47 protein-coding genes and 1 pseudogene (1 of these 48 only partly in view) are annotated in these 54,279 nt (G+C 63.3%); 16 read left to right on the top strand and 32 right to left on the bottom strand.

Annotated elements, in window-relative coordinates; genetic code table 11:
• Both ACIQWO_RS25275 and ACIQWO_RS25280 read right to left on the bottom strand, forming a co-directional pair.
• Positions 1–93: the start of a penicillin acylase family protein gene (locus tag ACIQWO_RS25275; protein ID WP_402830075.1), read on the bottom strand. It extends 2,355 nt beyond the left edge of the window; the window shows 93 of its 2,448 coding nt (coding positions 1–93); its start codon is at positions 91–93; the stop codon falls past the left edge of the window.
• Between the two features lie 272 nt (positions 94–365).
• Positions 366–518, bottom strand: a complete 153-nt coding sequence (locus ACIQWO_RS25280) for a hypothetical protein (RefSeq protein ID WP_402830178.1) — start codon at positions 516–518, stop codon at positions 366–368.
• On the opposite strand from ACIQWO_RS25280, the pseudogene ACIQWO_RS25285 reads away from it, so the two are divergent.
• Positions 454–732 (top strand): annotated as a pseudogene (locus ACIQWO_RS25285) (GtrA family protein); the annotation flags it as partial. The gene ACIQWO_RS25280 and the pseudogene ACIQWO_RS25285 overlap by 65 nt on opposite strands.
• On the opposite strand, the gene ACIQWO_RS25290 reads toward ACIQWO_RS25285, so the two are convergent.
• From ACIQWO_RS25290 to ACIQWO_RS25300, 3 genes are all read right to left on the bottom strand, one after another.
• Positions 677–1,891, bottom strand: a complete 1,215-nt coding sequence (locus ACIQWO_RS25290; RefSeq protein ID WP_402830078.1) for a glycosyltransferase family 2 protein — start codon at positions 1,889–1,891, stop codon at positions 677–679. The pseudogene ACIQWO_RS25285 and the gene ACIQWO_RS25290 sit on opposite strands and share 56 nt — an antisense overlap.
• A gap of 5 nt (positions 1,892–1,896) precedes the next feature.
• The gene (locus tag ACIQWO_RS25295; protein ID WP_402830081.1) at positions 1,897–3,225 is read right to left on the bottom strand and encodes a glycosyltransferase family 87 protein; all 1,329 of its coding nucleotides are present in this window, start codon (positions 3,223–3,225) and stop codon (positions 1,897–1,899) included.
• 182 nt (positions 3,226–3,407) lie between these two features.
• On the bottom strand, positions 3,408–4,841 hold the full coding sequence (locus ACIQWO_RS25300) for an SLC13 family permease (protein WP_402830083.1): 1,434 nt from the start codon (positions 4,839–4,841) through the stop codon (positions 3,408–3,410).
• A gap of 70 nt (positions 4,842–4,911) precedes the next feature.
• Between ACIQWO_RS25300 and ACIQWO_RS25305 the strand changes: the two genes are divergently transcribed.
• The 4 genes from ACIQWO_RS25305 to ACIQWO_RS25320 all read left to right on the top strand — a co-directional run bounded on the left by ACIQWO_RS25305 (position 4,912) and on the right by ACIQWO_RS25320 (position 6,872).
• Entirely contained in the window at positions 4,912–5,580 is a 669-nt protein-coding gene (locus ACIQWO_RS25305) for a GntR family transcriptional regulator (RefSeq protein ID WP_402830085.1), read from the top strand.
• Entirely contained in the window at positions 5,577–6,053 is a 477-nt protein-coding gene (locus ACIQWO_RS25310; protein ID WP_402830088.1) for a GNAT family N-acetyltransferase, read from the top strand. Before ACIQWO_RS25305 ends, ACIQWO_RS25310 begins: the two co-directional genes overlap by 4 nt.
• Positions 6,054–6,255: 202 nt before the next feature.
• The gene (locus tag ACIQWO_RS25315) at positions 6,256–6,534 is read left to right on the top strand and encodes a type II toxin-antitoxin system Phd/YefM family antitoxin (protein ID WP_402830171.1); all 279 of its coding nucleotides are present in this window, start codon (positions 6,256–6,258) and stop codon (positions 6,532–6,534) included.
• Between the two features lie 8 nt (positions 6,535–6,542).
• Positions 6,543–6,872: a type II toxin-antitoxin system RelE/ParE family toxin gene (locus tag ACIQWO_RS25320; RefSeq protein WP_402830090.1), complete on the top strand. Its 330-nt coding sequence runs from the start codon at positions 6,543–6,545 to the stop codon at positions 6,870–6,872.
• 79 nt (positions 6,873–6,951) lie between these two features.
• On the opposite strand, the gene ychF is transcribed toward ACIQWO_RS25320, so the two are convergent.
• Positions 6,952–8,046, bottom strand: a complete 1,095-nt coding sequence (gene ychF / locus ACIQWO_RS25325) for a redox-regulated ATPase YchF (protein WP_150578521.1) — start codon at positions 8,044–8,046, stop codon at positions 6,952–6,954.
• 188 nt (positions 8,047–8,234) lie between these two features.
• On the bottom strand, positions 8,235–9,104 hold the full coding sequence (locus ACIQWO_RS25330) for a neutral zinc metallopeptidase (RefSeq protein WP_402830094.1): 870 nt from the start codon (positions 9,102–9,104) through the stop codon (positions 8,235–8,237).
• 192 nt (positions 9,105–9,296) lie between these two features.
• On the opposite strand from ACIQWO_RS25330, the gene ACIQWO_RS25335 reads away from it, so the two are divergent.
• From ACIQWO_RS25335 to ACIQWO_RS25345, 3 genes are all read left to right on the top strand, one after another.
• The gene (locus tag ACIQWO_RS25335; protein WP_402830096.1) at positions 9,297–10,484 is read left to right on the top strand and encodes a UbiH/UbiF family hydroxylase; all 1,188 of its coding nucleotides are present in this window, start codon (positions 9,297–9,299) and stop codon (positions 10,482–10,484) included.
• 87 nt (positions 10,485–10,571) lie between these two features.
• On the top strand, positions 10,572–11,336 hold the full coding sequence (locus ACIQWO_RS25340; protein ID WP_402830099.1) for a DsbC family protein: 765 nt from the start codon (positions 10,572–10,574) through the stop codon (positions 11,334–11,336).
• Between the two features lie 45 nt (positions 11,337–11,381).
• Complete coding sequence (locus ACIQWO_RS25345) at positions 11,382–13,205, top strand: M61 family metallopeptidase (RefSeq protein WP_402830102.1); 1,824 nt, start codon at positions 11,382–11,384, stop codon at positions 13,203–13,205.
• 96 nt (positions 13,206–13,301) lie between these two features.
• Here ACIQWO_RS25345 and ACIQWO_RS25350 read toward each other — a convergent pair whose 3' ends face one another.
• Positions 13,302–14,240 (bottom strand): LysR family transcriptional regulator, encoded by a 939-nt coding sequence (locus tag ACIQWO_RS25350; RefSeq protein ID WP_233328549.1) that lies wholly within the window; start codon positions 14,238–14,240, stop codon positions 13,302–13,304.
• A 274-nt stretch (positions 14,241–14,514) separates the two neighbouring features.
• On the opposite strand from ACIQWO_RS25350, the gene ACIQWO_RS25355 reads away from it, so the two are divergent.
• A complete protein-coding gene (locus ACIQWO_RS25355; protein WP_402830105.1) occupies positions 14,515–15,114 on the top strand; it encodes an FMN-dependent NADH-azoreductase in 600 nt (199 codons plus the stop codon).
• A gap of 43 nt (positions 15,115–15,157) precedes the next feature.
• Positions 15,158–16,063: a pirin-like C-terminal cupin domain-containing protein gene (locus ACIQWO_RS25360; protein WP_402830108.1), complete on the top strand. Its 906-nt coding sequence runs from the start codon at positions 15,158–15,160 to the stop codon at positions 16,061–16,063.
• Here the strand turns inward: ACIQWO_RS25360 and ACIQWO_RS25365 are convergent, their stop codons facing one another.
• The 10 genes from ACIQWO_RS25365 to dsbD form a co-directional block, all read right to left on the bottom strand.
• A complete protein-coding gene (locus tag ACIQWO_RS25365; protein ID WP_402830173.1) occupies positions 16,064–17,287 on the bottom strand; it encodes a trypsin-like serine peptidase in 1,224 nt (407 codons plus the stop codon).
• Positions 17,284–18,408 carry a hypothetical protein gene (locus ACIQWO_RS25370; RefSeq protein WP_402830110.1) on the bottom strand — a complete coding sequence of 375 codons (1,125 nt, stop codon included), beginning with the start codon at positions 18,406–18,408 and terminating at the stop codon, positions 17,284–17,286. Before ACIQWO_RS25370 ends, ACIQWO_RS25365 begins: the two co-directional genes overlap by 4 nt.
• A gap of 322 nt (positions 18,409–18,730) precedes the next feature.
• Entirely contained in the window at positions 18,731–21,004 is a 2,274-nt protein-coding gene (locus tag ACIQWO_RS25375; protein WP_402830112.1) for a TonB-dependent receptor, read from the bottom strand.
• Between the two features lie 286 nt (positions 21,005–21,290).
• Positions 21,291–22,145 (bottom strand): uracil-DNA glycosylase, encoded by an 855-nt coding sequence (locus ACIQWO_RS25380; RefSeq protein WP_402830114.1) that lies wholly within the window; start codon positions 22,143–22,145, stop codon positions 21,291–21,293.
• 62 nt (positions 22,146–22,207) lie between these two features.
• Positions 22,208–22,903, bottom strand: a complete 696-nt coding sequence (locus ACIQWO_RS25385; protein WP_402830117.1) for a CYTH domain-containing protein — start codon at positions 22,901–22,903, stop codon at positions 22,208–22,210.
• Between the two features lie 14 nt (positions 22,904–22,917).
• Positions 22,918–23,730, bottom strand: coding sequence for an indole-3-glycerol phosphate synthase TrpC (trpC, locus tag ACIQWO_RS25390; RefSeq protein WP_150578535.1), 813 nt, complete (start codon positions 23,728–23,730; stop codon positions 22,918–22,920).
• Between the two features lie 30 nt (positions 23,731–23,760).
• Positions 23,761–24,789: an anthranilate phosphoribosyltransferase gene (gene trpD, locus ACIQWO_RS25395; protein ID WP_150666153.1), complete on the bottom strand. Its 1,029-nt coding sequence runs from the start codon at positions 24,787–24,789 to the stop codon at positions 23,761–23,763.
• An 85-nt stretch (positions 24,790–24,874) separates the two neighbouring features.
• The gene (locus ACIQWO_RS25400) at positions 24,875–25,462 is read right to left on the bottom strand and encodes an aminodeoxychorismate/anthranilate synthase component II (protein ID WP_233328557.1); all 588 of its coding nucleotides are present in this window, start codon (positions 25,460–25,462) and stop codon (positions 24,875–24,877) included.
• A gap of 429 nt (positions 25,463–25,891) precedes the next feature.
• On the bottom strand, positions 25,892–26,728 hold the full coding sequence (locus tag ACIQWO_RS25405) for a TlpA family protein disulfide reductase (RefSeq protein WP_402830121.1): 837 nt from the start codon (positions 26,726–26,728) through the stop codon (positions 25,892–25,894).
• Positions 26,725–28,674 (bottom strand): protein-disulfide reductase DsbD, encoded by a 1,950-nt coding sequence (dsbD, locus tag ACIQWO_RS25410; RefSeq protein WP_402830124.1) that lies wholly within the window; start codon positions 28,672–28,674, stop codon positions 26,725–26,727. Before dsbD ends, ACIQWO_RS25405 begins: the two co-directional genes overlap by 4 nt.
• Positions 28,675–28,832: 158 nt before the next feature.
• Between dsbD and ACIQWO_RS25415 the strand changes: the two genes are divergently transcribed.
• Both ACIQWO_RS25415 and ACIQWO_RS25420 read left to right on the top strand, forming a co-directional pair.
• Entirely contained in the window at positions 28,833–29,498 is a 666-nt protein-coding gene (locus tag ACIQWO_RS25415) for a response regulator transcription factor (RefSeq protein WP_402830127.1), read from the top strand.
• Complete coding sequence (locus ACIQWO_RS25420; RefSeq protein ID WP_402830129.1) at positions 29,495–30,985, top strand: ATP-binding protein; 1,491 nt, start codon at positions 29,495–29,497, stop codon at positions 30,983–30,985. The genes ACIQWO_RS25415 and ACIQWO_RS25420 overlap by 4 nt, the downstream gene beginning before the upstream one ends.
• Here the strand turns inward: ACIQWO_RS25420 and ACIQWO_RS25425 are convergent.
• The 8 genes from ACIQWO_RS25425 to rpe form a co-directional block, all read right to left on the bottom strand.
• Positions 30,951–33,392, bottom strand: a complete 2,442-nt coding sequence (locus ACIQWO_RS25425; protein WP_402830132.1) for a DUF3141 domain-containing protein — start codon at positions 33,390–33,392, stop codon at positions 30,951–30,953. The two genes, ACIQWO_RS25420 and ACIQWO_RS25425, sit on opposite strands and share 35 nt — an antisense overlap.
• An 82-nt stretch (positions 33,393–33,474) precedes the next feature.
• Positions 33,475–34,599: an ABC transporter permease gene (locus tag ACIQWO_RS25430; RefSeq protein WP_402830175.1), complete on the bottom strand. Its 1,125-nt coding sequence runs from the start codon at positions 34,597–34,599 to the stop codon at positions 33,475–33,477.
• Between the two features lie 83 nt (positions 34,600–34,682).
• Positions 34,683–37,466, bottom strand: coding sequence for a ribosome-associated ATPase/putative transporter RbbA (gene rbbA / locus ACIQWO_RS25435; protein WP_402830134.1), 2,784 nt, complete (start codon positions 37,464–37,466; stop codon positions 34,683–34,685).
• A gap of 10 nt (positions 37,467–37,476) precedes the next feature.
• Positions 37,477–38,550, bottom strand: a complete 1,074-nt coding sequence (locus tag ACIQWO_RS25440; RefSeq protein ID WP_402830137.1) for an HlyD family secretion protein — start codon at positions 38,548–38,550, stop codon at positions 37,477–37,479.
• A 19-nt stretch (positions 38,551–38,569) separates the two neighbouring features.
• Complete coding sequence (locus ACIQWO_RS25445) at positions 38,570–40,021, bottom strand: efflux transporter outer membrane subunit (protein WP_402830139.1); 1,452 nt, start codon at positions 40,019–40,021, stop codon at positions 38,570–38,572.
• A gap of 404 nt (positions 40,022–40,425) precedes the next feature.
• Positions 40,426–41,931 carry an anthranilate synthase component I gene (gene trpE / locus ACIQWO_RS25450; protein WP_402830142.1) on the bottom strand — a complete coding sequence of 502 codons (1,506 nt, stop codon included), beginning with the start codon at positions 41,929–41,931 and terminating at the stop codon, positions 40,426–40,428.
• A 418-nt stretch (positions 41,932–42,349) separates the two neighbouring features.
• A complete protein-coding gene (locus tag ACIQWO_RS25455; protein ID WP_402830144.1) occupies positions 42,350–43,066 on the bottom strand; it encodes a phosphoglycolate phosphatase in 717 nt (238 codons plus the stop codon).
• Positions 43,063–43,743, bottom strand: coding sequence for a ribulose-phosphate 3-epimerase (gene rpe, locus ACIQWO_RS25460; protein ID WP_010808649.1), 681 nt, complete (start codon positions 43,741–43,743; stop codon positions 43,063–43,065). The genes ACIQWO_RS25455 and rpe overlap by 4 nt, the downstream gene beginning before the upstream one ends.
• Before the next feature lie 310 nt (positions 43,744–44,053).
• Here rpe and apaG point away from each other — a divergent pair, with 310 nt between their 5' ends.
• Positions 44,054–44,428, top strand: a complete 375-nt coding sequence (apaG, locus tag ACIQWO_RS25465; RefSeq protein ID WP_039393382.1) for a Co2+/Mg2+ efflux protein ApaG — start codon at positions 44,054–44,056, stop codon at positions 44,426–44,428.
• A gap of 45 nt (positions 44,429–44,473) precedes the next feature.
• Here apaG and ACIQWO_RS25470 read toward each other — a convergent pair whose 3' ends face one another.
• Positions 44,474–44,707, bottom strand: coding sequence for a hypothetical protein (locus ACIQWO_RS25470; RefSeq protein ID WP_150666144.1), 234 nt, complete (start codon positions 44,705–44,707; stop codon positions 44,474–44,476).
• Between ACIQWO_RS25470 and ACIQWO_RS25475 the strand changes: the two genes are divergently transcribed.
• The gene (locus ACIQWO_RS25475; protein WP_233328566.1) at positions 44,706–45,848 is read left to right on the top strand and encodes a murein transglycosylase A; all 1,143 of its coding nucleotides are present in this window, start codon (positions 44,706–44,708) and stop codon (positions 45,846–45,848) included. The genes ACIQWO_RS25470 and ACIQWO_RS25475 overlap by 2 nt on opposite strands.
• Before the next feature lie 90 nt (positions 45,849–45,938).
• Here ACIQWO_RS25475 and paaK read toward each other — a convergent pair whose 3' ends face one another.
• The 5 genes from paaK to paaN form a co-directional block, all read right to left on the bottom strand.
• A complete protein-coding gene (gene paaK / locus ACIQWO_RS25480; protein ID WP_046289894.1) occupies positions 45,939–47,234 on the bottom strand; it encodes a phenylacetate--CoA ligase PaaK in 1,296 nt (431 codons plus the stop codon).
• Between the two features lie 97 nt (positions 47,235–47,331).
• Positions 47,332–47,787: a hydroxyphenylacetyl-CoA thioesterase PaaI gene (paaI, locus tag ACIQWO_RS25485; RefSeq protein ID WP_370855794.1), complete on the bottom strand. Its 456-nt coding sequence runs from the start codon at positions 47,785–47,787 to the stop codon at positions 47,332–47,334.
• 159 nt (positions 47,788–47,946) lie between these two features.
• The gene (gene paaG / locus ACIQWO_RS25490) at positions 47,947–48,729 is read right to left on the bottom strand and encodes a 2-(1,2-epoxy-1,2-dihydrophenyl)acetyl-CoA isomerase PaaG (protein ID WP_402830151.1); all 783 of its coding nucleotides are present in this window, start codon (positions 48,727–48,729) and stop codon (positions 47,947–47,949) included.
• A gap of 43 nt (positions 48,730–48,772) precedes the next feature.
• Positions 48,773–49,975: a 3-oxoadipyl-CoA thiolase gene (pcaF, locus tag ACIQWO_RS25495; RefSeq protein WP_402830153.1), complete on the bottom strand. Its 1,203-nt coding sequence runs from the start codon at positions 49,973–49,975 to the stop codon at positions 48,773–48,775.
• A gap of 170 nt (positions 49,976–50,145) precedes the next feature.
• A complete protein-coding gene (gene paaN / locus ACIQWO_RS25500) occupies positions 50,146–51,840 on the bottom strand; it encodes a phenylacetic acid degradation protein PaaN (protein WP_402830156.1) in 1,695 nt (564 codons plus the stop codon).
• Between the two features lie 602 nt (positions 51,841–52,442).
• Here paaN and ACIQWO_RS25505 point away from each other — a divergent pair.
• Entirely contained in the window at positions 52,443–53,219 is a 777-nt protein-coding gene (locus ACIQWO_RS25505) for an enoyl-CoA hydratase (RefSeq protein WP_402830158.1), read from the top strand.
• Between the two features lie 83 nt (positions 53,220–53,302).
• Positions 53,303–54,103 carry a basic amino acid ABC transporter substrate-binding protein gene (locus tag ACIQWO_RS25510; protein WP_402830159.1) on the top strand — a complete coding sequence of 267 codons (801 nt, stop codon included), beginning with the start codon at positions 53,303–53,305 and terminating at the stop codon, positions 54,101–54,103.
• Positions 54,104–54,279: the final 176 nt, after the last annotated feature.

Here is a 54,279-nt window from a genome sequence, read left to right on the forward strand (position 1 = left end):
TGCCGTAGCATCGGCAGCATGCAGGGACGCGCTCCACGTCGTGACGGCAAAGGCCAGCGCACCGGCGGCGTGAATGGCATTGGGGCGTTGCATTGTCTTCCTCCTGTTATTGGACGGCTTCTTCTTGTTGCGACATCTCATGCGACATACCTCGCGGAATACCTCGCAATCCTAGACGTCTCATTCAGGCACGCAACCCAAATTCAGAAGAAATGGCATAAATTCTTAATCGTCCAACCCTGACGGGCACATGCGCCGATGTTGCAGTGCAAGCTATTGGCACCCTGATGTGCGTGTGCTGGTATTGTCAGGCGAACCGCTTTCGTCGTCATTCTCAGTGAGTCAGTCCCGATGCCGGATTTGCGTCAGACATCTTCCGACAGGCACGCGCCCACGACGCGCGTGCAACGCTGGCGTGCGTCGCCCTTCATGCGCACGCTGCTCGTGCCGCTCATGCGTTTCGGCGTCTCGGGGGTGATTTCGACGGCGGTGCATGTGATCGTGGCGATCACGCTCATCGAAGCGTTCGGTGTGGGTTCGGTGCCTGCGAACGCCGTGGCATTCTGTGTGGCGACGCCGTGTTCTTATCTGCTCAACACGTTATGGAGCTTTTCCGCGCGGGTGCATCGCACGAGTCTCGCGCGGTTTCTTCCGGTGTCGATCTTCGGCCTGTTGCTCACGACATGCGTCGCACGAACGGTCGAGTACCTTGGCGGGAACCACTGGATCGGAATCGCGGCCGTGGTGCTGACTGTGCCGCCGACGACTTTCCTGCTTCACCGTTATTGGACATATCGAGGCGCGTGAGCTTGTCGATGGTTTTGCCCGCCACATGCCGCGCGCCCGTGCGCGCAGGCAAGTGACTGACCTTGACGCTGGACTGATAGCGTCGCCGTACGAGATAGAGCGGCCGCCCCTTCGATTCGTAATAGATACGTCCCACGTATTCGCCGATGACACCGATGCCAACCAGCTGAATGCCGCCAAGAAACAGGATGCCGACGAGCAGCGACGCGTAGCCCGGCACATCGATGCCGTGCACCAACGTGCGAATCACGATGTAGCTGCCGTACGCGAGTGACATCAATGCCAGCGAAACGCCGATGTACGTCCAGCATCGCAACGGCACCGTGCTGAAGCTGGTAATGCCTTCGAGCGCGAAATTCCACAGCCGCCATCCGGAGAACTTCGACTCGCCAGCGGCGCGAGGATCGCGCACGTACTCCACGATTTCCGTATGGAAGCCGACCCACGCGAAGAGACCTTTCATGAAGCGGCGGCGCTCGGGCAGTTGCTTGATGGCGGTCACGACGCGCCGGTCCATCAGCCGGAAATCGCCCACGTTCTCCGGCAGCTTCACCTCCGACAACCGGTTATGAACGCGGTAGTACAACCCCGCCGCCACGCGTTTGGCGACAGTGTCGCTCGCGCGATTGGTCCGCTTGGCGAGCACGACCTCCGCGCCGTCGCGCCAGCGTTCGATCATCACCGGGATGAGGGCGGGCGGGTCCTGAAGATCGGCGTCGATGGGAATGACGGCATCGCCTTGCGCTTCGTCGATACCTGCACTCAGCGCGGCTTCCTTCCCGAAATTGCGCGTGAAGTCGATGATGCGGATGCGTGCGTCGGCACGTCGCAAGGCGAGCAGGCAACTGAGTGTGTCGTCGGTGCTGCCGTCGTTCACACACACGATCTCGAAGCGCGCGTCGGGCACGCTGTCGAGGACAGTGGAAACGGCCCGGTAGAACTTGTCGAGCGCAGGGGCTTCGTTGTGACACGGCACGACGAGCGAAATGAGTGGCGTGCCAGATGTGCCCGACGCGCCCGATGACCCGCGATGCGCGGTCGGCGAGTGGGAGAGGGCGGTACGGGTAGCGGCGGCGCGGGGCATGGCGATTACCTCGTGAACGCTGGCGTGGTGTCCGGGCGGGGCGCACGGGCGGTGGCGGGGAGGTCGTCTCCCGACGTTTTCGTGTCGTTTGCCTGCTGGACGTCGGGCAGGTGGGCGAGGCGACGGCGGCGTCGCCACAGCATCGCGAGGGTGCCGAGCGTGATGAACGGCAGGAACTGGAAGCCGATCTGCAACGAGCCGAGCAAACCGAGCGCGGGTGTGACCCACAACAGCACCAGCCATTCGCGCTCGCCGCGCAGCCAGCCGCGTGCGATGCCGTCGCGCACGTACCACGCGATAACGAGCGCGAGCAGCGTGAGGTCGTAGTCGTAAAGGTACGGACTGACGAGCGTCGTGGCACACACGAGCGTTGCCGCGCGCAGGGCAAAGACCCCCGGACGCCGCCAGAAGTCGATCATTACCGCGACTGCACACAGCGCGATCACGCCATGCACGATAGCGGCCACTTCGACGGCCGCGCCGAGCATCCGCGCCGTGATGAAGAACGTCGGCACGCGCGCGATCTGGGCCGTCCCGTTGACGATGCTCTGCCGCGCGAATTCCGAGGCGTGCAGAAAGGTCGCGTAGACATCGATGCCGAAGACTGCGGCGGCCAGCACCGTCGTGCCGATCACCGTCGCGATGCACGCGCCGAGCGCGCGCCACTCGCGGGCGCAGAGGAACGCCAGCGGGAAGAGCAGAGCCACATGGGGTTTGACGAAGAGCAGGCCCGCGAACACACCGGCCCACACCGGGCGTTTGCGCAGCATGACCAGAGAGAAGCCCGCGAGTGCGGTGGTGTAAAGCGCGATTTGTCCGGCGATGATCACCAGCAGCACGCCGGGGAAGCCGAGCGTCGGGAAGCGTGCGCCCGGCCACGGGGCGGTGCGTCGCAACGCGGCGTAATAGAGCCCGAGGCCGACGCAGGCGTACAACGTGTAAGCGTAGGTGAACGGCAACAGCGCAATCGGCGCGAGGAACACCATCATGACTGGCGGGTAGAGCCACGGGAGGACGCCGCCGATCTTGTCCGCCCACGGTTGTTCGGCAATCTGCACCTGCGTCATCAGATCGACGTTGTAGGCATCCAGCGCATGCCCTTGCAGTACGAAATGCGACGCGCCCCAGAACGGCAGGAAGTCGAGACCGATGGGACTGATAGTCGGGGTCGCGCTCCATGCATAGCGGTATCCCCAGATGCCGAGCACGGCGAGCGCGAGCACGATGGCCGCCACGCTGTACAGACGAATGCGCGCCGGGTCTTCCGACCAGTGGCGGCGCGTGCGTGGCGCGCGGCGTGTGACGTTAGCGACGGCGGACGGCTTCGATGTCATGCAAGGTCCTCCCCCTGGCTGCATGAAACGGCGTTGCTCTATTGCGCTTCTACGACATATTGATATTAGACGAGCCGTTCTCCGAAAGGATCAATGCGCACTAACCTGAGTAGCCAGCGTACGTCCGATGGTATCCCGGCGGGGATATCGCAAACCAGCGTTTGAAATAAAGCCTCGGAATGTTAGGACTCGAAGAGGTGAATCAGGCCGAGGGTATGCCACCACAGCGCGGTGAGCGGCACAACGGTGACGAGGGCGATGGCGGCCGTCGCCAGACAATAGCGCGTGGCATCTCGAATGCCGATGCCCGCCAGCGCCATTGCCAGCACAAGAGGCGGCGCTTGATACGGCAGCGCGATGGTCGAGATGCCGACCGTCTGCGCGAGCAACACGGCCTTCACGCTCAACGGTGCGCCCAGCGCGAGCGCCGGGACGAGGGGGGTGAAGAGCGCCGGTGCTGCGTTTGAGGTGACGAGAAACGTCAGCGCAATCGACAGCGCAACCAGTATCAGAAAGGCGGGCATCGTCGACATCTGCGCCAGATCGAGTTGCGCTAACACCGGTCGCAAGGCGCTGGCCAATCCGGCATGATCGACGGCGGCCGTCAGTCCGATGATCGCCGCGACGAACCATAGCGGGGCGAGTTTGACCTGTTTCAGAAAGGCGTCCGGATTCACCAGTCGCAGCGGTCCGAGGCACAGCAGTGCCACGCCAAGGCCCACCCAGCCAGCCGCGATGTGGTGCCACGGCTCGGTGAGCCACAGCGCGAGCATCAACGTGAGTGCGCCGAGCAGACGCTTTTCGTCGGGGCGCATCGCGGGCCGCGTCATGGACGAAGCGGATGCGCTTGTGCTGTCGAGCGCCGTCAGACGGTCCGGAAAGAGGCGTCTTGCGACGATCACGAGCACGATGCCACGCACGATGGCCAGCGTAGGCACTAGCGCCACGGCGTACTCGCCGTAGCCGAGACGCAGTCCGAGCACAGTTTCGGCAGTGCCCGCCATGACGAGGTTGGGCAGGTTGGCCGGAAGGATTGCCGTCGACAATTCGCAACTGGCGAGCGCGGTGGCGAGCATCAGCCCAGTGCGTCCCGGGCGGCCTTGCACGAGGCCGACGCGGTCGCAAAAGCTCAGCACGATGGGCGTAAGAATGGCGATGCGCCCGAGCGTCGAGGGCATGACGATGCCGAGTGCGAACGCAATGCCGACGAACCCCGCGAGCGCGAGACCGTACGCGTGACCGCAGTGATCGGCGAGCCGGGAGGCGACCCGTTCGCCCAGCCCCGTGACGCTCAGCGACATACCGATGACCGCACCGCTGAAGACCAGCCAGAACGCGCTCGATGTGAAACCCGAGAAGACGACCGTCGCGCCGAGCGAAGTGCACGTGGCCAGCAGGAACATCAATAGCAGCGAGACGAGGAAGTCCGGCAACCAGCCTGTTGCCCAGTAGCTCAGGCAGAGCAGAACGACGACGGCCACGGCGAGCGTGTCGCCATGCAGCCCGGCCGCGTACAACGCGAATCCGACGAGTGCACTGACCGACGCCAGCAAGCCGTGTCGCCAGAGGTGGCCGGGGTGAAAGGCATCCGATGTGGAGGCTGTGGCGGAAGTCATGGACGTCACCTGTCATTAAATAATATATAATTTGTCTTGATTATATATAGTTAACGACGGGAGTCAGTCAATGCGCCAGTTGATGCAGCCGGAAGCGGGCACGGGAACGGCGGTCGAGCGGACATACGAGGCGTTGCGGGAACAGATCGGGCGCGGCGAGTTGAAGCCGGGCGAGGCGTTACGTCAGGACCATCTCGCGGCGGCGCTCGGGGTGAGCCATGTGCCGGTGCGCGAGGCGCTGACGATGCTCGCGTCGGACGGGCTGGCCACAAGCCGGACGAATCGCGGCACAGTCGTGACGGCGCTCACGGAAGACGACGCGCTTGAGCTGGCCGACTTTCGTGCGTTGCTGGAGGGGCGTCTGATGGCGCTGGCGATGCCGAATCTGTCGCGCGCGGATCTGGCACGGGCACGGGCGGCGCTGGACGCGCTGGAGACGGCCACCGATCTGACGGACATCGTCACGCGTAACGCGGCCTTCCACGGCATGCTGTACGCGAAAGCGGAGCGTCCATACTTTCAACGGGCGGTGGCGACGGCGCGACTCAATCTCGGCCGCTATTTGTTCCTGACGTGGCAGAAGCAGGACAACGTGACGCGCTCGCACGATGAGCACCGTGAGTTGCTGCGTCTGTGCGAAGCGGGCGACGATGCGGGTGCCGTCGCGCTGGTGCAGGCCCACAATCGCGCGACGGGTGAACAGATCGCGCGCATCATTCGCGAAGGGTGGGAGGGATGACGAGTCGCCAGACTGTCATTGCCCTCGCAACGGCGTCCGATGTCCCGACGCTCGCCCGTATCTACTACGAAGTGCGGTTGGCAACGATGACGTGGGTCGATCCATCGCTGTATCGGGCGGACGATTTCGCATCGCACGCCGCTGGCGAAGACATTCTGACGGCCAAGTCGCCAGACGGCAAAATCCTCGGCTTCATCTCCGTCTGGCCTGCCGACGACTTCATCCACATGCTCTACGTTGAACCGTCGTCGCAAGGTCACGGTGTCGGCACGCGCCTTCTACAAGCACTCCCCGACTGGCCAACCCGTCCCTACCGTCTCAAATGCCTGAACCAAAACACGAGAGCGAAGACGTTCTACGAACGCCACGGCTTCCGTGTGACCGGCAACGGTGTGTCGGAGGAAGGGGCGTTTGAGGAGATGAGCAACGCGGATTATGCAGGCTCGTCATTTGAGGCAAGCGACTTCCGATAATTCGCCAACCACTTGGTGATGTTTCCTGTCGAAACTGCCCAGGATTCAAGAAGCTGCAGGATGGCAGGATGTTTCCGAGCGAACCCACCTGATGCTATTGGTCTCCAACATCCCATACTTTTGTCCGCCAAAGTGTCCCGGCGTTGAGGTGGGACCATAAAAGGACTATATTCAGTCCTATCTGGGAAATGGACATATGGAAATGCGCTACTCCACACAGGTGAAGCCGATCAGCTACTTGAAAGCCAATGCTGCGGAGGTGCTGGCGACGCTCGCCGAGCAACGCACCCCGCTAGTGATCACGCAAAACGGTGAGGCCAAGGCTGTGTTGCAAGACGTGGCCTCATACGAGGAAACGCAGGAGACTTTGGCCTTGCTGAAATTGCTGGCGCTCGGCAATCAGGATGTGGCGGCAGGCAAAGTTAAACCGGTCGCGGACGTTGTCGCTCGTCTTCGCAAGAAGCGAAAGGCTGGGGAGTAACGAACATCGTGGTCAAGTACGAAGTGTTGTTGACCGACGGTGCCGAAGGCGACCTTGAAGGGATCTACGACTACATCGCAGAATTCGATTGTCCGCAAAACGCCGACTATGCTCTGGATCAACTGATGGACGCAGTGACAGGTCTGGAGCGATGGCCTGAGCGCGGAAGCTACCCAAGAGAACTCAGTTCGCTGGGGATCCGCGAATTCAGGCAGGTGGCGTTCAAGCCCTATCGCGTCATCTACCGAATCGTTGGAAAGCAGGTTGTCGTGTACCTCATCGCCGATGGCAGACGCGACATGCAGACCATTCTTGAAATGCGGCTTTTGACGCGCTAGAGCGCGCCGATTCCAACGTCAGAAACAAAACACCCCAGCACGTCGGCTGGGGTGTTTGTCGTTTTGGCAGACGCTGGCGTCAGACGTTGAACAGGAAGTTCATCACGTCGCCGTCGTGCACGACGTATTCCTTGCCTTCGGCGCGCATCTTGCCCGCTTCCTTTGCACCTTGTTCGCCCTTGTACTGGATGTAGTCGTCGAAGGCGATGGTCTGTGCGCGGATGAAGCCGCGTTCGAAGTCGGTGTGGATCACGCCCGCCGCTTGCGGTGCGGTGTCGCCCACGTGGATCGTCCAGGCGCGCACTTCCTTCACACCTGCCGTGAAGTACGTCTGCAAGCCCAGCAGCTTGAAGCCTGCGCGGATCACGCGGTCAAGGCCCGGCTCGTCCATGCCCATGTCGGCCAGGAACTCGGCCTTGTCGGCATCGTCCATGTCGCCGATTTCCGCTTCGATGGCAGCGCAGACCGCCACGACCGGCGCGTTCTCGGCTTCAGCGTACTTGCGCACGGCTTCCAGATGCGGGTTGTTCTCGAAACCGTCGTCCTTCACGTTGGCGACATACATCGTCGGCTTGGCCGTGATCAGGCAGAACGGCTTGATGAGCGCCAGTTCGTCTTCGGAGAGCTTGAGCGAGCGCACCGGACGTGCTTCGTTCAGCACCGGCACCACCTTCTCCAGCACGGCCACCAGCTTCGCCGCTTCCTTGTCGTTGCCCGACTTGGCCGCCTTCGTATAGCGTTGCAGCGCCTTCTCGACGGTGCCCAAATCGGCCAGCGCCAGTTCGGTGTTGATGACTTCGATGTCCGAAATCGGATTCACCTTGCCTGCGACGTGGATGACGTTTTCGTCTTCGAAGCAGCGCACGACGTGCGTGATGGCGTCCGTTTCGCGGATGTTGGCGAGGAACTGGTTGCCCAGACCTTCACCCTTCGAGGCACCGGCCACCAGACCGGCGATGTCCACGAATTCGACCGTCGCAGGCATGATGCGCTCAGGCTTCACGATCTCGGCGAGCTTGCCCAGACGCGGGTCCGGCACTTCCACCACGCCGACGTTCGGCTCGATGGTGCAGAACGGGTAGTTTTCGGCCGCAATGCCCGCTTTGGTCAGCGCGTTGAAAAGGGTCGACTTGCCGACGTTGGGCAAACCGACGATGCCGCATTTGAGGCTCATGCTAAATCCTGTCTGGCTTGGTAAGTGCGCGCCGTCGAATACACCGTGAATACCGGGGAGCCGGTCAGTGATTGCGTCGCGGAAAGTCCGCTATTGTACCCGTTCTGCCGCCAAAAGCGCCTGAACAGGACGCTTGCCACGGCAGGAGCCTTCACACCTGCCGTCGACGTCGCGCCGCCCGGCCCGGTTCAGCTCAGTTGCTTGGCCGAAAACGTGTCGCACTTACGCATGTCGCCCGTTTGCAGCCCCTGACGCAGCCAGTACACCCGCTGAGCGCTCGTGCCGTGGGTGAACGACTCCGGCACTACGCGTCCTTGCGACTGCTGTTGCAGACGGTCGTCGCCAATGGCCGCCGCCGCTTTCAGGCCTTGCTCGACGTCGCCCGGCTCAAGCAACTGGTCGTTCGCCTTGGCCGCATTGTTCGCCCACACGCCCGCGAAGCAGTCCGCCTGCAACTCCAGCCGCACCGACAGGGCATTCGCTTGCGCCTCGCTGACACGGCGGCGCGTCTCGTCGAACTTCTGGGAGATGCCGAGCAGATTCTGGATGTGGTGGCCGACTTCGTGCGCGATGACGTACGCCTGCGCAAAATCGCCACCAGCGCCGAAGCGCTGCCGCAGCTCGTCGTAGAACTGCAAGTCGATGTACACCTTGCTGTCGCCCGGGCAGTAGAACGGGCCCATCGCAGTCTGGCCGGTGCCGCACGCCGTGGGCGTCGCGCCCGAGAACAGCACCAGCTTCGGCGGCACGTACTGACGGTTGATCTGCTGGGGGAAGACCGTCGTCCAGGTGCGTTCGATGTTGCCGAGCACCTTGCGGGTAAAGACGGCTTTCGGGTCGTTGATCTGCGCCTGCGACGGCGCGGATTGGGGCTGAGATTGGGTCTGCCCCTGAATCATCTGCGAGCCCTGAATGATGACGCGTGGGTCGATCCCGAAGAAGTAAGAGGCGGCGAGCGCGACAACGATCGTGCCGATGCCGATGGTGGTACGTCCGCCGAATCCGCCACCTCGGCGGTCTTCGACGTTCTGGCTTTCTTGTTCGTTGTCGAGGCGCATCGGGAGCTCCCTGTTTAATCTCGTTGCCGCTATGCGCCGAAGTATAGCGCCCGCAATCGTAGTGCGACGCTGTGTCCCAGCCGCGCAAGCGAGGCAGGACGTCGCGCCTGCGGCGGGCGTGCGACAATACGCCATCTCGATTTCGGAACCAGCGGTCTTGCGCGATTCAGGCGCTGGCGCTGCATTTGCCGCATGTCTCAAACGCATCCCTCCAGCCAGACGCACGATGTCGTCGTCGTCGGTGGCGGACTGGTCGGAAAGGCCGCCGCCTTGCTCCTTTCGCAGGCGCGCCTGTCCGTCGCGCTACTCGCGCAACCCGCAGCCCCCGCCCCGACGGGCGGCGACATGTGGGACGCCCGCATCTACTCCCTGTCGTCCAGTTCGCAAGCGCTCTTCGAGCGCATGCGCGTGTGGCAGGCCGTCGATCCGGCACGCGTCAATCCCGTCTATGACATGGAAGTGTTCGGCGACGAGCGCGGCAGTCTGCATTTCTCCGCCTATCAGGCCGCCGTGCCGCAACTCGCCTGGATTGCCGAGTCGTCGAATCTGGAACGCGCGCTCGACGCCGCGCTGCGTTTCTCCCCGCAAGTGCAATGGCTGGACGCACGCGCCGAAGCGCTCGAAGTCGACGCTGCCGCTGCATCGGTGCGTCTGTCGGACGGCAAGACGCTGCGGACCTCGCTGGTGGTCGGCGCCGATGGCGCGCACTCGTGGGTGCGCAGCACGGCAGGCCTTGACGGCACAGTGCGTCCCTACGAGCAACTGGGCGTCGTGTGCAATTTCCGCGCGGAACGTCCGCACCGCGATACCGCATTCCAGTGGTTCCACGACGGCGAGATCGTCGCGCTACTGCCGCTGCCCGATCAGCACGTCTCGCTGGTCTGGTCCGCGGGCGACGATCACGCGAAGCATCTGCTTGCGCTTGATCCCAAAGAACTCGCACAACGCGTCGGAACGTTCTCGAACGGTGAACTTGGTCAACTGACGCCTGTCTCAGCGCGCGCTCAGGGTTTCCCGCTCGTACTGGCGCAAGCCAAGCGTCTGATCGCGCAGCGTGTGGCACTGATCGGCGATGCGGCGCACGTGGTGCATCCGCTCGCAGGACAGGGCATGAACCTCGGTTTGCGCGACGTGGCGTCGCTCGGCGACGCGCTCGCCGGGCGCGAATCGTTCCGCGACTGTGGCGACGATGCGGTGCTACGTCGTTACGAGCGCGCTCGCAAGGAAGACATCGGCAGCATGGCGTTCACGACGGATGGCTTGCATAAGCTGTTCTCGACGAGCAGCCCGCTCGCGAAGTTCGTTCGCAACGCGGGCCTCGACGGCGTGAACATGCTGCCCTTCGTCAAGAAATTCCTGATCGGCCGCGCCCTGGGCTGACCCTTTCGGCGCAAGCGCCGGCAACCCCTGCTACATGCGAGGCAAGCCGGTCGCGCCTCTCGATCGTCACATTTCTGGAGATATTCGATGTTGCAACGTTATCGCGCCGCGGCGTCCGCCGGATTGGTTCTCGCCGCAGTCTGCGCAGCCACCTTCACGACGTCCGCCGTCGCACAAAACAAGCCCGACGCAACGCTCGACCGCGTGAAGGCTGCCGTGCAGAAGACGCTCGGCGCCGATGCGCCGGTCAAGGCAGTGGCGCGTACGCCGATTCCCGGCCTCTTCGAAGTATCGGTCGGCGGCGAGATTCTCTATGCAGACGAGAAGGCTCAGTACGTGATTCTCGGCGGCAATCTGGTCGACACGAAAACGCGTCAGAACCTGACCGAAGCGCGTCAGTCCGAGCTCAACAAGGTCGACTTCGCCAAGCTGCCGTTCGATCGCGCTTTCAAGTACGTGAAGGGCAACGGTAGCCGTAAGATCGCCGTCTTCTCCGATCCGAACTGCCCGTACTGCAAGCGCTTCGAAGAAACGCTCAAGGGCTCGAAGATCGACAACGTCACCGTCTACACCTTCCTGTACCCGGTGCTCGGCCCGGATTCGGATGCCAAGTCGAAGGCCATCTGGTGCGCGCCCGATCAGCTCAAGGCGTGGCACGACTGGATGCTCGACAAGAAGGCTCCGCCGACTCCGACGGCCAAGTGCGACGACAAGCCCGTCAAGGACAACTTCGCGCTGGGTCATCAGCTCAACATCACCGGCACGCCGACGATCATCCTGTCCGACGGCCGCCGTCTGCCGGGTGCCGTGCCTGCCGAAGAACTGGAAAAGGCGCTGGCCACGGTCAAGTAAGTTACCGTCCGCACGCCCCCTCCGAGAACAAGAAGCCGCTATCTCATGAAAGCCACGTCTGCACCGTCTGCCCCGCCTGCCATTAGGTACGCGATCGTTCCGAAGTCGCCCGCCGCCCATCTGTTCGAAGTGACCGTCACGGTCTCGAATCCCGCGCCCGAAGGCCAGCGTTTCACGCTGCCCGCGTGGATTCCGGGCAGCTACATGGTGCGCGAGTTCGCCCGCAACATCGTGACCATCGGCGCGACGTGCCGGGGGCGCAAGATCGCGCTGGACAAGCTCGACAAGCACACGTGGCAGGCCGCGTCGTGCAAGGGCACGCTGATCGTGACGTATGAGGTGTACGCGTGGGATCTCTCGGTGCGCGCCGCGCATCTGGACGACACGCACGGCTTCTTCAACGGCACCAGCGTGTTCCTGCGCGTGCAAGGGCAGGAACACGCGCCGTGCGAGATCGACGTGCTGCGTCCGCGCGGTGCTGCGTTCAAGGCATGGCGTGTCGCCACGGCGCTGGAGCCTGCGGAGGGTACGGCAGCGCTCGATTTCGGACGCTATCTGGCCGTCGATTACGACGAACTCATCGATTCGCCGGTCGAGATGGGGACGTTCGTGCACGGCACGTTCAAGGCGTGTGGTGTAACGCACGAAGTCGCCATCACGGGGCCTGTGCCGAATCTCGATCTGGATCGTCTGCTGCGCGATATGAAGAAGATCTGCGAAGCGCAGATCCGTCTGTTCGAGCCGGGCGCCAGTTCGCGCTCGCGCGTGCCGATGCCGCGCTACGTTTTCCTGTTGATGACGGTCGGCGACGGCTACGGCGGTCTGGAGCATCGTGCATCCACCGCACTGCTTGCGAGCCGTAACGACCTGCCGGTGCAGGGGCAGGCGCGCATGAGCGACGCCTATCGCGGCTTCCTTGGACTGGTGAGCCACGAGTACTTCCACACGTGGAACGTCAAACGCATCAAGCCTGCGGTGTTCGCACCGTACACGCTGGATCAGGAGAGTTACACGCGCCTGTTGTGGCTGTTCGAGGGCTTCACGTCGTATTACGACGATCTGATGCTCGTGCGCAGCGGCGTGATTGCGCCGAAGGACTATTACGAACTCGTGTCGAAGACGGTGGCGAACGTGCTGCGCGGCAGTGGCCGACTCAAGCAGACTGTCGCCGAAAGCTCGTTCGACGCGTGGACGAAGTACTACCGTCAAGACGAAAACGCGCCGAATGCCATCGTCAGCTATTACACGAAGGGTTCGCTCGTGGCGCTTGCGCTGGACCTGACAATCCGCGCGCAAACCCGTGGCCAGAAGTCGCTCGACGACGTGATGCGCGCGCTGTGGCAGCGCTACGGTCGCGACTTCTATCGTGGCGCGCCCGAAGGGATTGCGGAAGACGCCGTCCAGCCGTTCTTCGAAGCGGTCTCGGGTCTCGATCTGTCGGAATTTTTCGCGACGGCGATCAACGGCACGCGCGACTTGCCGCTGGCGACGCTGCTGGAGCGTGTCGGCCTGACGCTCGAACCGGTGACGCCGGAGAACGGTCGTCCGGCCATGGGTGTGAAGACGGGCAAGCGCGGCGAAGAGGTCACGCTGGCGCAGGTGCTCGACGGCGGCGCGGCGCAAGCCGCCGGTCTGTCGGCGGGCGACTCGCTGGTCGCCATCGACGGCTTGCGTGTGACGTCAGGCAATCTCGACAAGCTGCTGGAGCGCTATCGTCCGGGCGACCGGGTGACGGTGCATGCCTTCCGCCGCGACGAGTTGCGCGAGACGTCGCTCACGCTCGATGCGCCTGAGGTCACGCAGTACCGCATTACCGAAACACGCGATCGCGCCGGTGCGCAGCGACGCGAGAAGTGGCTGACGGCCTGAGCGGCCGTCGCTCTGCGCATCGGGCACTTCACAGTCTCAGCCCCTTCCTTGTGATCGTCCCGCGTTCGTCCTGAGCGCGGGATTTCAATGTAGCCCTCAGCTCTGCGCCGGACCCGGCACCGACGGGTCGCGATTCTCCTCCGGACACGTCCGCGCCACGGCGAGCATGTGCTCGATGAACGCTTGCGTCTTGCGCGGCAGGAAACGTCGCGACGGCGTGACCAGATGGACCGAACTCTCGGGCAACGACCAGTCGGGCAGCACCTTCACGAGGCGTCCGGACTTGAGCGCGTCTTCGGCCAGAATGTCCGTGAGCGCGGCAATGCCGCTACCTGCGAGCGCCATCTCCTTGACCATCCCCATGCTGTTGGCCTGAATCGCCCCGTGCATGGTGATGTCGACGCGCTGGCGGCCCTTATGCAGCTCATCGGAATTGAACAGACGCCGTGCGCCTTGCAGGATGATGAAGCGATGGCCGTCCAGCTCGTCCGGGCTGCCCGGGAGGCCCGTTGCGCTGAGATAAAGCGGGCTCGCGTATAGGCTGCGGGTGAGCTTCAGGAGCGGACGTGCCACGAGTGTGGAGTCGGAAAGCTGACCGGCACGAATGGCGACGTCGACACGTTCGGCAATCAAATCGACATGACGCGAACTCAGGTCCACGTCGACGGTGATTTCGGGAAAGGCCGCACAGAAGGTGGCGAGCGGTACGGCGAGCCATTGCGTGGCGAAGTCGGCCGGGGCGGTGATGCGCAGACGTCCGCGTGGCTTGCTCGACATTTGCGACGCGAAGTCCCGCGTCTCTTCCACTTCTTCGAGGATCGGCAGGCAGCGCTCGTAATACGCCTCACCGACTTCCGTCAGTTCGAGTCGACGGGTGGTCTTGTGGAGCAGCTTCGTGCCGAGGCGCGCTTCGAGCCGCGACAGACGCCGACTCACGGTCGCTTTGGGCAAATCGAGCCGTTCACCGGCCCGCGTGATGCTGCCCGAGCGCACGACCTCCGCGAAGATCAGCATGTCATTCAGATCGTCAATCATCGCGCGCGCTCCCTGCTCTCTGTGGTGCGGTCATTCGGTATGAGGTCGCGCCATGATGCAGCGAAATTGCCCGTGCTGCCCCCCAACCCTGCGGCGCTTCGTCATTGTTCCAAAATAGGAACAAACAATTCGATTTTACCGGCTTGTTTCATTTTTGGGGGTAACTAGAATTCATCCCAAGCCGACGTGCAATTCAAGGCGACCCAAAGCGGGCAGCCTGGCGCGAACGGATTTACGAACTTTCGGGAACACCCCCGGCTCTGGAGCCAGTGACATGACCACCATTCTGCAAATCAATTCCGCCGCCCGCTCGCAAGGCGCCAACTCGACCACGCTCGCTAACGAAACCGTGGCGCAACTCGTCGCCAAGAACCCGGGTGCCAAGGTCGTTGTGCGCGATCTGCTGGCCGAAGGCGTGCCGCACCTCGACGAGGCCGTGATCGGCGCATTCTTCACGCCGGAAGACCAGCGTTCGGACGAGCAGAAGGCCATCATCGCCCGTAGCGACGCGCTGATCGCTGAAATCCAGTCCGCCGACACCATCGTCTTCGGCGTGCCGCTGTACAACTTCCATGTGCCGACGCAGCTCAAGGCGTACTTCGACTGGATCTCCCGTGCTCGCGTGACCTTCCGTTATCGCGAAGACGGCACCGTGGAAGGCCTGATTCAAGGCAAGAAGGTGATCGTAGCGTTTGCGCGCGGCGGCAACTACAAGGACACGCCGGCCGACAGCCAGACCCCGTACATCAAGACGATTCTTGGCTTCCTCGGCATGACGGACGTGACGTTCATCTACGCCGAAGGTCTCGCCCGTGGTCCGGAATCGGCAGCTGCCGCATTCGCCGGTGCCCGCGAAGCCATCGCTGCGCTGTAATCACCGAATCGCTGTTGCTTCTCCCGCACGCGCAGGTTCCCCCATGGCCCATCCGACGCCCTTGCATCCGCGTCTGACCAAGCGCCCGGCCGCCCATGCCGGTGCGAACGCCATCCCGCGCGTGCTTCCCGTTTCCCGTCCCGGCCGATGTGCGGCTGCGGCGGGAGCGGGCGTTTTCGATCAGGTCGAGCACACGGACCCGTTCCTGTCGGTCGACCTTTTCCGTCGTCACGGCGCGTGCATTCCGCCGCATCCGCATGCCGGGTGTGTGGTGGCGACGTATCTCTTTCCCGAATCGACGACCTCGCTGCGCAGCCGTCACGCCCACGGTGGCGACGACACGTTGCATCCCGGCGATCTGCTCTGGCTGGAAACGAATTGCGGCACGGTGCATGAAGACGTCCCGGAGAACGCATGCGCGTCAGTGCGCGGCGTGCGCATGGTCGTCAGTCGTGCCGGACAGCATCCGCACGGCTCACCTTTGCAGACGGTCGTGCGCGCTGGGTCGATGCCGCGCTGGCGCGAGGGTGACGTCGAACTGACGTTGATCTGTGGACGCTGGGCTGAGCATGCGGTGGAGCGCAACGACGGCGGTTGTACGACGTTGCTGCAACTCGACTGGCATGCCGACGCGGTTCGGACGCTCGACATTCCGTGCGACGGCCGCCGTTGGATCGCGTTGATCGCGCAGGGTGACGCGGCAGTCGCTGGACACCCGTTGCGTGCGGAAGGCAGCGTTCAGGCGTTGTTGTTGCCGCCCGGCACATGGCAACTGGCAGGACGCAGCGGCGCGCGACTGATGCTCGCTGGTGGCGAACCGCTGGAGGCCCCCGTGGTGTATCGCGGCAACTTCGCCGCACGCGACGAAGCCGATCTGGTTGCCCTCACGCGCCGCTATCAGCAAGGATCGATGGGCGTGCTCACGCCTGTGTGTAACGAGGCGAAGTAGTTACTGCGTTACGTTGACCTTCAGAAGTGCCTGTCGAATCCGCTGGACTTTGATGGCGTAGTTGGCGATCCCGATCATCGACGAGTCGTCGTCGTTACTTTCGCTGTCTCCCCCGAAATGCAGACCGACGACCTTGCCATCCGATAGGCGTATGACAGGCGAACCGGAGTTGCCTTCCCACGTCGACGAGTCATAGGCGAACTGTGATTCGTCCAGCATCGGTCCGGGAATGACGTAGCCCGGTGCAAATCGTTCGACGGAGAACGGTACGGACTGATCGGGAAGCCCGAACACGGCCTTGATCTGTTCACTATTCAGGCTCGTGCAGAGCTTGCCGCCGGAGGCCGTGCCGCACATCAAAGGAGGCGCGGGATACCCGATCACCGCGACGCGATCCTGTTCTCCCAGATCGTAAGTGTCCGCCAGCGGGGCAGGCGGTGGCAGCGCATTGTCTTCGGTGCGAAGAATTGCAAAGTCGGCGTATTTGTCGTCCAGATTGCCGACATCCTCGATTGCGACGATGCGCACATTGCGCGGGGTCGTACGAGAGAGGCACTTCGAGTATTCCCACGGGAACGACACTCTGAGGACCAGCTTATCGTTCTTCATGTGCCATTTGCCTGAACCGTCGATATACGCGTATTCCTGAATGACGTGGCGGTTCGTCATGACGTGCGATTTTCCGACAACGAAAACGGTCGCTCCCGGCTGACCAACGACCGCCTGCTCGTTCTTGTACGTAAAGATGACGCCGACGCTGCGCGCTACTGCAGCGATCGGGCTCGATACCTGATCGATCGCATTCTTCCACGCATCCGGATCTTTGATCTGACCATTGAGAATCGGTGCGCCGGAACAAATGCCATAAGTCGGGCGCATGGTCTTCAGGATGGTTTCCAGGCCTGTAACGATCTTGTCGGGCGACGTCGGCGGTCTGCCGTCGATCAGCTGATTGGCAGACGCGATGTTCTCGCGCGTCTGCACAATGATATACAGGCGAGATTTGGCTTCAGCGGACTTCTTGCCGAAGAGCGAAGTTTGCTCTTGCTTCAACAATCGATCCTGCCGATTCAGTATCTTCTTGATACCCGATGCACGGGCCTCATCGAGCACTTGCGACTTGGCTTCAGACGAAATGTTGGCAATGGGAGATTGAGCGAGCGCGTGCGGGCCGATCCCAAGCATTAGCACGCAAGCGGCGATCAGTTGGGGCAGTCGGCTCATTGCTTCCACGCTTGCGGAACGGCGCGCACGGCAGCATCGGCGGCGGCGTATTGGGTCTTGGCCTTCTCGAAGTCCGCTTTCAGTTCGTTGAAAAGCGCGACGAGATCCGAAATCGAGACGTGCTTGTCGTCGACCAGCGTGACGAGCTGAGCCTCCGCATCGATGAGCTTTTGGCGCACGATGACCGGCGACGGGCTGGCACTTAGCGCGTCGTATTCCGCGAGTTGTTCGTTCGCCAGCAAGCCCAGTTCACGAATGCGAATGTCGTCGGCGGCGGCCGAGATACCGTCGGGCGTGACGAATATTTTGCGGAAAGTGGCCAACGGTCGTTGCAGCGCGACCATCTGGCGGTTGGTCCACGCGTTCTCAAGAGGCTTCGCGCGAAAGTCGTTGTTCATCACCTTGTCGAATTCCTTGTGGTAGGCGTGAACATAATCCGCGAAGCGCTCCTTGGCGGCCATGTCGTTGTACGCCGTCATTCCCGTCTCAACAAGCGCGATGATGGCCTTGTAGGCTTCGACGGCCAGCGGAATGGCGACAAACGGCGTCTCCTTGTCGCCGTCTGTCGTCGCTCGGCCCTTCCAGGCACCGAGTTTCACAGCAAGGTCCTTCGAGCACTCGCGCACGGCGTCTTGCGGTGCGACCGTGTCGGACAGACCGGCAACCTCAATGGGTTGGCGCGCTTCCTGGAAGCGTTTCCATTGACCACCGATAGAAGCATCGCCGGGGGCGAGCACCGCCTTGAGACCACTCGAATACGTCGCCGAAAACTTCATGGCTGCACGTTCCCGAACGAAGTCATCTGCCCCGGCGCAAACGAAGCGGGCGAACCCGAGTTCATTTGGGGTGTTGATGTCGGCGTTCGGTGCGGTTCGGAATGTCCGGACGTAATACTCGACGGCCTCCGCACGCCGTGCGCGCGGACGTGCCTGACGCTCTGTCTCAAGCGCGCTCGCGGACGCCTTTACTGCGCCATCGAATCCATCGGCAGCGCTTTGCAAGGTTTCTGTTTTTCGGAACTGAATCGCAGAACATCCCGCGAGTGCGGCGATGGCGACAACGATGACGAACGACCGCGCGGCATTGGCACACGCGGTGACAGCGACTCCCCGATTTGCCATCTCGAACCCCCGTACGAATAGGCAAACTGCGTTATGACGAACGTCTTCTGATTGTTTTCATGCGTTGCGAGGACACTCGGATGGCGTCCTGTCTGCAGCGCGGCGTCATCATGTCACGCAGACTGGGGTCGCACAATGAAACGGACGATGTGAATCGAGTGTTTGAAATCAGGCTTCGCTTTAATGGCGAATCGAGGCCGGACGGGTGAGATGCAGCGGGGAGGCGGAAGGTGGGGGAGGGATTTGCAGGAAACCCGGCGGCAGTCGCCGGATTTCCCGCATCAGCCCGATCAACAGTGTGAGCGGGCCGACAACAACACGATTACTGATGGAAGTTCAGCGTCAGCATGGCGGTACGGCCCGGTGCCCACGTGGCGTAGATCGGGTATGCGCTGGCGTAGTACTTCTTGTCGAAGATGTTCTGCACGTTCAGTTGCAGATCCACCGAGCGCGACACGCGGTAGGTGGCGACCGCGTCGAAGCGGGCATAGCCGGGCGTCCACTTGCGAACGGTCGACGACACCGATGCGTAGGTCAGGCTCGAGAGCGTCATGCCCGCGCCGAGCGTGAGCTTCGGCATCACTTCGTAGTCCGTCCACAGCGTCAGGTTGTGCTTGGGCACCATCACCATCGGCAGACCGTTCGAGCCCGGCGCAGCGGCCGGACCGGCGTCGGTCGTGATCGCGTTCAGGTACGAGTAGCCGCCGAACACACGCCAGTGGTTCGTCAGATTACCTGCCCAGCCGAGTTCTGCACCGCGCACGCGCTGGCTACCTGCGTTGATCGTGCCACCGAGACCGTCGGAGACGCGAGCGTTCGTCTTGTCCGTCTGGAACAGCGCGGCGGTCAGCGACAGACGTTGGTCGATCACGTCCCACTTCGCGCCGACTTCGATGTTGCGGCTGCGCTCGGGCGAGAGGTTGTTGTTGGTCGAGGTGATCTGATCCGTGCCGCCGCCCAGACCGCTGTTCGCACCCGGCGGGTTGGCCGACGTGCCGTACGACGCGTACAGGCTCAACGACGGCAGCACCTTGTAGACCACGCCTAGCTGGAAGCTGAACAGGTTCGAGGTGTTGTTCAGGTTGGGCGCGCCTGCTTGCACGGCGCTCACGTCGAAGCGGTCGAAGCGCGCACCGGCGTTGAGCAGCCAGCGGTCCGAAAGCTTCACGCTGTCGAACAGATAGGCCGATGCGGTGTTCGTGCGCGTGTTGGTGGCCGCACCCGGGAAGGACTTGTCGCCATTGAGCGTGAGGCTGCCGGTCCACGGATTGTCCGGGTTCCAGTTGCCGATGGTCGTGCAGTTGTACGCGATCGAGCACGGACCGCCCGAGCGGATGTTGTTGCCTGCGCTGTCTGCGACGAGATAGCCCTCGTAACGGCTTTGCTCGTTGCTGAACTCCAAGCCCGTCGTGAGTGTGTGCTCGAAGCCGAACAGCGTGGCCTTGCCGGTCAGTTCCGTCTGGTTGGCGATGCTGTTGGTGGCGTACTTACCGCTCTTGGCCTGCAGCGAAATGATGTTCGACGTGGCCGACTGGAACTGCGGGTTCGTGGCGACGTAGTCGAGCGTCGAGCGGCCGACCATCGTGGTGTTCTTGATCTTCCACGTGTCGTTGATGCGGTGTTCGACCTTGATTTCGCCGGTGTCTGTCTGACCGCGACGGTAATCCCGATTGTTCAGGCCGTAAAACTGGTTGCGCTGGAAGCCGCCGTCAGGCGTGCCGCCCGCCGAGCGGAACGGTGCGCTGAAGTCCGGCATGTCGTACGAATTCAGGTGGTAGTAGCTGATCGTGACGGTCGTCGGGCTGTTCAGGCCGAACGCCACCGACGGTGCGATACCCCAGCGCTTGCTGTAGACGTTGTTGCGACCGGCCTGATCGGCGTCGTGACCCATCATGTTCAGGCGCACGGCGGTCTGGTCGTTCACCTGGCGGTTCACGTCCAACGTCAGACGCTTGTAGCTGTTGGTGCCGAGACCGAAGCTCGCGTTGGTGAAGTCTTCCAGTCGCGGTGTCTTCGTGGTGATGTCGATGCTGCCACCCACGGCGCCACGTCCGGCGTAGACCGAGTCCGGGCCCTTGATGACGCTGATGTTCTCGATGTCGAACGTCTCGCGATTTTGCACGCCGGAGTCGCGCATGCCGTCGACGAAAATCGAGTTACGCGATTCGAAGCCGCGAATGACCGGACGGTCGGCGGACGGGTTCGCCGCAGCGTCGCCACCGAGGAACGTGATGCCGGGCACGGTCTTGAGCGCGTCGGCGAAGGTCGTGGCGTTCGTCTGCTTGATCAGCTCTTCAGGAATGACGGTGATCGAGCGAGGCGTGTCGCGCAGCGGGGCGACGAACTTGTACGACGGCAGCGTCTTCGTCTGCATGGCCGACGGCACGGCGCTGTCGTTCACCTGCGTCGTGGGCAGCGCGACGGCCGGAGCGTTGGTCGAGCCAGCGGCTTGCGGCGCGGCACTCGCGGTATCACCGGCATTACCAGCGTTAGCGGGCGTTTGAGCGTGAGCGGATTGGGAGGCGAAGCTGCCAGCGACGACTAGGGCGCAGGCGACGGCGAGCAGACGCTCGCGCGTCTGAAAAGCGGTAGACATACGTGTGTTCCAGCTGCGGCGCCACCTTGGGACACTTAGCAGGCCAGGTAACGCACGGTTTAGTAGTTTTTGTTAATGAGATTGATAGGGATTCTCATTACGGAAATGGAGTGTAATGGCATCGCTTATGTATGTAAATGCTTAAAAGCGTATGCGGGATCGTATATTTCAATGGATGGAACCGTCGAGACCTTGGTTCACTGCGGATTTTTGTCAGTCATAGCGATCATTTTCCAGAGAATCTGCAGGAATGATCGTCATGACTGACATATTTGCGCACGACGAACTACGCCGGAACCTGCCAGTCGATGGGCGTCTTACCGTGCTTTTCGAGGAAGGCGTTGGCGGCGCTGAAGTGACCGCAGCCGAGGAAGCCGCGATGGGCCGATAGCGGGGAGGGGTGCGGCGCTTCGAGCAGCAGGTGGCCGTGACCGCCGAGCAAGGGGGCTTTTGCCTGAGCATGGCTGCCCCACAGCAGGAACACCAGCGGGCCCTGTTGTTCGGCGAGGCCGGAAAGCAAGGTGTCCGTGCAGGCTTGCCATCCACCCTTCTTGAACGGCTTCGCGTGGCTCGCGGCATTGGCAGCTTCGACCGTGAGCGTCGTGTTCAGCAGCAGCACGCCCTGTTTCGCCCAGGCGTCGAGGTTGCCATGCGACGGCGGCGCGATGCCCAGATCCCGTTCGATCTCTTTGTAGATGTTGCGCAACGATGGCGGAACGCGCACGCCACGCTGCACCGAAAACGCCATGCCGTGCGCCTGTGCAATGCCGTTGTCGTCACCGTGATACGGGTCCTGTCCAAGGATGACGACTTTCACGTCCTTCGGCGACGTCATGCGCAGCGCATGGAAAATGTCCGCCGGATAGACGGTCTTGCCCGCCGCGACTTCGGCGTCGACGTATTGGCACAGCGGGGCGTAAGCGTCGCTCTGCACGAACGGTGCGACCAGCGTTTTCCACGCGTCGGGCAGCGCAGCGAACTGATCTTCGACGCGGCCCTTCAACGGACCGGCCACGGTGTCGGGACCGTCGGTGCTGACGGTCGGACGAGCGTCGTCCGTACCGTTCGTCTCGCCGAAGAGAGAGCCTTGTCGCGCCTCGTCAGTGTTCGAGGCGGTTGCCGTGCGTGAGCGTGATGCCATGCGTGATGTGTGCTGAGTCTGCTGAATTAGCGGGTTCGTCGAAGTGCGAGGTCGAAGCGCGTTCAACCGCCCAGCACCTTCTGACGCAGACGATAGCCGCGCTGCGCTTTGCTGACGTTGTCGCTGTGCAACTCCGGCAAGACCGCGCGCAGGTCTTGCGCGAGCGCCTGGAGAATGCGTTCGCCCTGACCGTCGTGGTCGTCGTCCGGCGCGTCGAGCAATTCCAGTTCCACTTCAATGAGTGGTTCCGTGTGACGCTGGCCGTCGGCCTGCACGGCGACTTCGCCACGATCGAACGCGATTTCCACGGCCGTGCCGTCACCCGCGACGTAGCGCCACAGGCGTCGCACGAAGTTCGTCTCGAACTGTGCCACGACCTTCGTGCCTTCGTCCCGCAACAGCGCGGCCGTTGCAGGCACATCGCAGGCGTCGATGAGCGGTGCGAGTTCAAGCGCCTCGCCATGCACGGCCTGCTCCCATTCGTGGCGCACATGCAGCCCGTCGCGCGCTTCGCCCACCGACTTGAGCGTTTGCAGCCACTGTCCGGCATGACCGTCGCGCGCCACGTAGCGCAGTCGCAGCGCAGCCTTGGCGCCTGCGAGCGCGAGATCCGGCGTATCGAAGTAACGATTGACGAGATGACGTTCGCCGCGCGCCTCAGCGCCGGGCAAGCGGTCGAGGTGTGCAATCAGCGCGTCGGCGCGTGCTGCGGGGAGGTTGCCCGGGAGGGCCAGTTTGAGTTCGCGTTCGATAGCCATGAGTTTCAGTGCGATCAGCGGGGCATGTCGAACAGGGTGGCGAGTGCGTCGCCCGGCTCGGGCGCGCGCATGAAGGCTTCGCCGACGAGGAAGGCATTGACGTTGGCCGCGCGCATGCGCGTTACGTCGTCACGCGAAAGGATGCCCGACTCCGTCACGACCAGTCGATCCTGCGGGATATGTTTCAGCAGGCCGAGCGTCGTGTCGAGCGTGACTTCGAAGTTGTGCAGGTTGCGGTTGTTGATGCCCAGCAGCGGGGTGCGCAGTTCCAGCCCTGCGTCCAGCTCCTGACCGTTGTGCACTTCGACGAGCACGGCCATGCCTAGCTCGTGCGCCTGCGCTTCGAGATCACGCATTTGCGAGAGTTCGAGCGCAGCGGCGATCAGCAGAATGCAGTCGGCGCCCATGTCGCGCGCTTCGTACACCTGGTACGCGTCGATCATGAAATCCTTGCGCAGGACCGGAAGATCGCACGCGGCGCGCGCCGCCTTGAGGTACTCGGGCGCGCCCTGGAAGAACTGCACGTCGGTGAGTACCGACAGGCACGCGGCACCACCTTGCTGATACGACTCGGCGATCTGCGGCGGCACGAAGTTCTCGCGAATCACACCCTTCGACGGGCTGGCCTTCTTGATTTCGGCGATGACACCGGACAGGCCAGCGTCGATCTTCGTGCGCAGTGCGCCCACGAAGTCGCGGGTGCGCAGCGCGCTGTCGCCAACGGTCGCTTCCGCGTCGCGGCGCAGGCTCGCGAGGTCACGCACGCGCTTGGCTGCGGCGACTTCTTCGGCCTTCACGGCCAGGATCTTGTCGAGAACGGTAGACATATCGGTAGATAACTCTGGGGCTGCTGAAGGTTACGCCTTGAAGCGTTGCGTGTACGTGACGAATTCGTGGAGCTTTTCGCGGGCCGCGCCGCTGGCGATGGACTCGCGCGCCATCTTGATGCCGTCGGCAATCGTCGGTGCGCGGTTGGCGGCGTAAAGCGCGGTCCCGGCGTTGAGCGTCACGATCTCGCGGGCGGTGCCTTCGGTGTTGTTGAGTGCTTCGATCAGCATCGTCTTCGATTCCTCAGCGCTGCCGACCTTCAGACTGCGATTGCTCACCATCTGCAAACCGAAGTCTTCCGGGTGAATTTCGTACTCGGTGACCTTGCCGTCCTTCAACTCGCCGACCAGCGTGGCTGCGCCCAGCGAGACTTCGTCCATGCCATCCTTGCCGTACACGACGAGCACGTGCTCCGCGCCCAGACGCTCCATCACGCGGACCTGAATGCCGACCAGATCCGGGTGGAACACGCCCATCAACTGGTTCGGTGCACCGGCCGGATTCGTGAGCGGACCGAGAATGTTGAAGATCGTGCGCACCCCCATTTCCTTGCGGACGGCGGCGACGTTCTTCATCGCGGGATGATGGTTCGGGGCGAACATGAAGCCGATGCCGACTTCACGCAGACACTCGGCCACTTGCTCGGGCGAGAGCATGATGTTCACGCCGAGCGCTTCGAGCACGTCGGCACTGCCGGACTTCGAACTCACGCCACGGTTGCCGTGCTTGGCGACCTTCGCGCCTGCGCCTGCGGCCACGAACATCGAAGCCGTCGAAATGTTGAACGTATGCGACACATCGCCACCGGTGCCGACGATATCGACGAAATGCTCGTCGGCGGGGGCGTCCACGTGATTGGCGAACTCGCGCATGACTTGCGCGGCGGCGGCGATCTCGCCGATGGTTTCCTTCTTCACGCGCAGACCGGTGATGATCGCGGCCGACATGACCGGCGAGATCTCGCCCTTCATGATGAGACGCATCAGATGCAGCATCTCGTCATGGAAGATTTCGCGGTGTTCGATGGTGCGCTGAAGCGCTTCTTGCGGGGTAATCATTTGTTGTCCTCTCCTCTGTCGGTGCTTGTCGGGTGCATAGCGCGCATTCGCTGATTTGCCGATTCAGGCGCGCCCTTGGGATGTCTCAGGCGGCAATGGCCGCACGCGGCGCAGCTTGCACAAAGTTGCGCAGCACGGCGTGGCCATGCTCCGACAGAATCGATTCGGGGTGGAATTGCACGCCTTCGACGTCGAGCGTCTTGTGGCGCACGCCCATGATCTCGCCGTCGTCCGTCCATGCGGTGATTTCGAGGCATTCCGGCAGCGAGGCGCGCTCGATGGCGAGCGAGTGGTAGCGGGTGACGGTAAAGCGCTTGGGCAGATTTGCGAACACGCCTTGTTGCGTGGTTTCGATCTCGCTCACTTTGCCGTGCATGATCTGTTGCGCGCGAATGACCTTGCCGCCGAACGCTTCGCCAATGGCCTGATGGCCGAGGCAGACGCCGAGGATCGGGATTTCACCGGCGAAGCGCTTGAGTACGTCGAGCGTGATGCCTGCGTTGGCCGGGCAGCTCGGGCCGGGCGAGAGGCAAATGCGGTCGGGGGCAAGCTCGGCAATGGCGTCGAGCGAGATTTCGTCGTTGCGGAAGACTCGGACGTCTTCGCCCAGCTCACCGAAGTACTGGACGATGTTGTAAGTAAACGAGTCGTAGTTGTCGATCATCAGCAGCATGATGGTCCCTGTTCGTCTGGTGACAAAGGATTGTCGAGCGCATGGAAATTGCGAGTGTCCCCTGAGCGTGCCCCCACATTGACTTCGCGATCCGCGGGGGAGGGCGCTATGGGGATGAAATAGACGTGGCGGGTTACCGCCACCAGCGCAGGGCGGCGGTCAGGGGCGACCAGAGGAGGGAGGAAGACTGATGCGACTTCATGGTGATGCCGATTGTAGCAGCAACTCCGGCGCGCCGTGAACGGGTGTCGCAAAAAGCGGCCATTCGACGAAATTCGGGCGTCTTATGGCAGATTCCCGCAAGAATGTGCGCCTGACGCCCGTCCGTCTTAGACGATTCTGCGACGGTGGGCCGTCAGCCATGCCGGGGCGGACCGCCGTCGTTGTTGCCCCGCCGAAGCGCGTCAGGCGCTTGCAGACCCGTGCGGATCACTCCTTGGAGGCGGGGGACGTTGGGGTCTGCTGAAGATGGCGATGCAACGTGTCGCGCAAACGCGCGGCCGTGAGCTCGCCGAGATGGGCCTCGACGAGACGGCCATTCGTATCGAAATACAGCGTGGTGGGCAGGGCACGTGCCCCGGCCGCGTGCATCGCCGCCGACTGGGGATCGAGCAGCAGGTGGTCGAACGTCAATCCTTGCGATTGCACGAACTCGGCCACCGTTTGCGCCGACTCACCCTGATTGATCATCAGGAAGCGTACGCCGGGATAGTCCGTCTGCGCCTGCGCGAGCACTGGCATTTCGCGTCGGCACGGCGGGCACCAGCTGGCCCAGAGATTCATCACGATGGGCTGGCCGCGATGACTGTCCAGCGTGACCGCACGGCCGTCGAGGCTGGAGAGCGTGAGCGACGGCAGCGGCGGCGCGTCGCGCAGCGCCGCGCTCAGGCCGGTGAGCATCACGCCCCAGATCGCCAGACCTGCGGCCATGCCGGCGAGCATCGGCCGCCGCTGCGTTCGATCACGGCGTGTGCGCCAGAGACCCCATGCGAGCGCGGCGAGGGCACCGGCCCAGACGTTGAAGCCGCCGTCGCCAATCGCAACGAACGACCACGGCCGGGCGGCGTATTCGGGCCACCAGCGGATGACGTAGGCCGCCCGCGCGACGAACAGACCGACGAAAAGCGCGTCGAGCAGCACGCTGGCGGCGGTGCGCCGCGATGGCGCATCCGTCTTTCGCAACAGATAGCGCGCGACGAGCCATGCAAGGATGGCCGCCGCCGCGAGGGCCGCCGTCTTCGCGGAGAAGGGGCCGAGTCCAATCATGAAGCCTCCGTGTTCTGTGCTGCGTCGAGCCGTTGCAGGAACGTCTGTGCGGTCATTTCACCCACCATGCGATGCGCACGCACCTCCTTGCCCGTTGCATCGACGAGGATGAGGGTGGGCGGTCCCATCACGCCCCAGCGCTTCATCAGCGCCTGATCCACATCGTCGTTCTTCGTGACGTCGGGGCGCAGCACCTGCATGCGTGCCAGACGTGCGGCCACGGCCGGATCACCGAAGACGTTGCGCTCGATCACGTGACAACTCACGCACCAGTCGGCGTAGAAATCGATGAGCGTCCATTGCCCGTTGGCGGCGGCTTGTGCGATGCGCGAGTCTACGTCCTGTTCGGATTTGACACTGACGTAATCCACCGATTTGCCCGCACGCTGGCCCGCGCCATCGTTTCCGGCGAGCGCCACGCTGCCGGGTCGTTCCAACGGGCGCAACAGCGATTCACCGCCCGCGGCTGCGCCAACCAGCAGCAGTATCGACCAGAGCGCGGCGAGCGTCGAGGTGAACACGAGCGTCCAGCATGCCGGTTTGCCGCGAAGCGCCCACGCCCAGCCCGCGATGCCGACGGCCAGACCGACGCCGAGCGCGCCCCACAGCGCGAGGGTGACGTGTCCGGGCAGGAAACGGCTCAGCATTTCGATGGCCATTCCGGCCATCACATAGCCGAAGGCGATACGCACACGTACCATCCACGGTCCCGGGCGGGGCAGGACACGCGCACCGAACAGCGAAATCGCCAGCAGCGGCATGCCCATGCCGAGGCCCATCGCGAACAGTGCGCCGCCCCCCATCCACGCGTTGCCCGTCTGGCTGATGTAGAGCAGTGCGCCTGCCAGCGGTGCCGTCATGCACGGGCCGACGAGCAGGGCGGAGAGGAAACCGAGCGCGGCGGCGCCCGCGAGACTGCCGCCTGTACGGTTACGACCGGCGGCGTCCAGGCGCTCCATGACGAAGGCGGGCAGACGCAGTTCGAACAGTCCGAACAGCGACGCGGCCAGTACCAGAAAGAGGGCGGCGAACGCGCTCAGGAGCCACGGTGCTTGCAGCGTCGCCTGCAGATTGGCCCCGGCCAATGCGGCGGCCACACCGACGCTCGCATAGGTGAGCGCCATCGCGACGACATACGCCGACGAGAGCGCCAAAGCGCGCCACGGCGACGGGCGGTTGCCGACGATCATCGTCGAGACGATGGGCACCATCGGCAGCACGCAAGGCGTGAACGCCAGCAGCAGGCCGAAGCCGAAAAACAGCAACTTTGCGGCGATGGGATCGAGTGCTGCGAGTTGAGCGGCGGCGGCCTGATCGGCGGCCAGCGACTCGGTGCCGCCCGCCGTTTCAGGCGCAGCCGCCGTGACTGCCGTGTTGACGGCGACGGCGTCCGACATCTCCCCGGAATTTACCGACCCCGAGGTTGCGACCGGGGCAGTGAGGGCCGCCAGCATCGACGACGCGTCCTTCGCGTCGATGAGCGGATCATCGCCTGACAGCGAAATTTTCACCTTCTGCGGGGGGTAGCAGATGCCAGCCTTGGCACAGCCTTGCCAATGAAACGTGATGAAGTCCGACGTCGATGCAGGCAACTTCAGTTGCAGATCGTCGTCATAGTAAATCTCGCTCTCTCCGAAGAACTCATCGACATGCTTCGTTCCGTCGGGTAGCGAGAACGGAACCGGTTTGCCGCTGGCATCCTCCACGCGAATCGAATGACGATAAACGTAGTGATCCTTAGCAATCGTGCCGCCGATGACAATGCCATCGCTTTCGCGACGGGGCGCGTCGAGACGCAGCACTTGAGAGACGTCGAGCACCTGATCGCCGGATTGCCACGGCAGCGCGGCAGCGGCGGGCGTTACGAGCGTGACGCGAAGCGCGCCGAGCGCGCTGAGCAAAATCACAAAGATGAAAAGTATTCGACGAAACAATCTGTCCTCCACGGGTCGGTCGAAGCGAGACAGAGCGTGGCGGAGGACGATTAACTGAGAGTTAACACTTCATCTCACCGTCCACCTTGCATCAACGCGATGCACGATATACGTAACATGTCACGAGACGTGAAAGCGACGTCGGAGACGCTTAGGAGAGGCGTGAATCAATGCGAGTACTGCTGGTAGAGGACGATCCGCTGATTACGAGCGGCATCGTTGCGGGGCTTTCGACTTTGGGAATACACGTCGAGGCGACTGCATGCGGCGAGGCGGCCATGTCGGCGCATGCGGAGAACAGCTTCGACGCGCTGGTGCTCGATCTCGGGCTGCCCGATGGCGACGGTCTGAACCTGATTGCGAGCGTTCGCGCCGTCGAGCCGGACGTTCCCGTGTTGATCCTCACTGCGCGCGACGGCATCGAACACCGGATCTCGGGCTTGAATGCCGGGGCTGACGACTATATGAGCAAGCCCTTCGACCTGCGTGAACTGGCGGCGCGCTTGCATGCGCTGGTGCGGCGCACGCATGGACGTGCTGCGCAGGTCATCGAGGCGGGTCCGTTGCGTCTCGACCCTGCGAGCGGGTTGGCGTGGCTCGACGGTGTGCCGGTCGAACTGTCGCGTCGCGAGGTTGATTTGCTTGCGTATCTGGCAAGCAGCCGGGGGCGTTGGTTGTCGCCCGACATGCTGCATGTGCGGCTTTACGGCATGACGGAGCGCGTCAACAGCAATGTGCTGAACGTTCACATACATAACGTGCGTCGCAAGTTGGGTTGCGACGTCATCCAGACCGCGCGCGGCCTGGGGTACCGGTTGGGATGGACCTTGTCATGAGCCTTCGACTTAGGGCGGTGCTGATCGCTGGCGTGGCGCTGATCGTTTTGTGGATGGCGGCGGCGGGATGGATGATGCGCGGTGTGCGCGCGAGCCTTGACGAAGCGCTCGACGAGCGTCTGGCGATGTCGGCGAACATGGTGGCGGGTTTGATGGCGCGCGCGGCATTCTCGCCGCATCCCGAGCCGAGAGATTGGGGCGAGGTCATTCGAGCGGGCGGCGGTGACGGTATCGCGTGCGAAATCCGTTCGTTGCAGGGTGCGGTGTTGGCGCAGACCGACGGAAGTCCCAAGACGTCGACGATGACGCTGCCGACGGGCTTCAGCACAAGAGAGATCGACGGCCGCAGCTGGCGCATCTATGTGTTGCAGGACGCGGGCGGATATCAGGTGATGACGGCGGACCTCGTCAAGCGACGGGCTGTGTTGACGAATGGCATGTTGCGTGCGGCGGGCATCCCGTTCCTGATTGCGGTCATTGGCGGTTTGATTGCGTTGTGGATCGGAATCGGAAGGGGCCTGACGCCATTGGAGACGTTACGCGCAACGTTGCGTGGAAAGCGCACAGACGACACCACGCCGGTGGATATTGGCAAAGCACCGAAGGAATTGAAGCCGGTGGTAGTGGCGTTGAATGGTTGGCTGGACAGATTGGCGCAGACGTTGGCGGGTCAGAGGGCGTTCACGGATGGTGCGGCGCATGAGTTGCGAACGCCGTTGACGGCAATCGACACGCATTTGCAGGTGGCGGCGTTGACGCAGGGGAGTGCGTCGAAGCAGGCGTTGCAGCAGGCGAGTGCGGGCGTGAAGCGACTGGGTCACACGTTAGATCAGCTGATGACATTGGCGAGGACGGAGGCGCCGATCCACGAGCACGACATATGCGAGTCGGTGACGGAGGTGATCGAGGAGGTTTTGACTGAAATGGGAGAGACGGATCGGGGCCCCTTTTCAATGCGAGTTGGGTCAATAGCCGAGCAGGGCGAATTTACGATGAGGGCCCCGGTCCGTCGTAGAAGTGGCAGGATCTTGGTTAGCATTTCGGCGACGGACACGGGATCGGTGTTGCCGCGTTCGATGCTGGCGACGGCGCTAAGAAACTTGCTGGACAATGCGATGCGCTACTCGCCGGAGAGCAGCGAGATCACGTTGTCGGTGATGGCGGACGAGCCGAGTCAAAGATACTGCATCGAGGTGAGCGACCGAGGCCCCGGCCTTGCTGCTGAGCATACAGCGCAACTGGGCCAGCGATTCTGGCGGGGCGATCAGGGGAGGCAGCGTGGCGAGGGTGCCGGGTTGGGTATCTCCATCGTGCAGGCGATTGCGCGGCGTTTCGACGCAACGCTAGAGTTCGCGCCACGCGAGGATGGCGGATTGGTGGCGCGGTTGTTCGTGCCTGTGGGCGACGATGTACATGGCGGCGATGCGTCGCGCGTCGCCGCCATGTCGACGGTCAGACCGTCTTCTTCGCTCGCGACGTCCGTGTAGTTTTGGCGGCGGCCGTCGTGGTGGCCTTCGTCGCGGCAGTCGTTCGTTTGCGAGGTGTGGTGGCTGGCGTGGTCGCCTTGCGACTTGCTGTAGCGCGAGGCTTAGCCGCTACGCTCGTCTTGCCTGCCCCTTCCACCTCGGCCTCGCGCTTTTGCGCGGCCCGCTCGAAGACGGCGAGAACGCGTTCCAGATCGTTTCGTTCGCCATCCTCCAGCGGTACCGCGAAACTCAGCTCCTTCACGGCCTTCGCCACCAACCGGATCGACGTCGGCGACGCATGGGCGAGCATGCCCGGAATGGCCTCCATCGCAGCATTCGGTGCCATGCGCAGCAACCCCGCCTGACGTCGAATGATCTCGCGGAAACGCTCAATAGAAATCTCGGCATCGCCGCGTGGCAACGAACGCGCGCGATTGAACTGGCGCTCGTCTGCTTCGCCATGCAGACGGTGCACCCAGAGCAACGCGCGAATCCCCGCTTCCAGCACACCGCCCTGACGCACCTCGTGACGGCGCAGTTCAAGCGCTTCCTGCACGAATGCCACATGCTCGGGCGACGTGCCCGGATGCACCCGCACCGCCGTGCCATCGCTGCCATGCAACCCGGCGAGCGCTTGCACCCACGGCTGACCGTAGATCGTCTCGAACGCCTTCTCGTAACCGTCGTCGCGCATGTCGCGGTAGAAATTCAGCGACTCCTCAATGGCCGTCGACACTGCGGTTTCGAATGCGAGGAACGGATTGTCGGGCGACACCGCATGACGCGTCTCCCGCACGTGTTCCGCCTTTTCGGCGAACGGTGCCGCAAACGGATTGCGATCCGACCAAAGCTCGTAGCTCACGCGCAGCGGATGTAGCAGCCGCATCCAGTACGCCGACGTCGGTGTCACCATCGCGCGCACCCACGGCTGCACGAGACTGCGATACAACCCCAGGTGAATGTCGGACAGATGCGCCACCGCCGCGAAACGCCGGTCGCTTTGCGTATCCGGCTGCACGATGGCGCGCACGTCCTCCACGCTGCGGCGCTGAATCGACATCACATAATCGCCTTCGGCCAGCTCACCATGCACCGTGTCGTCCGTCTTGTCGGCGATCTGCGCCTGATAGATGCCCGCAGGCAACACGTCGATCAGATCGATGTTGTTGACGAACTTGCGATGCTCCTTACGCCCGGTGCTGCCCGATACGAAGATGCCGAGATGGCCAATGCTGTCGTGCGTGGCGTAGACGATGGTCTGATCGTGACTGAGCACTTCTGCGTCATCGCGATACATGTCCGTCACGAAACCGAGCGCCTGCGGCGGCGGAGTGATGTTGTCGCCGTAGGAACAGAACACCACGATGGGCGAGCGGATGTTGCGCAGGTCGAGTCGAATGCCGTCGCTCGTGATCAACTCCGCGCTCGTGAGCCGGTTGCCGACGAACAGGTTGTCGACGATGTATTGCATCTCCTGCGCGTTCAGGAAGACATGCCCGCCCCAGTACTTTTCGAAGCCGAGATAGCGCGGTGCTTCCGTATCGACATTGGCATACAGGTGGTACTTCTTACGCCAGAGCGTGTTCGCCGGGTCGAGATTCTCGAAGTTCTGCACCAGCCACGCGCCGTCGAATCGGCCGTCGCCGAGATCGCTCGTGAGCGCCGTCAGCCAACTGCCGCCGAGCAGACCACCGGAGTAGCGCATCGGATTGCGTCCCCGCCAGCCCGCCCAATACGACACCGGTGCGCCCGCCACGATGATCGGGCCGAACAGTTCGGGGCGCATCGCGGCCGTCATCAGAATCTGCCATCCGGCCTGACAGTTGCCGATGACCGCGGGCTTGCCCGCACTTTCCGGATGCATCGAAATGACCTTCTCGAGAAACGCCGCTTCAGCGCGCATCACGTCCTCGACCGTTTGTCCGGGGACAGGGTCGGGCAGGAAGCCGACGAAATAGCACGGATGCCCCGCACGCAACGCCGCGCCGATCTCGCTGTCGGGCTTGAAGCCGCCGATGCCGGGACCGTGCCCCGCACGCGGATCGACGACGACGAACGGACGCGCATTGGGCAGCGTGGGCGTGTCCTTCGGCGGCACGATGCGCATCAGGCAATAGTTGCAGGGACGCGGCAGATCGTGGGCGTCGAGGATCACCTCGGCGTCGAAGTCGAGCACGTTGGGGGCCGATTCGGCCAGATGCTCCTGATACTGATTGCCGCGCTGACGCATGACGTCGGCGAACAACACGCTGCGCTGCCACGCGTCGACGGCGTACTCGGCGGCGGCCGACATCCACGGCAGATTGGCGAGCCACGGATTGGCGGCCAGCCACGGCGCGTCGCCGGTGGCGGCGGGCGATGTGGCGCGAGCACTTCGGGGAGACTGAGACGCGCGACGTTCCAGTGCGGCAGACGACTTGGCGGGCATGGCAATGACCTCACAAATCCGGCATGACGGGGGATGGGGAAACGCCGCGTCCGAGACTGGCGTCAGGCCCTCGCGATCCTCGTTATGCCATCGAACTGAGTGTGCGACGAAAACGTCGCAGCGAGAAGGCGAAGAACACCGCGCCGATGACCGCGAGCGCTGCGAACTGCACCCACACGACGCCGATCCCGGCGCCACGGAACAGAATGGCCTGACCCAGTTCGACGAAGTGCGTCGTGGGCGCGGCGAGCATCACGTCCTGCACCAGCTTCGGCATGCTTTCACGCGGTGTGTTCCCGCCCGAGAGCATTTGCAGCGGCAGCAGCACCAGAATCAGCAACATGCCGAACTGCGGCATCGAGCGCGCGAGCGTCGCAAGAAAGATGCCCATCGACGTGGTGGCGAACAGGTGCAGCGTGGCCCCCAACAGGAACAACGCCACCGACCCGCCGATCGGCACGTGTAGCGCGCCGCTCACGATCAGCCACAGCGACATGGCCGCCGCCATCAGCACGACCAGCCCCATCGACCACACTTTCGCCAGCATGATCTCGGTCGGTGTCACCGGCATGACGAGCAAATGCTCGATGGTGCCGTGCTCGCGCTCCCGGATCAGCGCCGCGCCCGTCAGAATGATCGACAGCATCGTGATGTTGTTGATGATCTGCATCAGCGCGCCGAACCACGCTCGCTCCAGCGTCGGATTGAAACGCACGCGCAACGCCAGGTCGACGGGCAACTCCGGCGTGGATCGGTATCGCTGGAGGAATTCGCGTACTTCCGCCGACACGATCTGCTGCACGTAGCCGCTGCCCGAGAACGCCTGACTCATGCGCGTGGCGTCGACGTTGAGCTGCACTTCGGCCGCGCGCCCCGCCAGCACGTCACGCTGAAAGTTCGGTGGGATGTTCAGCGCAAACGTGTACGCGCCCTCGTCCATGCCCCGGTCGACGGCGTCCGCCGTAATCATCTGCGGCGTGGTGAACTGCGGCGGGTAGAACGCCGAGACGATGCGCTGTGAAAGCGGCGAGGCGTCTTCGTCCACGATGGCGATGGGGGCCATGTGCAACGTCTCGGGTTGCGCCGTGGCCGAAGAATAGACCGACGCCGTGAACGTGTAAATGATGAGCACCAGCATCATCGGGTCGCGCACGAGACTCCATAGCTCCTTCACGCCGAGCCGGTAGATGTTCGCGGCGTGCCGCAACCACGGATGCTTGCGACGCGGCGGCGTGGCGCTGGTGTCGTGCGCGGTGGATGGGGAGGCTTGCGGTGCGTTCGGGCTAGCCATCACTTGTCCTGTTTCTTGAGCAGCAGGACCGTCGCGCCCAGAATCACGGGGACGGCGATGAGCATCGGCCAGAAGGCGTTGCCGAGATCACCGAAGCCGAGCGCCTTGTTGAAGACGCCACGACTGATGATCAGCATATAAGTCGCCGGATAAATCTCGCCGATGAACCGGCCTGAGCCTTCCATCGACGGCACCGGCGTGAGCATGCCGGAGAACTGAATCGCCGGAATCATCGTGCCGATCATCGTGAAAAACAGGGCCGCGATCTGACTGCGGGTAAAGGTGGACGCGAGCAGGCCGATACCCGTGGCGACCACGTTGAAAATGAAGACGGCGGTGATCAGCGTCAGGAAGCTGCCTTTGATGGGCACGCCGAAAAGCGTTACGGCGATGAGCGCCATGAGCAGGAAGTTCAGCATGGCGAGCGCCACATACGGGATCTGCTTGCCAATCAGGAATTCCGTGCGCGTGACAGGCGTCACGTACAGATTCAGGATCGAGCCGAGTTCCTTCTCACGCACGACGGACAGTGCCGTAAGCATCGCCGGGAGCATCAGCAACAGCAGCGGAATCACCGCCGGGACCATCGCTGGAAGACTCTTGACGTCGGGGTTGTAGCGAAAGCGCGTCTCGATATCGAGCGACGCTGTCGGCTTCACGCCGAGCCGTCGCAAGGACTGATCGGCCAGCCAGTTCTGATGCATGCCTTGCACGTAGCCCTGCACGGTTTCGGCACGCATCGGCATCGCGCCGTCGATCCACGCGCCAATCTGCACGGCTTTGCCGCGCGACACGTCGCGCGCGAAGCCCGGCGGAATCTCGATGGCCAACGCCAGTTCGCCATCGCGCAGGCGACGATCCATGTCGTCGTAATCGGTAATGGGCGGCTGTTCGATGAAGTACCGCGACCCCGCGATGTTGAGGGCGTAGTTCTGACTCATCGTGGTCTGGTCGCGGTCGAGCACCGCGTAGCGCAGATCCTCGACGTCCATACTGATCCCGTACCCCATCACCAGCATGAGCACCAGCGAGCCGACCAGCGCCAGCGTGGCGCGCACCGGATCGCGCTGCAACTCTAGCGTCTCGCGCCAGAGGTAACTGATCATCCGACCGACCGAGAAGCCCTTCAGCTTCGCGTGCGACGGTGCCTCAGTGGTGGCGGCGACTTCCGTCTTCGGTGTCTCGGGGGCCTCCGGCGTGCCGCCACCGGCCTCCACCAGATACTCGATGAACGCCTGTTCGAGCGTGTCCGCGCCTTTGTCCTTTGTGATCTTCGCTGGCGGATCGGAGACGAGCACCTTGCCCGCGTGCATCAGCGAGATGCGGTCGCAGCGGTCGGCCTCGTTCATGAAGTGCGTGGAGATGAAGATCGTCACGCGGTCACGCCGGGACAACTCCACCAGCAGACGCCAGAAGTTGTCGCGCGCCACCGGATCGACGCCCGACGTCGGTTCGTCGAGGATCAGCAGTTCGGGCTTGTGCACCATCGCCACCGCCAGCGACAGACGCTGGCGCATGCCGAGCGGAATGCTGTCGGGCAGCGTGTCGAGCACCTCGGCCAGTCCGAAGCGCTGCACCATCTCGTCGACACGTGCGCCGACTTCGGCCTCGGGAACGTGGAACAGTCGCGCATGCAGCACGAGGTTCTGGTGCACCGTCAGTTCGGTGTAGAGCGAGAACGCCTGCGACATGTAGCCCACGCGACGCCGCGTGTCGATGTCCTTCGGGTCGACTTCATGACCGAACAGCCACGCCTGTCCTTCGCTCGCTTGCAACAGGCCCGTGAGCATCTTCATCGTGGTCGACTTGCCGCAGCCGTTCGAGCCAAGGAAGCCAAAGATCTCCCCGCGACGAATCCGGAAGTCCACATGATCGACGGCGACGAAATCGCCGAAGCGCATCGTCAGCCCTTTGGCCTCGATGGCGATCTCGGTGTGTTCGTCGATATGCAACGGCGGGATCACGACCGGCTCGTAACCGAGCTTCTTCTCTTCCGGCAGCAGATCGATGAAGGCGGCTTCGAGGTTGTCGCGCTGCGTCCGGGCGAGCAGCTCGGCCGGTGTGCCGGTCGCGAGGATATTGCCCGCGTCCATGGCGACGAGCCAGTCGAAACGCTGCGCCTCGTCCATGTAGGCGGTTGCGACGATCACGCTCATCGCCGGACGTTCGCGGCGGATACGCGCAATCAGATCCCAGAACTGCGCGCGGGCGAGCGGGTCCACGCCCGTGGTCGGCTCGTCGAGAATCAGCAGGTCGGGATCGTGGATCAGCGCGCAGCACAGACCGAGCTTCTGCTTCATGCCGCCGGAGAGCTTGCCCGCCGGACGATCCAGGAACGGATGCAGGCCGGTGCTGCGCGTGAGGTCGTCGATGCGGCGGCGTCGCTCTGCGGCGTCGTGACCGAACAGGCGCGCGAAGAATTGCAGGTTTTCCTCGACGGAGAGCGTCGGATAGAGGTTCTTGCCCAGCCCCTGTGGCATGTAGGCGATGCGCGGACAGACGAGGTCGCGGTGCGCTTTACTCGCCATGTCGCCGCCGAGCGCTTCGACGGTGCCCGTCTGCACAGCGCGTGCGCCTGCGATGAGCGAGAGCAGCGTCGATTTGCCGACACCGTCCGGTCCGATCAGCCCGACCATGCAGTTCGCCGGGATGTCGATGGAGACGCTATCGAGCGCGACCGTCTTGCGGCCGTACTTCAGCGTGACGTCGACGACATGAACGACCGGCGGTGCGCCGTGCCCGGGCGTGTGTTTGCCGTTCTCAGGTGAGGAGGAGTCCGTCATGACGCGCGGCTCACTGCGGCAGCTTGATCTGCAACTGGGCTGGCCACTCTGCCTTGCTGTCGGTCTTCACCCATGCCACGCCGGGCAATCCCGTCTTCACGAGCTTCAGATGCTGTTGCAGCAATTCGGGCGCGATCTGCGCGCGCACGCGGAACATCAGCTTCTGACGCTCGCTCTCGGTCTCCACCGTCTTCGGTGTGAACTGCGCCGTGCTGGAGACGAACGAGATGCTGGCGGGAATGACGAACTGGGGTGCGGCGTCGAGCACGATGCGGGCTTCGGCGCCCATCGCGAGGCGTCCCGCGACGGCTTCGGGCAGGAAGAACGTCATGTACACATCCGACAGGTCAACGAGGTTGAGGACCTTGCCGCCCGCCGCGAGCACTTCGCCCGGCTGCGCGACGCGATACTGCACACGTCCGTCGCGCGGTGCCTTGAGTTCGCTGTCGGTGATGTCGGCTTCGATCCGGCTGATGGTGGCTTGCGCGGCTTCGACCGTCGATTTCGATCCGGTGACTTGTGCGTTTGCCGCTTCCACGGCCGATTGCGCAGCGGCGACCTGCGCCTTGGCTGCGGTGACGGCGGCGCGGGTGCTGCGCACGCGCGCGCGGTCGTCGTCGAGTTCCTGCACCGACGATGCCCCTTCCTTCGAAAGCGTTTCCGAGCGCGAGAGACGGCGTTGTGCAGCGTCGAGTTCGGCTTCGCGCGCGGCCACGTTGGCTTCGGCCGTCGCCTTGTCCGACAGACGTGCAGCGGCCTGTGCCTGAATCGCGGCGACGTTGGTCACGGCCTGTTGATACTGCGCGCGGGCTTCGTCGCGCTGGGCATTGAGCGTGTCGATCTGCATCTTGGCGAGGACTTGCCCCGCCTTCACGAAGTCGCCTTCGCGCACGTAGATGGCTTCGACACGTCCGGCCATCTTCGTCGCGATATCGACTTCAGTGGCTTCGATGCGTCCGTTGCCGCTGGCGAAACCGTCGCCCGGGCCGGTGTTGTTGTAGCTCTTCCATCCGTACCATCCCAGCCCGATCACGACGAGCACGATCAGGGCCGGAACGAGTTTTTTTGCGTTGGGAAGTGTCATCTTCTATGACCTCTTGAATTTATTGGACGGTCGGCGCGGTGTTCGCCGTGCCCGGCGACGGTTCGACGACGCGTGGCGTTTGTCCGAACAGTCCCGAAGGCGTGTCGGCCGCAGGCATGAGTCGGCTGCCGCCGCCGAGCGCCGTGTAGAGCGACACACGTGCAGAGAGCAGCGCGCGTCGTGTCTGCACCGTGGTTTGTTCGATGGCGAGGAGATCGCGTTGGGCGTCGAGGACTTCGAGGAACGCCGCTGCGCCGTGGTCGTAACGCAGCTTGGCGAGACGTGCGCGTTCTGCTTGCGCGTCCTGCGTTGCTTGCAGAATCGTCACCTGCTCGGCGAGCCAGCGGCGTGCGCTTAACGCATCGGCGACGTCGCGGAATGCGCCCTGAATCGTCTTCTCGTAATTCGCCACCGACTCCACGCGACGCGCTTCGGCCAGATCGAGGTTATTGACGAGACGTCCGCCCTGGAAGATCGGGATGTTGATGCTCGGCGTGAAAGCCCACGCCGCGCTGCCCGCTTTGAACAGACCATCGAGCGCGCTGCTCGCCGTGCCGACGGAACCCGTCAGCGTGATCTGCGGGAAGAACGCCGCGCGAGCTGCGCCGATGTTGGCGTGCGCTGCGCGCAGTTGATACTCGGCCGCGATGATGTCCGGACGATCCTCCAGCAACGACGACGGTAAGCCGGGCTCGAGATCGCGCATCAGACCGGCATCGTCGACCGTGCGATCGAGCGCCTGCGGTGAGGTGTCGATGGGCACGCCGACAAGCACTTGCAACGCGTGCGCCTGCGCTGCGCGTTGCTGCTCGAGTTGCGTGACGAGCGCGCGCGCCTGTTGCCACAGCGTGGTGACTTCCGTGAGATCGAGCTTCGACGTCGAGCCGACCTGCTCGCGTCGCGTGAAGATGCGCAGCGACTCGGCCCGGCTGTCGACCGTTTGCTGCGCGAGCGCGATGCGTTCGTCGAATTCGCGCAGACTCAGCCACGTTTGCGCAACTTGCGAAATCAGGCTGAGTTCGAGCGCGCGGCGCGAGGCGTCGGACGCGAGATAGTCGTCGAGCGCGGCGTCTTTCAGATTGCGGATGCGACCCCAGAAGTCCAGCTCCCATGTCGACAGGCCGAGGCCCACTTGGTACTGGCTGCTGATGTAGGGATTGCCGGTCAGGCTCAGGTCGCCGGGCAGACGTTGCCGTGTGCCGCTTGCGCCGATGCCTGCGGAAGGAAATAGATCGGCGCGTTGAATGCCGTACACCGCGCGCGCCTGTTCCACACGCGCCAAAGCGACGCGCAGATCGCGATTGTTCGCCAGTGCCGTGTCGATGAGGCTGCGTAGCTGCGGATCGGCGAAGTACTCGCGCCAGTCGAGCGCGGACGCGGGCTGCGCCGTTGCTGTGGCGGGTGAGGCGCTGACGTCCGGCGTCCACACATTGGCGACAGGGGCGGCGGGGCGCTCGTAAGTGGGCGCCATCGAGATACAGCCGCTGAGCACGGCAGCGGCAAGCGCAGCCGTGATCGATATGAGCGACCTGGGCCCAATGAGCCTATTGGGCCGACTGGGCCTGACGGACGTTGGGGGCATCGCTGGGGTATTCGCGATGCCGGAACGCATACGTGGATTGCATGGTTTCGCCATAGAAGCTTCGACCTCCCGACGGACACCTAACTATATCGTGGGTGACGTCAATCGGCGTATACCAAAGAGGTCGAAAAAAGCGAACGGTTGTGCTAAATCAAGAAAGGCCCCGAATCGACTAGAGCGTCGATTCGAGGCCTTTGCAGGTGAAGCGTCACCGACATGCAATGTAGGGAAGTGTGTTGCGTTTTAAACGGCAATGCGCTTCACATTGGTGCAGCGGTGCGAGGATGTAGGGATCAGTACTCTGCGTCGAGTCCGTCCTGCACCTGTTCGGCCGCGCGCAGCACGGCGCGCGCCTTGTTCTCCGTCTCTTGCCATTCCGATTCGGGCACCGAGTCGGCCACGATGCCTGCGGCGGCCTGCACGTACAGATTGCCGTCCTTCACCACGCCGGTGCGAATCGCGATGGCGACGTCCATTTCACCGCCGAACGACAGATAGCCCACCGCGCCGCCGTAGAGGCCGCGCTTGACCGGTTCGAGTTCGTCGATCAGTTCCATCGCGCGCACCTTCGGTGCGCCGGTGAGCGTGCCAGCCGGGAAGGTGGCGCGCAGCACGTCGATGTTCGACAGACCCGGTTGCAGACGGCCTTCCACCGAACTCACGATGTGCTGCACGTGCGAGTATTTCTCGATGACCATCTTGTCGGTGACTTCGACGGTACCGGTTTGCGCGATGCGGCCCACGTCGTTGCGGGCCAGATCGATCAGCATCACGTGTTCGGCGATTTCCTTCGGATCGCCAAGCAATTCCTTCGCCAGTTCTGCGTCGCGCTCGGGCGTCGCACCGCGCGGACGCGTGCCAGCGAGCGGACGAATCGTCACGATCTCGTGTTCGCCGTCGGGCATCTGACGACGTTCCTGACGCACCAGAATCTCCGGCGAAGCGCCCACGACCTGGAAGTCGCCGAAGTTGTAGAAGTACATGTACGGCGACGGGTTGAGCGAGCGCAGCGCGCGGTAGAGCGAGAGCGGGGCATCGCGGTACGGCTTGATGAGGCGCTGGCCAACCTGGACCTGCATCAGTTCACCGGCGGCGATGGCTTCCTTCGCCTTGGCGACGGCGGCCAGATAGTCCGGCTTGGCGAATTCGCGGAAGGTTTCGGTGCGCACGCTGCCGGACGTGACGGGGGCGTCGACCGGCGCTTTCAGGCGCGCGCGCAGCTCGCGCAGACGCAGACGTGCCTTCGAATAGGCTTCCGGCTGCGTGGGGTCCGCGTAAATGATGAGGTAGAGCTTGCCGGTCAGGTTGTCGATCACCGCGAGTTCTTCGGTGAGCAGCAACTGGATGTCCGGCAGATTCAGGTCGTCGCGCGGCGCGGTGTGCGCGAGCTTCTTCTCGATGTAGCGCACGGCGTCGTAGCCGAAGTAACCGGCGAGGCCGCCGCAGAAGCGCGGCATGCCCGGGCGCAGCGCCACTTTGAAGCGCGCCTGAAACTGAGTGATGAATTCGAGCGGGTCGCCCTCATGCGTCTCGACGACGGCGCCGTCGCGCACGACTTCGGTCTTCGGGCCGAAGCTGCGCAGCAGCGTGTGGGCGGACAGGCCGATGAAGGAGTAGCGGCCGAAGCGCTCGCCCCCGACGACGGACTCCAGCAGGAAAGTGTTCGCACCACGACGGTCCCCCAACGCCAGCTTCAGATAAAGCGACAGCGGGGTGTCGAGATCGGCAAAGGCTTCTGCGATCAGCGGGATGCGGTTGAAGCCCTGATTGGCCAGCGATTTGAATTCGAGTTCGGTCATGTTGCACTCTGCCTGCAAGTTTGCCGGCGGGCGGTCCCGCAGAATCGGCGTGGATTGGCGTTGAGAATACCTGAGTCGTGTCGGGGTGGGATGTGCTGACCCACGTCGCGGCGCATCGGTCCGCAGCGAACCCGCGCACATCGGCGGCGACCGCGACGGCTCGGAGAAAGCTGAGGATACGATGTGTCTCGACGAATCCGCACGCCGTACGAGACGGCGCGCCGATCAATGACTTCTTGGGAACAACAACGATGCAAGAAACGGGTTGCCGAAGACGAGCTTCGGCGGTCCCGGCCACCCCTTTGGGAAGGGTTCAGCAGGACCAGCGTCGCCAGGGCCAGGCCCCCCGGTCGATCACGCTAAGACTCCGTTTCTTGTTCAGGAACATTGCTTGAATGCAGTGTGGAAGATGACGAATTCAGTTCGCCAGTGCGGACGTCGCCTTGGGCAGAATCGCCCGGGCAGCGCCCAGAATTGAGGCGACTATACCATCCGTGTCAATCGTTTGTATAGATTCGCCATGGTTGTAGCCGTACGGCACCGTGAGCGAGCGGCAGCCTGCGGCGCGGGCGGCCTGCGCGTCGTTCCCGGAGTCGCCGACGAGCACCGTTTGCGCGGGCGTCACACCGAACGCTTCACACGCTTTGACGAGCGGCATCGGGTCCGGCTTGCGCTTGGGCCACGAGTCGCCACCGTACACGAGGTCGAACTGATCGCTCAGGCCGTAGTGTGCGAGCAGGTCGACCGCGAAGCGATGTTGCTTGTTCGTGATGCAAGCGACCGGCAGACCGGCTTCGCGCAACGCGGCCAGCCCTTCGCGCACTTCCGGATAGAGCACCGTGTTCTCGCCGTTGATCGACGTGTAGACCGCTTCGTACTTGTCTTGCGCACGGTCGAACAGCGCGTCGATGTCCGACTCGGGGAAGCGCTCGGCAAGCGTCTTGCGCACGAGGTTGGCCGTGCCCTTGCCCACGAACGTCATCAGACGCTCGACCGGCACCGGTTCGGCGCCGAGGTCGGCGAGCATGGCGTTCAATGCGACACCGAAGTCGCCTGCGGTGTCGACGAGCGTGCCGTCGAGGTCGATCAGCACGGCGCGGATGCCGTCCAGTTGGAGATGCGGATTCTGGATCATGCGACGCTCGCGAGTTGGGCGCGCATCTGGTCGATTACCGCCTTGTAGTCGGGTTTGCCGAAGATGGCCGAACCGGCGACGAACGTGTCCGCGCCAGCCGCCGCGATTTCGGCGATGTTGTCGACTTTCACGCCGCCGTCGATCTCAAGACGGATCTCGCGGCCGGTCTCGGCGGTGTACGCGTCGATACGGGCACGCACGGCGCGCAGCTTGTTGAGGGCTTCCGGAATGAACGACTGGCCGCCGAAACCGGGGTTGACCGACATGATCAGCACCATGTCCAGACGATCCATCACGTGATCGAGGTAATGGAGCGGGGTGCCCGGGTTGAAGACGAGACCGGCCTTGCAGCCGTTATCGCGAATCAGGCTCAGCGTGCGGTCCACGTGTTCCGAGGCTTCCGGGTGGAACGTGATCAGATTGGCACCGGCCTTGGCGAAGTCGGGCACGATGCGATCGACCGGGCGCACCATCAGGTGCACGTCGATGGGCACGTCTACGTGCGGGCGAATGGCTTCGCAGACCATCGGGCCGATCGTCAGATTGGGAACGTAATGGTTGTCCATCACGTCGAAGTGAATCCAGTCGGCGCCCGCCGCCACGACGTTACGGACTTCTTCGCCCAGCCGGGCAAAGTCGGCGGACAGGATGCTGGGGGCGATACAGAATTGCGTCATGGCAGGGCAGGGGGAGGGCGTCAAAAGCGCTATTTTAAAGCTTTCACATGACGCTTGCCCGTTGGGTGCCGGAGACCCCGGCCGGAAAGCCTTTCAGTGGAATACGGAGAACGGACGTTCCGAGCGGCGTTTGGCGGACATCCGAAGGACGTTTGCTGGTTGCGACCCGCGACGACTTGCCGCAGAATGCCTTGCAAAACGGGACAGCATTTGTGTTGACTGCCTGTCACGCTGCTGGACCCCGCCGCCGTCCCATAAGAGTCAGACCAGAACAACATCAGAGAGCACGCATGCGCTACAGGAACACCCGATGAGCCAGTACGAATTTACCGTCACCGTGCGCCCGCAGTACCTCCCGGAACAGTCGGAACCGGATCGGCGGCAGTTTGCCTTCGCCTACACGATCACCATCCGCAACAGCGGCGAGGTCCCGGCACAGCTGATTTCGCGTCACTGGGTGATTACCGACGGCGACAACAAGGTGCAGGAAGTGAACGGGCTGGGCGTGGTCGGACATCAGCCGTTCCTTCAGCCGGGCGAACAGTTCGAATACACGAGCTGGGCGATGGTCGCCACGCCGGTGGGCACCATGCGTGGCGAGTACTTCTGCGTGGCAGAGGACGGCACCCGCTTCGAAGCGCCCATCGCGGAATTCGCGCTGACCATGCCGCGCACGCTGCACTGAGCCGGGCATGCGCGCACCGTTGGCGTGGTTCGGCAGACTGGCGCGTCAGCGACGGTCGTCGGACCAGTCTTCCTTCTTGAGCGGATCGCCGGACGCGTCGCGTGGATCGACAGGATCCACAGTGTCGCTTGGCATCGGCCGGGTGGCGCGCATCTGGCGAACCCTTCGTCCGGGCGACGGCTTGCGTCGCAGGATCACGATAGCGGCGACGATCACGATCGCCAGCAACACCTCCGGCAACACCAGCAAGGCCGGATATTCATCGAACAGATTACTCATGACGCTCTTCCTGAATGTGTTCGGGCGGTGGCGCGCTGGCCGGGGCCTGGCGCTCGCCGCGTTTGCCGCATTGCTCTATGGTTGTTCGAGTGTGCCTCCGTCGACCCCGTCGCGTCCAGGCGTTCCGCCATCGAACGTGGCAACGCCTCCGTCCGGTGCAGGTCGCATGCAGGCCGTGACATGGGCCGATGTCGACGGCTGGCAGGACGATTCCCTGATCGGTGCGCGTCTCGCGCTGGCGCAAACCTGCGTAAAACTGGGTCGTCAGGCGAAGTGGCAACCGGCCTGCCGGGCCTCCGAGCAGCTCGACGATCTCGACGCCGCCTCCGTCCGCCAATTCTTTGAGCAGTACTTTACGCCGTTTCGCATCGCGAACTCCGATGGAACGCAGACGGGCCTGATCACCGGTTACTACGAACCGCTGCTGCACGGCTCGCGTGTGCGCAGCGGGGTCTACCAGACGCCGCTCTACAAATGGCCCGCCGGACGCAAGGCTGGATCGCTTCCCGCCCGCGCCGAGCTGATGCGCAGCGGCATGTTGCGCGGCTACGAACTGGTGTATGTCGACGATCCTATCGAGGCATTCTTCCTGCAAGTGCAGGGCTCCGGCCAGGTCGTGCTCGATGACGGTTCGATCATGCGCGTGGGCTACGGCGGCAACAACGATCAGCCGTACAAGTCGATTGGCCGCTGGCTGATCGATCGCGGCGAGATCACGGCGGCGCAGGCGACGATGCAGGGTATTCGTGCCTGGGCGCGCGCGAATCCGTCGCGCGTCGATGCGTTGCTCGATGTGAACCCGCGCTTCGTCTTCTTCCGCGAGATGCCGAATCACGGCGTGGGCGGCATCGAAGGCCCCATCGGTGCGCTGGGTGTGCCGTTGACGGCGGAGCGTTCGATTGCCGTCGATCCGGCATCGATTCCGCTGGGCAGCCCCGTGTTCCTGTCGACGACGCGTCCGCCGTTCGGGCCGCAGGCCAATTCGCCGATCAACCGGCTGATGTTCGCGCAGGACACCGGCAGCGCGATCAAGGGTGGCGTTCGTGCCGACTTCTTCTGGGGATTGGGCGACGACGCGGGTGATCTGGCAGGACGCATGCGTCAGAGCGGCAAGATGTGGGTGTTCCTGCCGAACCAGTAAGCCGGATCGCTTTCTTCAAGTACTGACGGCAAAGAAAAAGCCCGCGAAGTTCGCGGGCTTTTTTCATGCTGACGAGATGTCGCCTACGGCTTAGCGCGGGCGCTTGTCCACGACCCGGCGCGCCTTGCCGACGGAGCGTTCGATGCCACCAACCGGCTTCACGCGCACGGCGCACGATACGCCGATGAGCGTCTTGATGTCGCGCTTGAGTTCGCCGCCAGCCGCTTGCAACGCAGCCGCGTCGTCGCATCCGACGGCCGCTTCGACGTCCACCGCCATCGTGTCCATCGGGCCTTCCTTGTCCAGAATGATCTGGTAGTGCGGGGAAAGCACCGGCTGACGCAGCAGCAACTCCTCGATCTGCGACGGGAAGACGTTCACGCCGCGAATGATCATCATGTCGTCCGAGCGGCCGGTGATCTTCTCCATACGACGCATCGTGCGCGCCGTACCCGGCAGCAAACGCGTGAGGTCGCGCGTGCGATAACGAATGATCGGCAGCGCTTCCTTCGTGAGCGAGGTGAACACCAGTTCGCCGAACTCGCCGTCGGGCAGTACTTCACCCGTCTCCGGATCGATGATTTCGGGATAGAAGTGATCTTCCCAGATGGTCGGACCGTCCTTCGTTTCGGCGCATTCGCACGCCACGCCCGGGCCCATCACTTCCGACAGACCGTAGATGTCGACCGCGTCGATGCCCATACGCTTCTCGATGGCCGTGCGCATGTCGTTCGTCCAGGGCTCCGCGCCGAAGATGCCGATGCGCAGCGACGATTCCGCCGCCACGATGCCCTGACGTTCCAGTTCGTCGGCGATCGCGAGCATGTAGCTCGGCGTCACCATGATGATGTCCGGCTTGAAGTCCTGAATCAGCTGCACTTGCTTCTCGGTCTGTCCGCCGCCGAACGGAATCACCGTCAGGCCCGCACGCTCTGCGCCGTAGTGTGCGCCGAGACCGCCCGTGAACAGGCCGTAGCCATAGCTGATGTGCACCTTGTCGCCGCGACGCGCACCCGAGGCGCGGATCGAACGGGCGACCAGATCGGCCCAGGTGCTGATGTCGTTGGCGGTGTAGCCCACGACCGTCGGCTTGCCCGTCGTGCCGGAGGACGCATGCACACGCGAGACCTGCTCCATCGGCACCGCGAACATGCCGAAGGGGTAGCTGTCGCGCAGATCCTGCTTCGTCGTGAACGGGAACTTGGCCAGGTCGGCCAGCGAGGTCAGTTCGTCCGGGTGGACGCCTGCCTCTTCGAACTTCCGGCGATACACCGGCGAATTCTCATAGGCATGCCGCAGCGTCGTCTTCAGTCGGTCGAGCTGAAGGGCGCGCAGTTCGTCGAGGCTCGCTTTCTCGATCGGCTCGAGCGGCAAGGCGGTGGTCATGACTGTCTCCTTGGGGTCTTGCTTCTTACGCTGATACGTTGATTACCGCGCGCGCCCGAGCCCGGGAGCGCGTACTACTGAATATGACCGGACCTCGTCAGACGACGCTGCCCTTGATCTGTGCGGACTTGCCGCGGAACATCGCCACCACTTCACCGGCGCTGTTCGTCAAACGAATGTCGTAAATGCCATGACGCCCTGAGAGCACCTGCTCCTGCGCTTCGGCGGTGAGCGTGTCGCCGCCCGAGACCGGCTTGAGGAACTCGATGCTGCAACCGGCTGCCACCGTCACGACGTTGTAGCTGTTGCAGGCGAAGGCAAACGTCGAATCGGCCAGCGTGAACATCAGGCCGCCGTGGCAGATCGCGTGACCGTTGAGGAATTCGTCGCGAATGCGCATCGTCATACGGGCATAGCCGGGACGCACTTCCTGCAACTCCATGCCCAGCCATTGGCTCGCTCGGTCGGTGCTGTACATCGCTTCGCCCGTCGCGTGGGCGAGTTCTTCCGGCGTCATGTCGCTGACGGCTTTGGCGGCGGAGGTTTGGCTCATCGGGGGTTCCTCTTGTGTCTCGTCTAATCTTGTTATGTCGTGGTCTCTCGCGCGACGCGTATGGTTTTGGCGTTCGGTGTGCGTCGCTGCTTGTTCTGCTTTTCCTTGGTCCTGCGTTCCTTCAGCTTGCTCGGTGCTTCGTTTGTGCTTCGTTGGCGATCAGCGGCCTTCGAACTTCGGCGCGCGCTTTTGCAGGAACGCGTTCACGCCTTCCGCATAGTCGTAGGACGCACCCAGCGAGCGTTGCCCGTCGCGCTCGAGATCCAGTTGCTGATCGAGCGTGTTGGTCGCCGAGGCGTAAAGCGCTTCCTTGATGGTCGCGAGCGCCTTCGTCGGCTGCGTAGCCAGTTGCGTGGCGAGCTTTTGGGCTTCGGGCAACAGCGCGTCGTCGTCGACGCAGCGCCAGATCAGGCCCCACTCTTCGGCCTGCTCGGCCGAGAGTTTGTCGCCGAGCATCGCCAGCCCCATCGCGCGGGCCATGCCGATGCGTTGCGGCAGGAACCACGTGCCACCGGTATCCGGCACGAGCCCGATCTTCACGAACGCCTGCACGAAGTTGACGGAAGCGCTGGCCAGCACGATGTCGCATGCCAGGGCGAGGTTCGCACCTGCGCCTGCGGCGATGCCGTTCACCGCAGCAATCACCGGCATCGGCATGGCGCGCAGCTTGCGCACGAGCGGGTTGAAGTTTTCGTCGATCAGCGCGCCGAGATCGGTCGATGCACCCGGCGTGAAGTCCAGATCCGCCAGATCCTGCCCGGCGCAGAAGCCTCGGCCCGCACCGGTCAGCACAATGGCGCGCGCGCCTTGTGCCTGCGCAGTGGCGAGGGCGTCGCGCAGTTCCGCGTGCATCTGCCGCGTGAAGCTGTTGAGCTTCTCGGGACGGTTGAGCGTGATCGTGGCGACGTTGTCTTGCAGCGTCAGTTGAATCGTGGCGGTCATCGGGGGCTGTCTCCGGGGCTCTCTATATATAGAAGGGGGGTGCTCAGACGCGCTCGATGGCGATGGCGATGCCCTGACCCACGCCGATGCACATCGTGCACAGCGCGAAGCGGCCGCCCGTGCGGTGAAGCTGATACATCGCCGTCGTCACCAGACGCGCGCCCGACGCACCCAGCGGATGGCCCAGCGCGATCGCACCGCCGTTCGGGTTCACGCGGGCGTCGTCATCGGCGAGGCCGAGTTGACGCATCACCGCCAGACCCTGGCTCGCGAACGCTTCGTTCAGTTCGATGACGTCGAACTGGTCGAGCGTCATGTTCAGTTGCTTGAGCAGCTTTATCGTGGCCGGGGCCGGGCCGATGCCCATGATGCGCGGTGCGACACCGGCGGTTGCCATGCCGAGCACACGGGCGCGCGGCGTGAGGCCATGCAGCTTGGCGGCGCTTTCGCTGGCCAGCAGCAGGGCGCACGAGCCGTCGTTCACTCCGGAAGCGTTACCGGCGGTGACGGTACCGTCCGGGCGAACCACACCCTTGAGCTTGCCCAGCGCTTCCATGCTCGTGGCGCGCGGATGTTCGTCATGTTCCACGACAATGGCGTCGCCCTTTTTCTGGGCGATCGACACCGGCGTGATTTCCTGTGCGAGCGTGCCGTCGGCTTGTGCGCGCGCGGCCTTTTCCTGGCTACGGAGCGCAAAGCGGTCCTGATCTTCGCGATTGATCTTGAAGTCGTCGGCCACATTCTCTGCCGTCTCCGGCATCGAGTCGACGCCGTACTGCGCCTTCATCAGCGGGTTGATGAAGCGCCAGCCGATGGTCGTGTCGAAAATGGCGGCCTGACGCGAGAACGCGCTGTCGGCCTTACCCATCACGAACGGCGCACGCGTCATCGATTCGACGCCGCCCGCGATCATCAGCCCGGCTTCGCCCGCCTTGATGGCGCGTGCGGCGGTGCCGATGGCGTCCATGCCCGAGCCGCACAGACGGTTGAGCGTCGCGCCCGGCACGTCGATGGGCAACTCGGCAAGCAGCGACGCCATGCGAGCGACGTTGCGGTTGTCTTCACCTGCCTGATTGGCGCAGCCGTAAATGACGTCGTCGATCAGCGTCCAGTCGACGTTCGGGTTGCGCGCCATCAGCGCCTTGAGGGGGATCGCACCGAGGTTGTCGGCGCGAACGTCCTTCAACGCACCGCCGTAACGGCCGATGGGGGTGCGGATCGCGTCGCAGATGAAGGCTTCGGTCATGGTGTCTCGTTCCTGTCTTGGCTTGGGGCGGGAAAATCGGTCACGGGCGTCTAGGCGCTGAAGCGCAGGGGGCCGTGCGACGGTGAGTGACTATGGTAGTGACTTACCGTCGCATTTGCGTGAGGGGTTTCCCGTCCTCTCTATATAGATGTGACTTAACTGGGCGTGAATCAGGCAGCGCCCGTTTCGGACTTGGCCGGGACATGATGGCGGCTTTGCACGACACGGAAACGGTTGGCGACGAACGCTGCGTCGGCCAGGCTGGCGTTTGCTGCCGGGTTGCCGCCCGTGCCGTGGTAGTCCGAGTACGCCGCCGATTGGTTGACGAACACGCCACCCGTCAGGTTGAGCGACAGGGCGACGCGGCCTTCGATGGCGGCGTCGAGTGCCAGTGCTTCGCCTTCCGGCGTCGTCGTGTAGGCCGCCAGCGTGAGGGCGCCGTGCTGCGCAGCGGTGCGTCCAGCCAGCGCGAAGGCTTGCTCGCTGCTGTCGACGGCGATTACGAACGTGATCGGGCCGAACCATTCGCGGGTGTAGGTGGCTTCGTCGGCGACGTCGAGTGCGACGATCAGCGGCGTGCGCACGCGTGCGCCAGCAAAGGCCGGGTGTTCGAGCGTCTGGCTGTCGAGCACGACACGGCCGACCTTGCGAGCTTCGTCGATGCGGGCGAGGACGCCTTCGTTCTGGATTGCGCCGAGCAGTTCGACGGCCTTGGCCGGATCGCTGCACGTCTTCTGAACGCTACCGGCAATGGCGGCCACGACTTCGTCGAAAGAGACCTTGCCGTCCGGCGTCTGAATGCCGTCGCGCGGGATGTAGATGTTCTGCGGCGCGGTGCACATCTGGCCCGAGTACAGCGCGAGCGAGAAACCGATGTTGCGGGCCATGCCCTTGAGGTCGTCCGTCGAGTCGATCACGATCTGGTTCACACCGGCCTTCTCGGTGTAGACCTGCGCCTGACGTGCGTTGATCTCCAGCCAGTCGCCGTTGGCGGTGCTGCCGGTGAAGTCGATCACGCGCACTTCGTCGCGCTTCGCGAGTTGCTGGACGATGGCGCCGTCGTTCGGGTTGGTGGCGGCGAGCGTGACGACATCCGGATCGAAACCGGCTTCCTTAAGCACTTCACGCGCGATCTTCACGGTGATGGCGAGCGGCAGGATCGCGCCCGGGTGCGGCTTGACGACGACGGCATTGCCGGTCGCGAGGCTGGCGAACAGGCCGGGATAGCCGTTCCAGGTCGGGAACGTGCAGCATCCAAGCACCAGCGCCACGCCACGCGGCACGACGGTGTAGCGCTTTTCCATCGCCAGCGGCGGGTTCTTGCCCTGCGGCTTTTCCCAGTAGGCGTCTGCCGGAATGCGGCGCAGTTCGTCCCATGCGTAGGCCACGGCTTCGAGACCGCGATCTTGTGCGTGCGGGCCACCGGCCTGGAACGCCATCATGAACGCCTGCCCCGTCGTGTGCATCACGGCGTTGGCCATTTCGAAGCTACGTGCGTTCAGGCGCTTGAGGATTTCGAGCGAGACGCCAACCCAGGCGTCCGGCGTCGCGGCGCGCCACGACTTGTGGGCGTCCTTCACGCGGGCGAGCAGGGCGTCGATTTCGAAGCCGGGGTAGGTTGTGCCGAGCGCAAAGCCGAACGGCGAGGCTTCCTGGCCGACACTGCCCGTGCTGCCGCGCTGCTCCAGCGGGAAGGCGGCGTTCAGATACTGTTTGAAAGCGGCTTCGCCGTCGGCGGCGGCCGTCTCGCCATACGCGCGCGGGCTCGGCATTTCCGTGAACGGGCTCCAGTAACCACGCGTGGCGATGGCCTGAAGGGCGCGCTCGAGAGTCTCTTGGTGTTTGGCGAAGAGGGGATGAGTCATGGTTGTGGATCTGTCCGTGTCGGGATGCGGCTGGCGGATTCGCTGTCTTGCGGGCAAGCTCGTGGCTCGCGCGGCAAGACGCAGGGGACGGCACCGGGTCGTCTGACTAATCGTAGTCGTCGGTTCGACGTCAATATTAATTAACCGACCGGTTGGTTTGTTAATATAGCACCAAATCTTCCGGGCGTGGCACACGATGATGCCGGGTTTTCCCCGACGGATCCGGGCATGCGAGCTGTGCGGCGCAAGCAGATGTAACGAGTGCAGGGCGGGCGGCCGGTTCGCGGGATTCATTGTCGGATGCAGGTCGCTTTCGCTCCCGATTTCTCGGACTTTGTCCCGACATTGGACGACTTGCGGCCGCCGATCTGCGTTGCGGAACGAAAGGTGCGTGCCCCGGGGATCGATGGCATCATGCCTAACCACTGCAGTCGACGCCCAGCGAGCCGCGTACCCTGGTTCGCCGAGAGCGCCGCAGCGCCGTTGCAAACCGATGGCGCGCCCATCGCCTTATCTGTTTCTGGCGGTTGCCCGGGTGTCTATCCCGGGCAACCGCTGACCCCCGAATCACAAGACGAGACTTTGACTGGAGGAGTAAGAGGATGACGTACGAGAACATTCTGGTGGAGACGCGCGGCCGCGTCGGTCTGATCACGCTGAATCGTCCGAAAGCGCTCAACGCGCTGAACGACGCGCTGATGGACGAACTGGGCGCTGCGCTCACCGCGTTCGATGCCGACGAAGCCATCGGTTGCATGGTGATCACCGGGAGCGAGAAGGCGTTCGCCGCCGGTGCCGACATCGGCATGATGTCCAAGTACACGTTCGCCGACGTCTTCAAGGGCGACTACATCACGCGCAACTGGGAGACGGTGCGCCGCATCCGCAAGCCGGTCATCGCTGCCGTGTCGGGATTCGCGCTCGGCGGTGGGTGCGAACTGGCCATGATGTGTGACTTCATCATCGCCGCAGACAACGCAAAGTTCGGGCAGCCCGAGATCAAGCTTGGGGTGATTCCGGGCGCAGGCGGTACGCAGCGTCTCACGCGTGCCGTGTCGAAGGCAAAAGCGATGGACATGTGCCTGACCGCGCGTTTCATGGACGCCACCGAAGCCGAGCGCGCGGGTCTCGTTTCGCGCATCGTGCCGCTCGAAAAGTTGCTCGACGAGGCGATCGGCGCAGCCAACACCATCTGTGAATACTCGCTGCCGGTCGTTATGGCTGCAAAGGAAGCCGTCAACCGCGCTTTCGAGTCGACCCTCGACGAGGGCGTGCAATTCGAGCGACGCATGTTCCATTCGCTCTTTGCGCTGGAAGACCAGAAAGAAGGCATGGCGGCGTTCGTCGAGAAGCGCAAGCCGGTTTTCAAGCATCGTTGATCTGTTGCGAAAAGCCGGGACGGCCGCCGTTGGGGAGGTCGTCCTATGATAGTCTGCCGGTTTTTTCAGCAAGGGACGAAACGATGTCGATGAAACGACGTGCATTTGCGCTGGCCTTGGTAGTGGCCTCGGGGCTGCTGTTGAGTGCCTGCGGGAAGAAGGAAGAATCGGCTGCGGGCCGGTCGGTCGGGCCGGACGGCTCGCAACCTGTGTACGTCGTCGGATCGGACGCCGCCTATGCGCCGTTCGAATTCGAAACCGATACCCGGCAGATCGCCGGTTTCGATATCGATGTGATGAAGGCCGTCGCCGACAAGGCGGGCATCTCCATCCGCTTTATCAATACGCCGTTCGAAGGCATCTTCAATTCGTTGGTGCAGGGCGACCGCGACATTTTGATCTCCGCGATCACGATCACGGACGAACGCAGCAAGCAGATGGATTTTTCGAAGCCTTACTTTGAGGCGTCGCAACTTATCGCTGTGCCAGCGAACTCGGCCGTGCAGAAGTTCGACGATCTGAAGTCCATGAAGGTGGGCGTGCAAACCGCGACGACGGGCGACGAAGTTGTGCAGAAGCTGATGGGCAAGAACAACCCGTCGGTCAAACGTTTCGAAGGCACGCCGCTGGCGATGAAGGAACTCGAAGCGGGTGGCGTTGATGCGGTGGTCGCAGATAACGGTGTGGTGGTGAACTTCATTGCGAATAATCCGAATGCCAAGCTTCGTACGGTTGCTGACAGCAGCTTCCCGAAGGAGTACTACGGCATTGCGGTGCGCAAGGGAGATGCCGAGCTTCTGGCCAAGATCAACAAAGGTGTCGATGCGATCAAGGCGGACGGTACGTATGACGCTATCTACGAGCGGTACTTTGGTAAGAAGTAGTCCCGAAGTCACCTGGCATACAGCGCCGGCCGGCGCTGTATGAAATGGAAAAGCCCCGTCTCGACGGGGCTTTTTCGTGGGTTTTCAAATTATTTTCACAAAGTGCTTGCCAGGGTTCCGGGTTTTCACTAATATTCCGTCTCTCGCAACGACAGCGACGCAGCGAAAGCAGCGAA

The sequence above is a fragment of the Pandoraea sp. NPDC090278 genome, assembly GCF_044772185.1.
GTDB lineage: Bacteria > Pseudomonadota > Gammaproteobacteria > Burkholderiales > Burkholderiaceae > Pandoraea.

What these genes read in the sequence shown, in the direction of transcription:
- ACIQWO_RS25280 (WP_402830178.1), bottom strand. Translation starts at nt 518, where the DNA reads ATGAGCGTGATCGCCACGATCACATGCACCGCCGTCGAAATCACCCCC.
- ACIQWO_RS25290 (WP_402830078.1), bottom strand. Translation starts at nt 1,891, where the DNA reads ATGCCCCGCGCCGCCGCTACCCGTACCGCCCTCTCCCACTCGCCGACC.
- ACIQWO_RS25295 (WP_402830081.1), bottom strand. Translation starts at nt 3,225, where the DNA reads ATGACATCGAAGCCGTCCGCCGTCGCTAACGTCACACGCCGCGCGCCA.
- ACIQWO_RS25300 (WP_402830083.1), bottom strand. Translation starts at nt 4,841, where the DNA reads ATGACTTCCGCCACAGCCTCCACATCGGATGCCTTTCACCCCGGCCAC.
- ACIQWO_RS25305 (WP_402830085.1), top strand. Translation starts at nt 4,912, where the DNA reads ATGCGCCAGTTGATGCAGCCGGAAGCGGGCACGGGAACGGCGGTCGAG.
- ACIQWO_RS25310 (WP_402830088.1), top strand. Translation starts at nt 5,577, where the DNA reads ATGACGAGTCGCCAGACTGTCATTGCCCTCGCAACGGCGTCCGATGTC.
- ACIQWO_RS25315 (WP_402830171.1), top strand. Translation starts at nt 6,256, where the DNA reads ATGCGCTACTCCACACAGGTGAAGCCGATCAGCTACTTGAAAGCCAAT.
- ychF (WP_150578521.1), bottom strand. Translation starts at nt 8,046, where the DNA reads ATGAGCCTCAAATGCGGCATCGTCGGTTTGCCCAACGTCGGCAAGTCG.
- ACIQWO_RS25330 (WP_402830094.1), bottom strand. Translation starts at nt 9,104, where the DNA reads ATGCGCCTCGACAACGAACAAGAAAGCCAGAACGTCGAAGACCGCCGA.
- ACIQWO_RS25335 (WP_402830096.1), top strand. Translation starts at nt 9,297, where the DNA reads ATGTCTCAAACGCATCCCTCCAGCCAGACGCACGATGTCGTCGTCGTC.
- ACIQWO_RS25340 (WP_402830099.1), top strand. Translation starts at nt 10,572, where the DNA reads ATGTTGCAACGTTATCGCGCCGCGGCGTCCGCCGGATTGGTTCTCGCC.
- ACIQWO_RS25345 (WP_402830102.1), top strand. Translation starts at nt 11,382, where the DNA reads ATGAAAGCCACGTCTGCACCGTCTGCCCCGCCTGCCATTAGGTACGCG.
- ACIQWO_RS25350 (WP_233328549.1), bottom strand. Translation starts at nt 14,240, where the DNA reads ATGATTGACGATCTGAATGACATGCTGATCTTCGCGGAGGTCGTGCGC.
- ACIQWO_RS25355 (WP_402830105.1), top strand. Translation starts at nt 14,515, where the DNA reads ATGACCACCATTCTGCAAATCAATTCCGCCGCCCGCTCGCAAGGCGCC.
- ACIQWO_RS25360 (WP_402830108.1), top strand. Translation starts at nt 15,158, where the DNA reads ATGGCCCATCCGACGCCCTTGCATCCGCGTCTGACCAAGCGCCCGGCC.
- ACIQWO_RS25365 (WP_402830173.1), bottom strand. Translation starts at nt 17,287, where the DNA reads ATGAGCCGACTGCCCCAACTGATCGCCGCTTGCGTGCTAATGCTTGGG.
- ACIQWO_RS25370 (WP_402830110.1), bottom strand. Translation starts at nt 18,408, where the DNA reads ATGGCAAATCGGGGAGTCGCTGTCACCGCGTGTGCCAATGCCGCGCGG.
- ACIQWO_RS25375 (WP_402830112.1), bottom strand. Translation starts at nt 21,004, where the DNA reads ATGTCTACCGCTTTTCAGACGCGCGAGCGTCTGCTCGCCGTCGCCTGC.
- ACIQWO_RS25380 (WP_402830114.1), bottom strand. Translation starts at nt 22,145, where the DNA reads ATGGCATCACGCTCACGCACGGCAACCGCCTCGAACACTGACGAGGCG.
- ACIQWO_RS25385 (WP_402830117.1), bottom strand. Translation starts at nt 22,903, where the DNA reads ATGGCTATCGAACGCGAACTCAAACTGGCCCTCCCGGGCAACCTCCCC.
- trpC (WP_150578535.1), bottom strand. Translation starts at nt 23,730, where the DNA reads ATGTCTACCGTTCTCGACAAGATCCTGGCCGTGAAGGCCGAAGAAGTC.
- trpD (WP_150666153.1), bottom strand. Translation starts at nt 24,789, where the DNA reads ATGATTACCCCGCAAGAAGCGCTTCAGCGCACCATCGAACACCGCGAA.
- ACIQWO_RS25400 (WP_233328557.1), bottom strand. Translation starts at nt 25,462, where the DNA reads ATGCTGCTGATGATCGACAACTACGACTCGTTTACTTACAACATCGTC.
- ACIQWO_RS25405 (WP_402830121.1), bottom strand. Translation starts at nt 26,728, where the DNA reads ATGATTGGACTCGGCCCCTTCTCCGCGAAGACGGCGGCCCTCGCGGCG.
- ACIQWO_RS25415 (WP_402830127.1), top strand. Translation starts at nt 28,833, where the DNA reads ATGCGAGTACTGCTGGTAGAGGACGATCCGCTGATTACGAGCGGCATC.
- ACIQWO_RS25420 (WP_402830129.1), top strand. Translation starts at nt 29,495, where the DNA reads ATGAGCCTTCGACTTAGGGCGGTGCTGATCGCTGGCGTGGCGCTGATC.
- ACIQWO_RS25425 (WP_402830132.1), bottom strand. Translation starts at nt 33,392, where the DNA reads ATGCCCGCCAAGTCGTCTGCCGCACTGGAACGTCGCGCGTCTCAGTCT.
- rbbA (WP_402830134.1), bottom strand. Translation starts at nt 37,466, where the DNA reads ATGACGGACTCCTCCTCACCTGAGAACGGCAAACACACGCCCGGGCAC.
- ACIQWO_RS25440 (WP_402830137.1), bottom strand. Translation starts at nt 38,550, where the DNA reads ATGACACTTCCCAACGCAAAAAAACTCGTTCCGGCCCTGATCGTGCTC.
- ACIQWO_RS25445 (WP_402830139.1), bottom strand. Translation starts at nt 40,021, where the DNA reads ATGGCGCCCACTTACGAGCGCCCCGCCGCCCCTGTCGCCAATGTGTGG.
- trpE (WP_402830142.1), bottom strand. Translation starts at nt 41,931, where the DNA reads ATGACCGAACTCGAATTCAAATCGCTGGCCAATCAGGGCTTCAACCGC.
- ACIQWO_RS25455 (WP_402830144.1), bottom strand. Translation starts at nt 43,066, where the DNA reads ATGATCCAGAATCCGCATCTCCAACTGGACGGCATCCGCGCCGTGCTG.
- rpe (WP_010808649.1), bottom strand. Translation starts at nt 43,743, where the DNA reads ATGACGCAATTCTGTATCGCCCCCAGCATCCTGTCCGCCGACTTTGCC.
- apaG (WP_039393382.1), top strand. Translation starts at nt 44,054, where the DNA reads ATGAGCCAGTACGAATTTACCGTCACCGTGCGCCCGCAGTACCTCCCG.
- ACIQWO_RS25475 (WP_233328566.1), top strand. Translation starts at nt 44,706, where the DNA reads ATGACGCTCTTCCTGAATGTGTTCGGGCGGTGGCGCGCTGGCCGGGGC.
- ACIQWO_RS25470 (WP_150666144.1), bottom strand. Translation starts at nt 44,707, where the DNA reads ATGAGTAATCTGTTCGATGAATATCCGGCCTTGCTGGTGTTGCCGGAG.
- paaK (WP_046289894.1), bottom strand. Translation starts at nt 47,234, where the DNA reads ATGACCACCGCCTTGCCGCTCGAGCCGATCGAGAAAGCGAGCCTCGAC.
- paaI (WP_370855794.1), bottom strand. Translation starts at nt 47,787, where the DNA reads ATGAGCCAAACCTCCGCCGCCAAAGCCGTCAGCGACATGACGCCGGAA.
- paaG (WP_402830151.1), bottom strand. Translation starts at nt 48,729, where the DNA reads ATGACCGCCACGATTCAACTGACGCTGCAAGACAACGTCGCCACGATC.
- pcaF (WP_402830153.1), bottom strand. Translation starts at nt 49,975, where the DNA reads ATGACCGAAGCCTTCATCTGCGACGCGATCCGCACCCCCATCGGCCGT.
- paaN (WP_402830156.1), bottom strand. Translation starts at nt 51,840, where the DNA reads ATGACTCATCCCCTCTTCGCCAAACACCAAGAGACTCTCGAGCGCGCC.
- ACIQWO_RS25505 (WP_402830158.1), top strand. Translation starts at nt 52,443, where the DNA reads ATGACGTACGAGAACATTCTGGTGGAGACGCGCGGCCGCGTCGGTCTG.
- ACIQWO_RS25510 (WP_402830159.1), top strand. Translation starts at nt 53,303, where the DNA reads ATGTCGATGAAACGACGTGCATTTGCGCTGGCCTTGGTAGTGGCCTCG.